The organism is Sphingomonas tagetis, assembly GCF_024211275.1.
Lineage (GTDB): Bacteria > Pseudomonadota > Alphaproteobacteria > Sphingomonadales > Sphingomonadaceae > Sphingomonas > Sphingomonas tagetis.
The window spans coordinates 1-56320 of record NZ_JAMLDX010000009.1 but is presented as its reverse complement, the minus strand read 5'-3'; the positions used below and the strand labels follow the sequence as shown (position 1 = coordinate 56320).

55 protein-coding genes and 1 pseudogene (1 of these 56 cut by a window edge) are annotated in these 56320 nt (G+C 66.4%); 31 read left to right on the top strand and 25 right to left on the bottom strand.

Annotation, left to right across the window (positions count from 1 at the left end):
• Positions 1 to 717, top strand: the 3' portion of a protein-coding gene (locus M9978_RS12620) for an acyl-CoA dehydrogenase family protein (RefSeq protein WP_254293714.1). The gene continues 369 nt to the left of window position 1, outside the view; the window shows 717 of its 1086 coding nt (coding positions 370-1086); its start codon lies off the left edge, out of view; its stop codon occupies positions 715 to 717.
• Between the two features lie 18 nt (positions 718 to 735).
• Here M9978_RS12620 and M9978_RS12615 read toward each other — a convergent pair whose 3' ends face one another.
• Positions 736 to 1515, bottom strand: a complete 780-nt coding sequence (locus tag M9978_RS12615) for an SDR family NAD(P)-dependent oxidoreductase (RefSeq protein WP_254293712.1) — start codon at positions 1513 to 1515, stop codon at positions 736 to 738.
• Between the two features lie 11 nt (positions 1516 to 1526).
• The gene (locus M9978_RS12610) at positions 1527 to 2750 is read right to left on the bottom strand and encodes a cytochrome P450 (protein WP_254293710.1); all 1224 of its coding nucleotides are present in this window, start codon (positions 2748 to 2750) and stop codon (positions 1527 to 1529) included.
• 153 nt (positions 2751 to 2903) lie between these two features.
• Here M9978_RS12610 and M9978_RS12605 point away from each other — a divergent pair, with 153 nt between their 5' ends.
• Complete coding sequence (locus M9978_RS12605; protein ID WP_254293708.1) at positions 2904 to 3689, top strand: SDR family NAD(P)-dependent oxidoreductase; 786 nt, start codon at positions 2904 to 2906, stop codon at positions 3687 to 3689.
• Here the strand turns inward: M9978_RS12605 and M9978_RS12600 are convergent.
• From M9978_RS12600 to M9978_RS12580, 5 genes are all read right to left on the bottom strand, one after another.
• Complete coding sequence (locus M9978_RS12600) at positions 3686 to 5242, bottom strand: AMP-binding protein (RefSeq protein ID WP_254293706.1); 1557 nt, start codon at positions 5240 to 5242, stop codon at positions 3686 to 3688. The genes M9978_RS12605 and M9978_RS12600 overlap by 4 nt on opposite strands.
• Positions 5239 to 6432 (bottom strand): CaiB/BaiF CoA transferase family protein, encoded by a 1194-nt coding sequence (locus M9978_RS12595; RefSeq protein WP_254293704.1) that lies wholly within the window; start codon positions 6430 to 6432, stop codon positions 5239 to 5241. Before M9978_RS12595 ends, M9978_RS12600 begins: the two co-directional genes overlap by 4 nt.
• Positions 6433 to 6558: 126 nt before the next feature.
• Positions 6559 to 7737: an acetyl-CoA C-acyltransferase gene (locus M9978_RS12590; RefSeq protein ID WP_254293701.1), complete on the bottom strand. Its 1179-nt coding sequence runs from the start codon at positions 7735 to 7737 to the stop codon at positions 6559 to 6561.
• Between the two features lie 11 nt (positions 7738 to 7748).
• On the bottom strand, positions 7749 to 8720 hold the full coding sequence (locus tag M9978_RS12585) for an acyl-CoA dehydrogenase family protein (RefSeq protein ID WP_254293699.1): 972 nt from the start codon (positions 8718 to 8720) through the stop codon (positions 7749 to 7751).
• A complete protein-coding gene (locus M9978_RS12580) occupies positions 8717 to 9856 on the bottom strand; it encodes an acyl-CoA dehydrogenase family protein (protein WP_254293697.1) in 1140 nt (379 codons plus the stop codon). The genes M9978_RS12585 and M9978_RS12580 overlap by 4 nt, the downstream gene beginning before the upstream one ends.
• Positions 9857 to 10021: 165 nt before the next feature.
• Here M9978_RS12580 and M9978_RS12575 point away from each other — a divergent pair, with 165 nt between their 5' ends.
• Genes M9978_RS12575 through M9978_RS12565 form a run of 3 tightly spaced genes read left to right on the top strand, consistent with a single transcriptional unit; the run spans position 10022 to position 12305 of the window.
• A complete protein-coding gene (locus M9978_RS12575) occupies positions 10022 to 10792 on the top strand; it encodes an enoyl-CoA hydratase/isomerase family protein (RefSeq protein ID WP_254293695.1) in 771 nt (256 codons plus the stop codon).
• Positions 10792 to 11169, top strand: a complete 378-nt coding sequence (locus M9978_RS12570; RefSeq protein WP_254293692.1) for a Zn-ribbon domain-containing OB-fold protein — start codon at positions 10792 to 10794, stop codon at positions 11167 to 11169. The genes M9978_RS12575 and M9978_RS12570 overlap by 1 nt, the downstream gene beginning before the upstream one ends.
• Positions 11166 to 12305 (top strand): thiolase family protein, encoded by a 1140-nt coding sequence (locus M9978_RS12565; protein ID WP_254293690.1) that lies wholly within the window; start codon positions 11166 to 11168, stop codon positions 12303 to 12305. The genes M9978_RS12570 and M9978_RS12565 overlap by 4 nt, the downstream gene beginning before the upstream one ends.
• A 6-nt stretch (positions 12306 to 12311) precedes the next feature.
• Here M9978_RS12565 and M9978_RS12560 read toward each other — a convergent pair whose 3' ends face one another.
• On the bottom strand, positions 12312 to 13211 hold the full coding sequence (locus M9978_RS12560) for an acyl-CoA thioesterase (protein WP_254293687.1): 900 nt from the start codon (positions 13209 to 13211) through the stop codon (positions 12312 to 12314).
• 151 nt (positions 13212 to 13362) lie between these two features.
• Here M9978_RS12560 and M9978_RS12555 point away from each other — a divergent pair, with 151 nt between their 5' ends.
• The 6 genes from M9978_RS12555 (at position 13363) to M9978_RS12530 (ending at position 17641) form a co-directional block, all read left to right on the top strand.
• A complete protein-coding gene (locus tag M9978_RS12555; protein WP_254293685.1) occupies positions 13363 to 14190 on the top strand; it encodes an enoyl-CoA hydratase/isomerase family protein in 828 nt (275 codons plus the stop codon).
• Between the two features lie 110 nt (positions 14191 to 14300).
• The gene (locus M9978_RS12550) at positions 14301 to 14618 is read left to right on the top strand and encodes a 2Fe-2S iron-sulfur cluster-binding protein (RefSeq protein ID WP_254293682.1); all 318 of its coding nucleotides are present in this window, start codon (positions 14301 to 14303) and stop codon (positions 14616 to 14618) included.
• 69 nt (positions 14619 to 14687) lie between these two features.
• Positions 14688 to 15668 (top strand): thiamine pyrophosphate-dependent dehydrogenase E1 component subunit alpha, encoded by a 981-nt coding sequence (locus M9978_RS12545; protein WP_254293680.1) that lies wholly within the window; start codon positions 14688 to 14690, stop codon positions 15666 to 15668.
• Between the two features lie 7 nt (positions 15669 to 15675).
• Positions 15676 to 16674, top strand: coding sequence for an alpha-ketoacid dehydrogenase subunit beta (locus M9978_RS12540; protein ID WP_254293678.1), 999 nt, complete (start codon positions 15676 to 15678; stop codon positions 16672 to 16674).
• Between the two features lie 17 nt (positions 16675 to 16691).
• Positions 16692 to 16922 (top strand): biotin/lipoyl-containing protein, encoded by a 231-nt coding sequence (locus M9978_RS12535; protein WP_254293676.1) that lies wholly within the window; start codon positions 16692 to 16694, stop codon positions 16920 to 16922.
• A complete protein-coding gene (locus M9978_RS12530; protein WP_254293675.1) occupies positions 16919 to 17641 on the top strand; it encodes a 2-oxo acid dehydrogenase subunit E2 in 723 nt (240 codons plus the stop codon). Before M9978_RS12535 ends, M9978_RS12530 begins: the two co-directional genes overlap by 4 nt.
• Before the next feature lie 20 nt (positions 17642 to 17661).
• Here the strand turns inward: M9978_RS12530 and M9978_RS12525 are convergent, their stop codons facing one another.
• Positions 17662 to 18081 carry a carboxymuconolactone decarboxylase family protein gene (locus M9978_RS12525; RefSeq protein ID WP_254293672.1) on the bottom strand — a complete coding sequence of 140 codons (420 nt, stop codon included), beginning with the start codon at positions 18079 to 18081 and terminating at the stop codon, positions 17662 to 17664.
• Between the two features lie 266 nt (positions 18082 to 18347).
• On the opposite strand from M9978_RS12525, the gene M9978_RS12520 reads away from it, so the two are divergent.
• From M9978_RS12520 to M9978_RS12510, 3 genes are read left to right on the top strand one after another with little or no spacing between them, the layout of a single operon-like run.
• Positions 18348 to 19532: an acyl-CoA dehydrogenase family protein gene (locus M9978_RS12520; protein ID WP_254293670.1), complete on the top strand. Its 1185-nt coding sequence runs from the start codon at positions 18348 to 18350 to the stop codon at positions 19530 to 19532.
• A 7-nt stretch (positions 19533 to 19539) separates the two neighbouring features.
• Positions 19540 to 20652, top strand: coding sequence for an acyl-CoA dehydrogenase family protein (locus M9978_RS12515; RefSeq protein ID WP_254293668.1), 1113 nt, complete (start codon positions 19540 to 19542; stop codon positions 20650 to 20652).
• A 37-nt stretch (positions 20653 to 20689) separates the two neighbouring features.
• Positions 20690 to 21607, top strand: a complete 918-nt coding sequence (locus M9978_RS12510; protein ID WP_254293666.1) for a crotonase/enoyl-CoA hydratase family protein — start codon at positions 20690 to 20692, stop codon at positions 21605 to 21607.
• A gap of 47 nt (positions 21608 to 21654) precedes the next feature.
• Here M9978_RS12510 and M9978_RS12505 read toward each other — a convergent pair whose 3' ends face one another.
• The 6 genes from M9978_RS12505 to M9978_RS12480 all read right to left on the bottom strand — a co-directional run bounded on the left by M9978_RS12505 (position 21655) and on the right by M9978_RS12480 (position 28784).
• Positions 21655 to 22698 (bottom strand): NAD(P)H-dependent flavin oxidoreductase, encoded by a 1044-nt coding sequence (locus M9978_RS12505; RefSeq protein ID WP_254293664.1) that lies wholly within the window; start codon positions 22696 to 22698, stop codon positions 21655 to 21657.
• A 42-nt stretch (positions 22699 to 22740) separates the two neighbouring features.
• The gene (locus M9978_RS12500) at positions 22741 to 23643 is read right to left on the bottom strand and encodes a crotonase/enoyl-CoA hydratase family protein (RefSeq protein ID WP_254293662.1); all 903 of its coding nucleotides are present in this window, start codon (positions 23641 to 23643) and stop codon (positions 22741 to 22743) included.
• A gap of 11 nt (positions 23644 to 23654) precedes the next feature.
• Entirely contained in the window at positions 23655 to 24461 is an 807-nt protein-coding gene (locus M9978_RS12495; protein WP_254293660.1) for an enoyl-CoA hydratase-related protein, read from the bottom strand.
• Positions 24462 to 24558: 97 nt separating this feature from the next.
• The gene (locus M9978_RS12490) at positions 24559 to 25638 is read right to left on the bottom strand and encodes a phosphotransferase (RefSeq protein WP_436977190.1); all 1080 of its coding nucleotides are present in this window, start codon (positions 25636 to 25638) and stop codon (positions 24559 to 24561) included.
• Entirely contained in the window at positions 25635 to 26810 is a 1176-nt protein-coding gene (locus M9978_RS12485; protein WP_254293655.1) for an acyl-CoA dehydrogenase family protein, read from the bottom strand. Before M9978_RS12485 ends, M9978_RS12490 begins: the two co-directional genes overlap by 4 nt.
• 129 nt (positions 26811 to 26939) lie before the next feature.
• Complete coding sequence (locus tag M9978_RS12480; protein ID WP_254293653.1) at positions 26940 to 28784, bottom strand: CocE/NonD family hydrolase; 1845 nt, start codon at positions 28782 to 28784, stop codon at positions 26940 to 26942.
• Between the two features lie 255 nt (positions 28785 to 29039).
• Here M9978_RS12480 and M9978_RS12475 point away from each other — a divergent pair, with 255 nt between their 5' ends.
• The 3 genes from M9978_RS12475 to M9978_RS12465 are packed head-to-tail and all read left to right on the top strand — an operon-like array spanning position 29040 to position 32378.
• Positions 29040 to 29984, top strand: coding sequence for an SDR family NAD(P)-dependent oxidoreductase (locus M9978_RS12475; protein ID WP_254293651.1), 945 nt, complete (start codon positions 29040 to 29042; stop codon positions 29982 to 29984).
• 37 nt (positions 29985 to 30021) lie between these two features.
• Positions 30022 to 31695 (top strand): AMP-binding protein, encoded by a 1674-nt coding sequence (locus M9978_RS12470; RefSeq protein WP_254293648.1) that lies wholly within the window; start codon positions 30022 to 30024, stop codon positions 31693 to 31695.
• Positions 31692 to 32378 carry a nitroreductase gene (locus tag M9978_RS12465; protein ID WP_254293647.1) on the top strand — a complete coding sequence of 229 codons (687 nt, stop codon included), beginning with the start codon at positions 31692 to 31694 and terminating at the stop codon, positions 32376 to 32378. The genes M9978_RS12470 and M9978_RS12465 overlap by 4 nt, the downstream gene beginning before the upstream one ends.
• A 30-nt stretch (positions 32379 to 32408) precedes the next feature.
• Here M9978_RS12465 and M9978_RS12460 read toward each other — a convergent pair whose 3' ends face one another.
• The gene (locus M9978_RS12460) at positions 32409 to 33329 is read right to left on the bottom strand and encodes an NmrA family NAD(P)-binding protein (RefSeq protein ID WP_254293645.1); all 921 of its coding nucleotides are present in this window, start codon (positions 33327 to 33329) and stop codon (positions 32409 to 32411) included.
• A gap of 191 nt (positions 33330 to 33520) precedes the next feature.
• Here M9978_RS12460 and M9978_RS12455 point away from each other — a divergent pair, with 191 nt between their 5' ends.
• Genes M9978_RS12455 through M9978_RS12440 form a run of 4 tightly spaced genes read left to right on the top strand, consistent with a single transcriptional unit; the run spans position 33521 to position 37491 of the window.
• A complete protein-coding gene (locus tag M9978_RS12455) occupies positions 33521 to 34306 on the top strand; it encodes an enoyl-CoA hydratase/isomerase family protein (protein WP_254293643.1) in 786 nt (261 codons plus the stop codon).
• Entirely contained in the window at positions 34303 to 35100 is a 798-nt protein-coding gene (locus tag M9978_RS12450; protein WP_254293641.1) for an SDR family NAD(P)-dependent oxidoreductase, read from the top strand. The genes M9978_RS12455 and M9978_RS12450 overlap by 4 nt, the downstream gene beginning before the upstream one ends.
• A gap of 20 nt (positions 35101 to 35120) precedes the next feature.
• On the top strand, positions 35121 to 36356 hold the full coding sequence (locus tag M9978_RS12445; protein WP_254293638.1) for a cytochrome P450: 1236 nt from the start codon (positions 35121 to 35123) through the stop codon (positions 36354 to 36356).
• A 1-nt stretch (position 36357) separates the two neighbouring features.
• Positions 36358 to 37491, top strand: coding sequence for an epoxide hydrolase family protein (locus tag M9978_RS12440; protein ID WP_254293636.1), 1134 nt, complete (start codon positions 36358 to 36360; stop codon positions 37489 to 37491).
• A gap of 15 nt (positions 37492 to 37506) precedes the next feature.
• Here M9978_RS12440 and M9978_RS12435 read toward each other — a convergent pair whose 3' ends face one another.
• Positions 37507 to 38481: an NAD(P)H-dependent flavin oxidoreductase gene (locus tag M9978_RS12435; RefSeq protein WP_254293634.1), complete on the bottom strand. Its 975-nt coding sequence runs from the start codon at positions 38479 to 38481 to the stop codon at positions 37507 to 37509.
• Positions 38478 to 40163 carry an AMP-binding protein gene (locus M9978_RS12430; protein ID WP_254293632.1) on the bottom strand — a complete coding sequence of 562 codons (1686 nt, stop codon included), beginning with the start codon at positions 40161 to 40163 and terminating at the stop codon, positions 38478 to 38480. Before M9978_RS12430 ends, M9978_RS12435 begins: the two co-directional genes overlap by 4 nt.
• 138 nt (positions 40164 to 40301) lie before the next feature.
• On the opposite strand from M9978_RS12430, the gene M9978_RS12425 reads away from it, so the two are divergent.
• Entirely contained in the window at positions 40302 to 40550 is a 249-nt protein-coding gene (locus tag M9978_RS12425) for a hypothetical protein (RefSeq protein WP_254293630.1), read from the top strand.
• 134 nt (positions 40551 to 40684) lie between these two features.
• On the opposite strand, the gene M9978_RS12420 is transcribed toward M9978_RS12425, so the two are convergent.
• Positions 40685 to 41470 carry an enoyl-CoA hydratase-related protein gene (locus M9978_RS12420; protein WP_254293628.1) on the bottom strand — a complete coding sequence of 262 codons (786 nt, stop codon included), beginning with the start codon at positions 41468 to 41470 and terminating at the stop codon, positions 40685 to 40687.
• On the bottom strand, positions 41467 to 41781 hold the full coding sequence (locus tag M9978_RS12415) for a hypothetical protein (protein WP_254293625.1): 315 nt from the start codon (positions 41779 to 41781) through the stop codon (positions 41467 to 41469). The genes M9978_RS12420 and M9978_RS12415 overlap by 4 nt, the downstream gene beginning before the upstream one ends.
• Here M9978_RS12415 and M9978_RS12410 point away from each other — a divergent pair.
• On the top strand, positions 41773 to 42975 hold the full coding sequence (locus M9978_RS12410; protein ID WP_367305082.1) for a class I adenylate-forming enzyme family protein: 1203 nt from the start codon (positions 41773 to 41775) through the stop codon (positions 42973 to 42975). The two genes, M9978_RS12415 and M9978_RS12410, sit on opposite strands and share 9 nt — an antisense overlap.
• The gene (locus M9978_RS12405; RefSeq protein ID WP_367305081.1) at positions 42976 to 43434 is read left to right on the top strand and encodes an AMP-binding enzyme; all 459 of its coding nucleotides are present in this window, start codon (positions 42976 to 42978) and stop codon (positions 43432 to 43434) included.
• Here M9978_RS12405 and M9978_RS12400 read toward each other — a convergent pair.
• From M9978_RS12400 to M9978_RS12390, 3 genes are all read right to left on the bottom strand, one after another.
• Positions 43431 to 44162 carry a fumarylacetoacetate hydrolase family protein gene (locus M9978_RS12400; RefSeq protein ID WP_254293624.1) on the bottom strand — a complete coding sequence of 244 codons (732 nt, stop codon included), beginning with the start codon at positions 44160 to 44162 and terminating at the stop codon, positions 43431 to 43433. The genes M9978_RS12405 and M9978_RS12400 overlap by 4 nt on opposite strands.
• A 99-nt stretch (positions 44163 to 44261) precedes the next feature.
• Positions 44262 to 45332: a LacI family DNA-binding transcriptional regulator gene (locus M9978_RS12395; RefSeq protein ID WP_254293622.1), complete on the bottom strand. Its 1071-nt coding sequence runs from the start codon at positions 45330 to 45332 to the stop codon at positions 44262 to 44264.
• A 77-nt stretch (positions 45333 to 45409) separates the two neighbouring features.
• Positions 45410 to 45973 (bottom strand): fumarylacetoacetate hydrolase family protein, encoded by a 564-nt coding sequence (locus M9978_RS12390; protein ID WP_367305092.1) that lies wholly within the window; start codon positions 45971 to 45973, stop codon positions 45410 to 45412.
• A 56-nt stretch (positions 45974 to 46029) separates the two neighbouring features.
• On the opposite strand from M9978_RS12390, the gene M9978_RS12385 reads away from it, so the two are divergent.
• From M9978_RS12385 to M9978_RS12355, 7 genes are all read left to right on the top strand, one after another.
• Positions 46030 to 46266 (top strand): hypothetical protein, encoded by a 237-nt coding sequence (locus tag M9978_RS12385; RefSeq protein WP_254293618.1) that lies wholly within the window; start codon positions 46030 to 46032, stop codon positions 46264 to 46266.
• Positions 46267 to 46414: 148 nt separating this feature from the next.
• A complete protein-coding gene (locus tag M9978_RS12380) occupies positions 46415 to 47179 on the top strand; it encodes a cupin domain-containing protein (RefSeq protein ID WP_254293616.1) in 765 nt (254 codons plus the stop codon).
• Positions 47180 to 47240: 61 nt separating this feature from the next.
• Positions 47241 to 49541: a TonB-dependent receptor gene (locus M9978_RS23350; protein ID WP_367305091.1), complete on the top strand. Its 2301-nt coding sequence runs from the start codon at positions 47241 to 47243 to the stop codon at positions 49539 to 49541.
• A 74-nt stretch (positions 49542 to 49615) separates the two neighbouring features.
• The gene (locus tag M9978_RS12370; protein WP_254293614.1) at positions 49616 to 51859 is read left to right on the top strand and encodes a hydantoinase/oxoprolinase family protein; all 2244 of its coding nucleotides are present in this window, start codon (positions 49616 to 49618) and stop codon (positions 51857 to 51859) included.
• A complete protein-coding gene (locus M9978_RS12365; protein WP_254293612.1) occupies positions 51778 to 53253 on the top strand; it encodes a hydantoinase B/oxoprolinase family protein in 1476 nt (491 codons plus the stop codon). The genes M9978_RS12370 and M9978_RS12365 overlap by 82 nt, the downstream gene beginning before the upstream one ends.
• 57 nt (positions 53254 to 53310) lie before the next feature.
• Positions 53311 to 54546 carry an MFS transporter gene (locus M9978_RS12360; protein ID WP_254293610.1) on the top strand — a complete coding sequence of 412 codons (1236 nt, stop codon included), beginning with the start codon at positions 53311 to 53313 and terminating at the stop codon, positions 54544 to 54546.
• A gap of 25 nt (positions 54547 to 54571) precedes the next feature.
• Positions 54572 to 55420: a 3-hydroxyacyl-CoA dehydrogenase family protein gene (locus tag M9978_RS12355; protein WP_254293608.1), complete on the top strand. Its 849-nt coding sequence runs from the start codon at positions 54572 to 54574 to the stop codon at positions 55418 to 55420.
• A gap of 534 nt (positions 55421 to 55954) precedes the next feature.
• Here the strand turns inward: M9978_RS12355 and M9978_RS12350 are convergent.
• Positions 55955 to 56143, bottom strand: a complete 189-nt coding sequence (locus M9978_RS12350; protein WP_367305089.1) for a TetR/AcrR family transcriptional regulator — start codon at positions 56141 to 56143, stop codon at positions 55955 to 55957.
• A gap of 89 nt (positions 56144 to 56232) precedes the next feature.
• Positions 56233 to 56320: pseudogene (locus M9978_RS12345) on the bottom strand (integrase catalytic subunit); the annotation flags it as partial.

Genomic DNA, 56320 nt, shown 5'->3' with positions numbered 1-56320 from the left:
ACGGAGGGCGTGACCGCGACCGGCGACCGGCTGAGCGGGGCGGTGCGCAACGTGCGCGGCGGGGACAGCGCGGACACGCTGATCGTGGCGGCCGGAGACGGCATCTTCATCGTGCCCGCCGATGCGGAGGGTCTTCGCCGCGAAGGCTATCCGGTCCATGGCGGCGGCCGCGCGGCCAACTTGCACTTCGACGCAGTCGCAGCGACGCGGATCCTGACCGGCGAAGCCGCGCGCAAGGCGGTTGCCGCTGCCGAGGCAAGGCGCATCACTTATCTGGCGGCCATGGCGCTGGGCCTGGCCAGCCATGCCCTCGACACGACAATCGACTATCTCAACACTCGCGTTCAGTTCGGCCAGCCGCTCGGCGCCAATCAATCGCTCCAGCACCGCGCCGCCGAGATGTATGTGGAGCTGGAGCAGCTGCGCTCCGCGACAATCCTGGCAGCCTGCATGCTGGACGAGGCCGATCAGCTGGAACGCGAACGCGTGATGGTCGCGGTGGCGGCGACGGTCGCCAGGACGACGCGCTTCATCGCCCAGCAAGCGGTTCAACTGCATGGCGGCATCGGCGTGACCGACGAGCATGTCATCGGCCATTGCTTCCTGAACCTCACCGCGATCACGATCGCACTCGGCGGGGTAGATGCGAATGTGACGCGGCTGAGCGATCTGGGTGGGTTCGTGTCGCGCGAGCCCTATTGGGAAGCGGCGCGCTGAGCCGCGTTCCGGACGACGTCAGATCGACTGGCCGTCGTCCAGCTCGAAGCCGCCGCCGGTGATCGCGCGACAGGCATCCGACAGAAGATAGAAAGTCACCGCTTCCAGATCCTCCGGCGCCATCACGCGCTTGCGCGGGAAGCTGTCGATCAACCGCTGGCCGGCCGGGCTCTCGAGCCATTCGCTGTTGAGTTCGGTCTTGATCCAGCCCGGCATAACGACATTGACGTTGATGCCGCGATTGGCCCATTCGCGCGCCAGGCTCTTGCCCATCATCAGGACACCGGCCTTCGACGTCGAATAGGCCATCAATCCGGGCAGGACGCGGTGCGATCCGACCGATCCGACCAGCACGATGCGGCCGTCGCCCTTGTCCTTCGATCCGTTGGTGATCATGCGCCGGGCGCCCTCGCGCGCGGTCAGGAACACCCCGCGCAGGTTGACCGACATGATCGAATCATAATCCGCCGCCGTCAGATCGAGCGCGGGTCCCGGGATGTTCAGACCGGCATTGGCGAGCACCGAGGTGATCGGGCCGATCGCCGCCTCGGCCGCATCGAAGCCGGCCGTGATCGAGGCTTCATCGGCGACATCCATCGCGACCGCGACGGCCTTGCCGCCCTGATCCGCGATGGCATCGACCAGGTCGCGCATCCGGTCGGTACGCCGCGCGGCCAGCGCGACGGCAGCGCCGCGTGTTGCCGCCGCGCGCGAGAGATGCGCGCCCAAGCCCGAAGAGGCTCCGGTAATGAGCAGCGCGCGGCCGGCAAGGTCCAGACTGGTCGAGGAAGTGGGCATGGCGGTCGCCGTCACGCCTTCCACACCAGCGGCAGATGCTCGACGCTGCCGTTCACGCCGGTCCGGGTGCGCGGCGCGTCGTCGGGGTCGAGCGAGAAGTCGGGAATTCGCGGCAGCCACTCTTCCAGCAGCACCTTGATCTCGACCCGCGCCAGCATCGAGCCCGGGCAGACATGCGGGCCGGCGCCGAACGTGGTCTTGGTGTTCGACTTGCGCGTGAAATCCACCTTGAGCGGATCGGCATAATCGCGTGGATCAAGCGCGCCAAAGGGTGTCGCGAGCATGACCTTGTCGCCCGCGCGCATCCGAATGCCGTGGAAATCCATATCCGCCACGACAGTGCGGCCAGGATTGGTCAGCGCGAAGCGGCGCAGGAACTCTTCGGTGGCGCCGGGCACGATCCCGGGATCGGCGACGATCGCATGCCGATGATCCGGGTTGGTCGCCAGGAACAGCATGATGTGGCTCATCATCGACGCGACCGTATCGAGACCACCGATCAGCAGCAGCGCGGTGACGCCGACGGCCTCATGCATCTCGATCGGGCGCCCCTCGATCTGGGCGGTCGCGATCTTGCTGATCAGGTCGTCCCCAGGCGCCTTCGCGCGTTCGGCCACGCGTCGCCCGGCATATTCGAACAGCTTGGCCATCGTCTCGTGCTTGGGCGCGTCCACCTGGACCTGTGCGGCGGCGAGCGGCAGCAGGACGAGGCGATCCTCCTCCGGCAGGTCGACCATGTTCATGAAGATGCGGATCGGGAGGTGTTGAGCGAACTCAGTGACGAACTCGCAGCGTCCCTTTGGCTTGAAGCCCTCGACCAAGTCGATCGCAAGCTGGCGCGCCTCGGCCTCGCGTGCCTTGAGCGCGGTCGCCACGAAGGCGGGCGAGAACAGCTTGCGAAACAGCTGTTGGCGCGGCGGGTCGGTCTCGATCGGCGCGAGGCGCGGACGATCGGGCGGCTCGATCGGGTCGACCGCAGCGCCCTCGGTCGAGGTGAACCGGCTGGGATCGCCGAATGCTTCCGCAAGATAGTCGCGGCGGGTAATGATCCAATGGCCCCGGTTATAGGGTGACCAGAAGATCGCGGGCACGCTTTCCTCGTACAACCTGGCGTAAGGCTCGTGATAGGTGCCGTTCTCCGGTACGCCGGGACGATAGCCGTCGAAATCCAGCACCAGTGCGGCGGGAACGTGATCGGGTACGGGCGCGCGAACGGCTGCGGTGGCGTCTGCCATGACATTCTCCTCGGGTCGCACATTTGTGTGTTGGTCGGTGAGGGTCAATCGCCGGCCTGCAAGGCATCGTCGTTGCGATAAACCGCGCGACCTGCTTCCGTCGGTGCGGCCGCCGGGCGATGGGCTGGTCTGTCGATTCAGGGAGTGAGCGCAATGGCGAGCATCGAAACGCTGTTCGGGATGCACGGCAAGGTCGCGCTGGTGACTGGCGGCGGTCGCGGCGTGGGCCGGGCAGTGTGCGAGCTGTTCGCGCAAGCGGGTGCGCGCATCGCGGTCTGCGACATCGACGAGACGACCGCGCGGGAAGTCGCCGGGGCGCTGCCGGACGCGGCGGGCTATCGCGTCGATATCTCGAACGAGGACGAGGTCGAGCGCACCTTCGCGCAAGCCGCCGAGCGGTTCGGCCGACTGGATGCGCTGGTGCATGTCGCGGCGATCTTTCCCAAACGCGACTTTCTGACGATGACCGCGGCGCAGTGGGACGAGATTCAGGCGGTCAACACGCGCGGGACCTTCCTCGTGATGCGCGAAGCGATCAAGGCGATGAAGGCGGGCGGGCGCGGGGGCGCGATCGTCAACATCTCCTCGACCAGCGGTGAACGCGCGTCGGTGACCAACAACAGCGGCTATGGCGCATCGAAGGCGGCGACGACCAACCTCACGCGGTCGATGGCGATCGAGACGGCGGAAGTGGGTATCCGCATCAATGCCGTGCTGCCGGGCGCGGTGGCGACCGAGGGCGCCAAGGCGGCGACCGAGCGCATGAAGGACGACGGGCTGCAGATCGGCGGACCGATGACGGGGGCGGGGCGCATGCCGCTTGGGCGCGTGGGACAGCCGCTCGAGATCGCCACGGCCTGCCTGTTCCTTGCGTCGGACGCCTCGTCCTATGTGACGGGCATCAGCCTGCCGGTGGATGGCGGTTTCCTGGTGAGCTAGGTTGCGTTCCGGAGCGCCGGCTTGTCGATCTTGCCGGTCGCGTTTCGGGGTAATGCCTCCAAGATCCGGATGGCGCGCGGCACCTTGTAGTTGGCCAGGCGCTCGCGGCAGATCGCGTGCACGGCTTGTTCGTCGATCGGCGGTTCGCCCGAAGCGACGATATAGGCGCAGCCGACCTCGCCCAATCGGTCGTCCGGCACACCGATGACGGCCACCTCGCGCACGCCGGCGATGCCGCCGATCATCTGTTCGACCTCGGCCGGATACACGTTGAAGCCGCCGACGATGAACATGTCCTTCAGTCGATCGGTGATGGTCAGATTGCCCGCCGCATCGAACCGGCCGACATCGCCGGTGCGGAAATAGCCGTCGGCGGTGAATGCTGCGGCGGTGGCAGCAGGGTCGTCCAGATAGCCGCGCATGACTTGCGGACCCTTGACCGCAATCTCGCCATCGCATCCCTGCGCGACTTCGTTTCCGTCCGCGTCGAGGATACGGACCGACAGGTTCGACAGGACCCGCCCGGTCGAGTTGACGATGATCCGCGCGTCGTCGCCGGGACGCGTGTTGCTCACCGATCCCGCCGCCTCGGTGAGGCCATAACCGGTGTAGACCGTGGCGTGGCGAAAGGCCGCCTGCATCCGCTCGATCAGCTGGATCGGGATCGTCGTCGCGCCGGTGCTGACAATTCGCAGCGAGGAATGATCCGCTGTGGCGAAGGCCGGGTGGTCCATGATCGCCTGGAAGATCGTGGGGACGGCCGGAAGATAGGATACCCGCTCCCGCTCGATCAGGCCGATCAGGTGCAACGCATCGAAATCCCGAGTGACCAGAATCGTGACACCGTGCAGCCAGCCTGCCTGCCAGCCCGCGCGATACCCGGCATTGTGCGCGAAGGGATACATGACGAGGAACACGTCGCCGGGCACGAAATGGCTGATGTCGCGCTGCTGGACTTCGCACGCGATCAGGCTCTGCTCATGTGCCATCGGCACTGCCTTGGGCGCGCCGGTCGTGCCGGACGTGAAGATCAGGTCGCTGAGGTCGCCGGATTGAACCGCAGCGATGGCGGTTTCCAGTTCCGCCTCGGTGACGGTGTCAGCCAGGTCGAGAAACAGCTCGAAGCCCATGACGCTTTCGCCGCGCCGATCGTCGAACACGACCGTCGCCGCCAGATCGGGCAGCGGCTGCTCGCCGATCGCGGCGACGAAATCATAGCTGCCGAAGCCGGGATCAGCGAACAGGAAGCGGGCATTGGCGCGGATGAGATTCCGCGCGACCTCGCCGCCCTTGAGCCGAGTGCCGCACAGGACGATGGCCGCGCCGATCGCCTGAGCGCCGAGCGCCGCGATCGGCCATTCCCAGCGGTTGTTGGCCCAGATCGCCACGCGGTCGCCACGCTTGCAGCCAAGCGCCAGCAGCGCGCGTGCGGTTCGACGTACCAGCGCATCGACCTGCGCGTAGGTGAGCCGAACATCGCCGTCGCGGATCGCGTCGCGTTCCGCGTGGCGTGCCGCCACCTCACGAAAGGAGCCGTAGATGGTTCGGGTCACGCGCCGACTTCCGGGTGAAACGGTGCCGATCCCAGCCAGTCCGCGATGACTTCCCGCGTATGCTCGCCCAATCGGGGCGGCCGGCGATAGCGTTCGACCGGCGTCGCGGAAAGGCGGAGTGGGTTGGCCACCAGGTCCATCGATCCGTCGTCCGCCGCGGTCCTGAGGCCGCGCTCGCGGACCTGAGGATCGGCAAACATCTGCGCGACGTCGTTGACCACGCTGGCCGGTACACCGGCCGCGTCGATCAGCGCGACCCACTCCGCCGCGCTGCGATCCTTGAAGACCGCATCCAGTAACGGAATCAGCAACTTGCGATTCTCGATCCGCCTGGGGCCCGTGCTGAAGCGTGGATCTGATGCCAGCTCGGGATGGCCGATCGCGTCGCACAGCCGCCGGTACTGATCGTTATTGCCGGCGACGATGAAGATCATGCGGTCCGAACAGGCGAATGCCTGGCTGGGAATGCCGCCATAGCCGCCATTGCCGCGCCGTTCGGGTACTTCGCCGGTAATCAGATAGTTTTGCGCGAAATGCGACAGCGAGGCGACGCCGCAGTCGAGCAGCGAGAGATCGATGAACTGACCGCCATGACCGGCATCGCGATGACGCAACGCGGCGAGGATGGCGATGACGCCGTTATAGGCGGTCAGGATATCGACCATCGATACGCCGACCTTCATCGGGCTGCCGCAGGGATGGTCGTCGGGATGGCCCGACACGCTCATCAGGCCCGACATCGCCTGGAACACGCCGTCATAGCCCGGCTTGGCGGCATAGGGGCCGGTCTGGCCGAAGCCGGTGATCGAGCAATAGACGAGGTCCGGATTGTCGGCGGCGAGCGTCGCGTGGTCGAGACCGAACCGCGCCAGCGTGCCGACCTTGAAATTCTCGATCACGACATCAGCCTCACGCGCCAGATCGCGCAGCATCGCCAGATCGGAGGGATTGGACAGATCGGCCGCGAGCGAGCGCTTGTTGCGGTTGCACGACAGGAAGAACCCCGCGACCTTGCTGCCGTCCGTCTCGGTGAAGAAGGGCGGCCCCATCTCGCGCGCATCGTCGCCCACGCCCGGCCGTTCGACCTTGACGACATCGGCGCCGAGGTCGCCGAGTATCTGCCCGACGAGCGGACCCGCGAGGATCCGGCTCAGATCGAGCACTTTCAGCCCATTCAGCGACTGGCTCATTGCCTCTCCTGGCGACGCATGATCGCGTTCCTTCACGCTGGGTAGCATCGGCGTGCCGCGCTTTCAGCCGGCATCGACGATACCGGCCAACTCATCGCCTTCTTGATGCCATGCGCAAAACACTTGTCAGGCGATCTCGAACAGGCCTGCGGCGCCCATGCCGCCGGCCGCGCACATCGTGACCACGGCATAGCGTTCGCCGCGCCGCTTCGCCTCGATCAGCGCATGGCCGACCATGCGCGATCCCGACATGCCGAATGGATGGCCGATCGCGATCGCGCCGCCATTCACATTCAGCCGGTCGGGATCGATCCCCAGTCTGTCGCGACAATGGATGACCTGGACCGCGAACGCTTCGTTGAGTTCCCACAGACCGATGTCGGACACACGCAACCCCGCGCGATCGAGCAGCTTGGGCACGGCCAGCACCGGGCCGATGCCCATCTCGTCCGGTCCGCAGCCCGCCACCGCGAAGCCGCGGAACATCCCGAGCGGCGCGAGCCCGCGCCGTGCCGCTTCGGTATCGCTCATCACCACGCACACGCTCGCGCCGTCGGAAAGCTGACTGGCATTGCCGGCGGTCACGGTGCCGTCCGGCATCACGGGGTTGAGCGCGGCGAGCGCATCGACCGTGGTGCCGGGGCGGTTGCTTTCGTCGCGCGAGAGCGTCACGGGCTCCTCGCCGATGATCGCGCCCGCCTTGTCCTTCACGAATTTGACGGTGGTGACCGGTACGATCTCCTGATCGAGCCGGCCGGCTTCCTGCGCCTCCGCGATGCGGCGCTGGCTCTCGGCGGCATAGACGTCCGCCGCGTCGCGCCCGATGCCATAGCGGCGCGCGACGGTTTCAGCGGTCTGGATCATGCTGTCGTAGACGCCGGTCACATTCGCCTGAAGCCAGGGATTGACCAGGCCGTCCTGCCGCGTGTTCGGCAGCGCGAGCGAGCAGCTGTCGAGCCCGCCGGCGACATAGATGTCACCGGCACCCCCGCGCACCGCTTGCGCGGCGATGGCGATGGTATTGAGGCCGGACGCGCATTTACGGTCGAGCGAGACACCGGCCACGCCGACCGGAAGGCCGGCGCGAAGGGCGGCCATGCGAGCGACGTTGCCGCCCTGCGGTCCTTCAAGGCGAGCGGCACCAAGCAGCACGTCCTCGACCTCCGCGCCGTCGACGCCCGCGCGGCGCAGCGCCTCGCGGATGACGATCGCGCCGAGCTCGGGCCCGTCGAGCCGGTTGAGCGCGCCGCGGCCGGCGCGGCCGATCGGCGTTCGGGCGGTTGCGACGATGACGGCCTCGGTCACGGATGATCCTTTCAGGTGGAGATCGCGGTCAGGTCGGGCCAGAACCGCGCCGGGCCGGCCGCGGCGATGCGCCCGCCCAGCACCGACGCCCAATGCCCGTCGCCACCGAATTCGGAGCGCCAGCACCACAGCCGTCGAGTCAGCGGATGCAGGCCATATTCCTCGGTGAAGCCGATCGCGCCATGCACCTGGTGCGCGATCGCCGTGGCTTCTCCGATCGCTTCCCCGGCGCGGGTCTTCGCCGCCGCCACGGCGTAGGACGCGTCGCGCGCGTCGAGCGCCATCGCGGCGGCGAGCGCGGCGCAATTGACCGCCGCGGCCTCGCACGCCAGCGTGGCGAGCGATTGCTGGACCGCCTGGAACTTGGCGAGCGGGCGGCCGAACTGCTTGCGATCGTTGACATGGGCGACCGCGAGCGCGAGCGCGGCGTCGAGCGCGCCGGCCGACTGGGCGACGCGGACGAAGGCGCCGATCGCCGCGACGTCGATCCCGTCGATCGGCGTGCACGCCGCGCGCTCGACGACCCAGGCATCGCGCGGCTCGCCGGCAATGCTGCGCCCCTCGCGCACGGTTGCATCGCCGCGGCGCAATAGCATCGCGCCGCCATCGGGCGCGGCGGCGATGACGTAATCGGCGTCGCGGCCCCAGGCGATGCCCCCGACCGTGCCCGTAAAGGCGCCATTGTCGATCACGCCTTCGCAACGCATTGCCAGCGATCCGAGCCCGTCGAGAACCCCCGACAGCCGTGCCGCGACCACCGCCTCGACCAGCGGCAGCGCCAGCGCGTGATAGCCGGCGAGGCGGAAAACGAGCAACGCGTCGGCCCAGCTGCCGCCGAAGCCGCCGTTCGCGTCGCTGACCAGCAAGCCGGTCAGGCCGGCCTCCGCGATCCGCCCCCAATGGCCGGCGACGGTCGCCTTGGGACCCAGTTCGGCGAACAGCCCGTCCGCCATGTCGGCCAGCATCTGCTGCTGTTCGTTCATCGAAGCCCGAGCCCCCGTGCGATAATGCCCTTCAGGATTTCGCGCGTGCCGCCGCGCAGCGAGAAGGACGGGGACACCTGCAACAGATAGCCCAGCACCGCCGCCAGCGGCGTATCGTCGGCGGTGTCGATCTCGATGCTGGCCTGCACGAGGTGGGGCAGCGCCTGTTCGAAGCTGTTGCCGAGGTCCTTGACCATCGTCGCCGCGAGCGCGGGATCCTCGCCCGCCGCCAGCCGCGCCGCGACGGTCGCCGACATCAGCCTGAGCGTCGAAACCTGCGCGGCGGCGCGGCCGATGAGCGAGCGGACCGGCTCGGCGGCATCCGGCCCGGCATGGGCGATCAGCTCGATCAGCAGCGCGAGGCTCGAGATATAGCGTTCGGGCCCCGAGCGTTCGAGCGACAGCTCGGCCGTGACCTGCTTCCAGCCATCGCCCTCCACGCCGACCAGCGCGGCGGCGGGCAGGCGGACGTCATCCAGGAACACCTCGTTGAAATCATGCCCGCCGGTCAGGTCGATGATCGGGCGAACAGTCACGCCGGGCGCGTCCATCGGAATCAGGAACTGGCTGAGCCCCGCATTGCGTTCCGACCCCGCCTCCGAGCGGACGAGCGCGATCATCAGCTGCGCATTGTGCGCGTTGGTCGTCCATACCTTTTGTCCGTTGATCACCCAGTCGTCGCCCTCGCGGCGCGCACTGGTGCGGACGGCAGCGAGATCGGAGCCTGCGCCCGGTTCGGACAGGCCGATACAGGCATAGACTTCGCCGCGCGCCATGCCGGGCAGCCAGCGCCGGCGCTGCTCTTCATTGCCATAGCGCAGCAGCAGCGGGCCGGTCTGGCGATCGGCGATCCAGTGCGCGCCGACCGGCGCACCGGCGGCCAGCAGTTCTTCGAGCACGATATAGCGTTCGAGCGCGGAGCGCTCATGCCCGCCATATTCGGCCGGCCAGGTCATGCCGATATAGCCCGCTTCGCCCAGCGCGCGGCTGAACGCCGCGTCCGGCACCGCCCAGCTGCTGGCGCGGCGCACCGGGTCGGGGTGGCGGTGATGTTCGGCGAGGAAGCCGCGCACTTCCGCACGCAACGCGGCCGCGCCATCTGGCCAGACGATCGGTTCGGTGGGGAAGGTCTTCAACGGCGAGGTTTCCGCATGATGCTGCTCGACCTTTCGTTGCGCCGGGCGGCACGAGTGACGCAAACCGGTCGCCAGCTTGATCGCAATCGCGATATGACGGGCGGCGGGGTGCGTGGCCCGCGCGGGATGTTAGTTCGGGACCAGACAGGTAAGGAGCGCGGCGAGATGTCGATCGATGTTACGAGGGATGGCGGGGTCGCCACGGTCACGATCAACCGGCCGGAGCGCAAGAACGCCATCACCATGGGCATGCGCCAGAGCTTTCAGGGCGTGTTCCAGGACCTTGGCGACGACGACGATATCCGCGCGATCGTCCTGCGCGGCGCCAGCAGCGACTTTTCCGCCGGTGCCGATGTCGGGGAGATGGGGCAGGGCGGCGTGCGTGGCAATATGGTCAAGTCGCGGACGCTGGGCCGGATGGTACGCAGCGTCGCGCACACCAACAAGCCGGTGATCGCCGCGGTGCAGGGGGTGTGCATCGGCATGTCGTTCGCGCTGGCGCTGTCGGCCGATTTCATCGTCGCGGCGGAGGATGCGCGGTTCCAGCTCGCCTTTCGCCATATCGGCCTGGCCATGGACGGCGCGGCGGGCTGGCTGCTGGAGCGGCATATCGGGGTGATGCGCGCGAAGGAGATCGCCTATTCCGGCCGCTTCGTCAACGGGCGCGAGGCGGCCGAGCTCGGCTTCGCGCTCGAAGCGCTACCGTCCGATGAGGTGCAGACGCGCGCGGCCGAACTGGCGGCGAGTTTCGCGACCGCGCCGACGCTCGCGCTGTCGCAGATGAAGCGGCAGTTCGACGCCGCCCCTGGCCAGTCGCTGGACGACGCGCTCGAGTTCGAGGCGGCGGTGCAGGCGCTGATGACCTGGACCGAGGATTTCGCCGAGGGCTCGACCGCGTTCAAGGAAAAGCGCAAGCCGGCCTATCGGGGCGCGTGATGCCGATCCAGCCCGACCTCGAATGGCACCAGCATCTCGCCGAAGGGCGCTTCATGCTGTGCGCCGACGCCGCGACCGGCGTCCCGTTTTATCCGCCGCGCGCGATCGTGCCCGGGAAGGGGAGCGAGGATGTCGTGTGGATTCCGGCATCGGGGCGCGGCACCGTCTATTCGTCGACCACGGTCTACAAGCGGTTGCCCGAGACAAATTACAATGTCGCGCTGGTCGATCTGGCGGAGGGACCGCGCATGATGAGCCGAATCGAGGGGATCGACCCGGCCGATGTCGTGATCGGCATGGCGGTGACGGCGCGGATCGAGTGGCCGGAGGGCGGCGACCCTTTCGTCGTGTTCGTACCGGCTGAGGGTGCGGAATGACTGACTTCCCCCGCGGCCGGACCGCGATTGTCGGGGCGGGCACTTTCGGGACCGGGCGCGCGCCAGGCTATTCGGCGTCGGACCTTGCAGGCATCGCCACTGCGCGCGCGCTGGCTGAAGCCGGGCTGACGCTGGCCGATGTCGATGGGTTGTTCTTCTGCCATGGCACCGACACGCTGGGCGGCCTCAGCTTCGCCCAATATCTCGGCATTCAGCCCAAGGTGACCGACAACAACCGCACCGGCGGCTCGGCATTCCAGACGATGGTCGAGAATGCGGCCTACCTGCTCGATGCGGGGGCGATCGACTGCGCGCTGATCGCCTATGGCTCGAATCAGGCGTCGGCGGCGGGCAAGCTGGTCAATACCGTCCAGCCCAATCCCTATGAATCGCCGTACCGGCCGATGACGCCGCTGACCTCCTATGCGCTGGCGGCGCAGCGTTACCTCCATCAATATGGTGCGCGGCGCGAGCAGCTGGGCGAGGTCGCGCTGGCGGCGCGAGCCTGGGCGCAATTGAACCCCGAAGCCTATGCGCGCGACCCGCTGAGCATGGACGACTATCTCGGCGCGCGGCCGATCAACGACCCGTTCGGCAAATATGATTGCTGCCTCGTCACCGATGGCGGCGCGGCGATCGTGATGACGCGGACGGACCGCGCGCGCGATTTGAAGGCGCGGCCGGTGCGGGTACTGGGCGCGGCGGCGGAAACCTCGCACCGCGAGATCATGTGCATGCCCGATCTCACCACCACCGCGGCGCGCGAGAGCGGCCGGCGGGCCTATGCCCGCGCCGGGATCAGCGCGGCGGATGTCGATGTGGTGATGGTCTATGACGCGTTCACGATCAACACGGTCCTGTTCCTGGAGGATCTGGGCTTCTGTCCCAAGGGCGAAGGCGCGCGCTTCGTTGAGGGCGGGGCGATCGCGCCCGGCGGGCGGCTGGCGGTCAACACCAATGGCGGCGGGCTTTCGTGCACGCACCCCGGCATGTACGGGCTGTTCGCGCTGATCGAGGCCGTGCGGCAGCTGCGCGGCGAGTGCGGCGACCGGCAGGTCGCCGATGCGCAGGTCGCGCTGGCGCACGGCAATGGCGGGGTGTTGTCGAGCCAGGCGACGGTGATCCTGGCGCGCTGATCCGCGTCAGCGCCGGCGGATCAGCGCCTCCTGCGCCACGCTGGCGACGAGACGGCCGGACCGGTCGTAGATCGTCCCGCGCGCAAGCCCGGTCGCGTTCGAGGCCGACGGACTATCCGTATCGTACAGCAGCCACTCGTCCACGCGCGCAGGCCGGTGAAACCACATGGCGTGGTCGAGGCTGGTCATGAACAGATCGGAACCGCCGAGGCGGATGGGGTGCGGCACGAGCACCGTCGCCGACAACCAATAGTCCGACAGATAGGCCAGCAGCTGAAGATGTACGGCCGGATCCTCGATGCCCGACGCGCTGGGTACGCGAATCCACAGCTTTCGGGTGGCGGGCGTCTCGGGCGTGAAGAGCGACGTCGGGTCGGCCAGCCGGATTTCGATCAGGTTGAACGCGAGGATCATCTCGATCCGCTCGTCCGCGCTGCGCGCGTAGCGATCAGGGTTCTGGCGGCGATATAGTTCGATGGCTTCCCGGATCGTGGGGAGTTGATCGGGATCGGTCAGACCCGGGGGCATGGTCGACTGATGCTCGAACCCCGCTTCCTCCCCATGGAAAGAGCATTCCATATGGAAGATCGGCTGCGCATCCTGCAGCGCGACCACGCGGCGCGTGGAAAAGCTTCGACCATCGCGAGTACGCTCGACCTGAAAGATCACCGGTCGTCTCGCCGAACCTGCACGCAAGAAATAGCCGTGCAGCGAGTGCGGCGGCGCATCGACGGTGGCGGACGCGGCGGCGAGCGCCTGTGCCAGCACTTGCCCGCCAAACAGATGGTCGTTCCGCGCATATGCGCTGAAGCGGTTGCGATAGAGGTTGGTGTCGAGCCGTTCGAGCTCGACGATCCGCTCCGCCTGTCCTTCAGGACCGCCTTCGACCTTGTCGCTGTCGCGCATATGTTCACCATCGTGATACCGAAAGCGCGACCTAGCTGCGCGGGTGGCGAAATGCCACGCTATCGCGCATCGTGCCTGCGATGCCGCGACTCCGCGCTTGCCGTCGCGGCGGGGGACCCGCATTCGGGCGATCCATGCCAAGAGGTGCCGCGTGACCGTCGATCTCAGCCGTTATTCCAGCTTCCAGCATCTGTTGTTCGATCGGCCGGCAGCGGGCGTGTTGCGAGTGACGATCAACAATGCCGACAAGATGAACGCCATCGGCGGCGACCTCGGCCGGGAGATCATCGCGGTGTGGGACGTGATCGACCGCGACCCCGACACGCGCGCGGCAATCGTCACGGGCGCGGGTCGCGCCTTTTCCGCGGGCGGATCGATCGACGACATGCCGAGCGGCCGGCGCGACGCGCTCGACGTGTTCTGCAAGGGCTTTGACGACGCGCGCGCGCTGATCGCCGCGATCATCGGGATGCGCAAGCCGCTGGTATCGGCAATCAACGGCGCGGCGGTCGGGGCGGGGCTGGCGGTCGCGCTGCTCGCCGACATTCCAATCGCCAGCAAGACCGCCAAGCTGTTCGACGGTCATCTGCGCCTGGGCGTGACGCCCGGCGATCATGCGGCGATGATCTGGCCGCTGCTGTGCGGGCTCGCCAAGGCGAAATATTATCTGCTGACCAACGAGGTGCTGACCGGCGAGGAGGCCGAGCGGATCAACCTCGTCGCGCTGGCGGTCGATCACGACGCGTTGCAGGACAAGGCGGTGGACGTCGCCGCGCGTCTCGCCGCGACCGCGCCCAATGCGATGCGCATGAGCAAATATGTGCTCAACCATTTCCTGCGCGAGAACCAGACCGTGCTCGACCTCTCGCTTGCGTTCGAGATGGTGAATTTCGGCAGTGACGAGAGCAACGAGGCGATCCGCGCGATGCAGGCGCGCGAAACGCCCGATTTCCCGCCACCGCGCGTTGAATTCCGCTGAGCGCAACTTGCCCGCGACGGCATCGGCCACGCGATGGATGTTGGCGGGCGTTGTGGATCGGGTGCGGAGCCGTCAGGGTTCCCGCCAAATCGAACGTCTAGGGTGAAGCAATGCCGGAGTTGATCGTCATCTCGCGGGAAGGGGACGAAAAGACCGTCGAGGGCGCGTCGGGCCTGTCGGTGATGGAGGTCATTCGCGACAGCGGGTTCGACGAGCTGCTGGCGCTGTGCGGCGGCTGCTGCTCGTGCGCGACCTGCCATGTCCATGTCGATGCCGGCTTTCTCGACCGCTTGCCGCCGATGAGCGAGGACGAGAACGACCTGCTCGACAGTTCGAGCAGCCGTGACGACCGCTCGCGCCTGTCGTGCCAGATCACCTTCGACGAAGCGCTGGCCGGAATGCGCGTGACGATCGCCGCCGAGGATTGAGGCGCGCCATGGATGCGTGCCAGCCTATCGGCGCCGGACCGACCAAGAGATTTCTGAAACGAGGAAGCGATGTCCAACTATCCCAAACCGGACCGAGCCGCGCTGGTCGAGATCTATCGCCGGGCCGACCTCATCAAGCAGAATGACGAGAAGGTGATCCGCGAGATAAAGGCGGGGCGGCTGGTCACGCCCTATTACAGTCCGCGCGGGCAGGAGATCATCCCTTCGGCGCTGTCGGCGAGCCTGACCGACGAGGATTATATCTGCACCATCTATCGCGGCACGCACGACATGCTGGCCAAGGGCTTTCCGTTGCCCGAGCTGTGGGGCGAACTGGCGGGACGCGTGACCGGCAGCTGCAAGGGCAAGGGCGGGACGATGCACCTGACCTATCCGGCCAAGGGCATGATGGTGACGACGGGCATCGTCGGCTCGTCGCTGCCGATCGCGACCGGTCTGGCCTGGGCGGCGCAGCTTGAGGGGAAGGGGCGCGTGTCGGTCGCCTATTTCGGCGATGGCGCGGCGAATATCGGCGCGTTCCATGAGTCGCTGAACATGGCGGGCCTGTGGAAGCTGCCGGCGATCTTCGTGTGCCAGAACAACCTTTATTCCGAGCACACGACCTTTGCCGATTCGACCGCGGTCGAGCGGCTGTCGCAGCGCGCGGCGGGCTATGGCATGCCGGGCGTGACGGTCGACGGCAATGATCCCGAGGCGATGTTCGGCGCGGCGAAGATGGCGATCGAGCGCGCACGGGCCGGGGAGGGGCCGACGCTGATCGAGGCGCTGACCTATCGCTTCAACGGTCACGTGATGGGCGATGCCGACCGTTATATGGACAAGGCGGAAAAGGCCGAGGCGATCGCCGCCGATCCCGTGCCGCGCCTGCGCCAGCGCCTGCTCGACGCGGGGGTGGCCGAGGACGAGATCGCGGGGATCGAGCGCGCCAATGCCGAGGCGATCGCCGCTGCGGTCGAGGCGGCCTATGCCGCAGACCTGCCCGATGTCGCAGAACTGAAGCGCGACGTTTTCGCGCACGAAATCGCGTGAGGCCCAGATGAGCGAGACCATCACCGAGACCAAGCCGGTCACCATGATCCAGGCGCTGAACATGGCGCTGGCCGATGCCATGGCGGAGGACGATCGCGTCCTCGTGCTGGGCGAGGATGTCGGCGACAAGCAGGAAGGCGGCATCGTCGGCGTCACCAAGGGCCTGTCGAGCCAGTTCGGCACCGGCCGGGTCAAGGCGACGCCGATCAGCGAGCAAGCGATCCTGGGCGCGGCGATCGGCGCGAGCCTGGCCGGCTACAAGCCCGTCGCCGAGATCATGCTGATGAACTTCACGACGGTGGCGATGGACATGATCGTTAATCATGCCGCCAAGCTGCGCTTCATGTCGGGCGGGCAGACGCATGTGCCGATCGTGATCCGCACGATGACCGGCGCGGGGTTCGGCACCGGCGGGCAGCATGGCGATTATTTCGAGGCGTGGTTCGCGCATGTCGCGGGGATCAAGGTCGTCGCCCCGTCGAATCCCGCCGACGGCTATGGCCTGATGCGCGCCGCGATCGAGGATCCCGATCCGGTCCTCTTCATCGAGAACATGCCGAGCTACTGGACGCCCGGCCCGGCCCCGGAGCGCGGCTCGCGGGTCGAGATCGGCAAGGCGAGGATCGCGCGCGCGGGCAGCGACGTGACGCTGGTGACCTACAGCCGGGCGACCAACGACTGCCTCGCCGCCGCCGAAGCGCTCGCGGCCGACGGCATCCAGGCCGAGGTGATCGACCTGCGCACGATCGCGCCATGGGACCGCGCAGCGGTGTTCGCCTCGGTCGAGAAGACCGGGCGCGCGGTGATCGTTCACGAGGCGGTGCGCGAGCATGGCGTCGGCGCGGAGATCGCGGCGGAACTGTCCGATGCGTTCTTCGGCAAGCTCAAGGCGCCGGTGAAGCGCATCGGCGCGGCCTTCTGCCCCGTACCCTTTTCCAAGCCGCTCGAGACCGCGTTCGTGCCGCAGGCAGCGGGCATCGAGGCGACGGTCCGCGGCATCCTGTAACTCGAAAGGAAATATCCATGGCGACCGAAATCCTGCTGCCCAAGCTCGGCTTCTCGATGAACGAGGGCGAGTTGACCGAATGGATGGCCGAGGACGGCGCGCAGGTGACGGAAGGCGATCCGTTGTTCGCGCTCGAAGCGGACAAGTCGACCAACGAGGTCGAGGCGCCGGCCACCGGAACGCTGCGCATTCTCAAGCCGGCCGGCGAAACCTATGAGGTCGGCACCGTCCTGGGCACGATCGAGTGAGCGAAGCGGACAATCCCTTCGCCGCCTTCGGCCCGGCCGAGGCGGTGAAGGTCGGCAAGATCCAGCGCATCACCGGCACGCTGCTGCACCGCAGCTGGTCGACCATCCCGCACGTCACGCATCACGACGAAGCCGACATCACCGATTTCGAGACGAGGCGGCAAGCGTGGAACGCGGCGCATCCCGACGCGAAGGTCACGCCGCTCGCGGCGCTGGTGAAGGCGAGCGTGTCGGCGCTGAAGGCACTGCCGATCTTCAACAGCTCGCTCTCGGAGGACGGCGCGACGCTGTATCGGAAAGCCTATCACCATATCGGTATCGCGGTCGACACGCCGAACGGCTTGCTGGTGCCGGTGATCCGCGACTGCGACGTCAAGGACCAGGCGACGATCGCGGCGGAGATCGCCGCCGTCGCCGGCAAGGCGCGCGAGCGTGGGCTGGGCATGGCGGAGATGTCGGGCGGCTGCTTCTCGATCACCTCGCTCGGCCATATCGGCGGCACGGGGTTCACGCCGATCATCAACGCGCCGGAAGTCGCCATCCTTGGAGTCACCAAACTGGTCGAGCGTCCAGTTCGCGGGCCGGACGGCGCGGTCGTGTGGCGCAAGATGCTGCCGCTATCGCTGAGCTACGATCACCGCGTCGTCAACGGCGCCGATGCCGCGCGCTTCACCCGGCATATCGCCGAGTTCATGGCGGGGGCTGCCGCGGGGGGCTGACCCACCGTGACACCATCCGGTCACAACAGGCCGCGCTCTTCCGACGTCGGCGTGTCGCGATCGATGCCCAGCTCGCGCAGCACCTCGACCACCGAGGTCAGCGCGCTCGAGACGGCGGGGAATCCGGCATAGGGCAGTGTCTGGATCAGCGCTTCCTCGATCTCCTTCGGCGTCAGCCCGTTCTTCAGCCCGATGCGGATGTGATTCTTGAGCTCGTGCGGCTGACCCTGCGCGATGAGCACGCCGATCACCACCAGGCTGCGCTCCTTGCGGCCGAGCCCTTCGCGCGTCCAGACCGAGCCGAACGCGTAATCGGCGGCCAGCCTGGCGAGGGGGGCGCCGAAGCCCGAACTGTCCATCGCGTCGCGCATCGCCTGCGCCGGCCCGTCGCCCATCACCTGGCCGAAAAAGGCCAATCCGCGTTTCGTGACTTCATCCATCGCCATGCTCCTGCCTGTCAGCTATGGGTCAGGGCGTAGCGGGCGATCCGCAGGATGCAAAAAATCGTCGTCGCCTGAGGCCAAGCAATCATAAGGGCGATGTCATTTCGCGGCCCCTTCTGCCCGCCCGCCCGGTCTGCCATGCCGCACGATGCGGAGGGCGGCCTTGTGGGCCGCGCGCTTCGTGACGGAGTTGCGGCGACACGCCGACAAGGTCGAGCGATCCGGCGACGATGGCCCGGTTCGCGGTTGAGCGAGGGTGCGAGATGGATTTGCGGCCGGATGAGAGCCTGGTGGCGTTCAGGGAAGAGGTGCGGCGCGCGATCGCCGAGGACCTGCCCGCCGACATGGAGGCGCGGCAACGCGCCTTCGGCGGCATCCAGAGCGAGATCGGGGACACGCTGGCCTGGACCCGGATCATGGCCAGGCGCGGCTGGACCGTGCCGCAATGGCCGGTGGAACATGGCGGCCTGGGATGGTCGCCGATGCAGCTTTTCGTGTTCCAGGAGGAGCAGGACGCCGCCTATGCGCCGACCATGTCCTGGGCTGGATCGCACATGGTCGGGCCGGTCATCTACACCTTTGGATCGGATGAGCAGAAGGCGCGCTTCCTCCCCGCGATCCGCAACGGCGAATATATCTGGGCGCAGGGCTTTTCGGAGCCGGGCAACGGATCGGATCTCGCCAATCTGCGCACCCAGGCGGTGCTCGATGGCGACAAATATATCGTGAACGGCCAGAAGATCTGGACCAGTACCGCTTATGCCAGCGAATGGGGTTTCTTCCTGGTCCGCACTGATCCGACGGTGAAGCCGCAGCGCGGCATTTCGTTCCTGCTGATCGACATGAAGTCGCCGGGCATCACCGTCCGCCAGATCCCGATGATCAACGATGACTGCGAACTGTGCGAGGTGTTCCTCGACAATGTCGAGGTGCCCGCCGAAAATCTGGTGGGGGAGCCCGGCGCCGGCTGGACCTATGCCAAGTTCCTGCTCGACCATGAGCGTACGACCAGTTCGTTCATCTTCTTCAACAAACGTGAGGTGCAGCGCGCCAAGGATATCGCGGTGGCCGAGGGGCTGGCCCGCGATCCGGTGATCCAGGCGCGCATCGCGCGGCTGGAGGCCGAGGTGACCGCGCTCGAATGGTCGGTGCTGCGCACGCTGGCGGGTGAGGACTATCGCTATGACGACACGGCGGTGGCGTCGGTGCTGAAGGTCACAGGGTCGCGTCTGCAGCACGCGATCACCGAACTGCAGACCGACCTGCTGGGCGCCAAGGCGACGCGCCTGTTCGCGGTGGAGGCGGATCGTCGCGATCCCGCGCCGCTGTGGCCGGAGCATGTTCCTGGCCGCGTCGGCGCCGCGCTCGGCCAGCGCGCCGCAACCATCTTCGGCGGCACGCTGCAGGTGCAGAAGAATATTATCGCCAAGCTCGCTTTCGGGCTCTGAGGACGCCATGGATTTCAACTATTCCGATATGCAGCGCATGCTGCTCGACAGCGCCGAACGTTACCTGGGCGATCGCTTCACGCTGGAGCATCGCCGCGCCGCGCGCAGCGAAGCCAGCGGCGTGGATGCCGAGGCGTGGGCCGCATTCGCCGAACTCGGCTGGCTGGCGCTGACGATTCCCGAGGCGCAGGGCGGGCTGGGCGGCTCGGTCGAGGATATGGCGGTGCTGTCGACCGCGCTGGGCGCGCGGCTGGTGGTGGAGCCGTTCGCGAGCACCGCCGTGCTCGGTGCGCACATCTATGCACGGAGCGAGGGCGACCGCAGCGCCGAACTTGCCGCGATCGCGGGCGGCGAAGCGCGTGTCGCGCTCGCGCATGACGAACCGGGCGAACGCTATGCCTATGCCGCCCCGCGCCGCACCCGCGTGACGCGGGAGGGCAACCGGCTGGTGCTGAACGGGCAGAAGATGCTCGCGGCCGACGCGCCGGGCGCCGGAACCTTCCTGGTCACCGCAACGATCGAGGGCGAGGCCGGCACCGCGATCGTCGCGGTCGACGCGCAGGCCGCGGGCGTGACCGCGTCGCCCTATCCGCTGCTTGACGGCTCGCGCGCCGCCGACATCGCCTTCGACCAGGTCGCGCTGGACGTCGAAGCGGTGATCATCGCGCCGGCGCGGGGTCAGGCGGTGCTGGCCGAAGCGCTCGACCGCGCGACCATCTCGCTGCTCGCCCAGGCGGTCGGGTCGATGGAATCCTGCCTCGATGTCTGCTCCGCCTATGTCAAGGAACGCCAGCAGTTCGGCCAGCCGATCGGCAAGTTCCAGTCGCTCCAGCACATCATGGCCGACATGTTCGTCGCGACCCACCAGGCGCGCTCGGGGCTGTACATGGCGCTGGCCGCGAGCGAAGCCGAACCGGCCGCGCGCCAGCGGGCGGTGTCGCTCGCCAGCATCACCGTCAAGGAAGCGTCGCAGCTCGTTTCAAGGCAGGGACTTCAGCTGCACGGCGGCTATGGGATGACCGACGAATATGAGATCAGCCATCATTTCCGCCGCCTGATGGTGATCGAGAAATTGTTCGGCGACATCGACTTCCACATCCGCCGCGTCGCCGCCAGCTGACGCCGCTTCCCCGACCAGGCTTTCCCGGAGAGACAGAATGCAGACATATAAAGGCAGGTTCCTGAATGAGCCCAAGGCGGTGTTGTTCGAGGTGGTCGGCGCGGTCGCGGTGGTGACGTTCAACCGTCCGGAAAAGCGCAACTCGCTGTCGAACGAGCTGGTCTCCGAGATGCGCGACGCCTTGCTCGAGGCCGACGCGCGCGACGATATCCACGCGGTCGTGCTGCAAGGCGCGGGCAAGGATTTCTGCGCGGGATATGATCTGATCACCGCCTATGAGCGCTATGACGACGATGGCGCCGGCCCCGATCCCTCGATCCCGTACCGCGCCTCGGCCGGCAGCTTCGACAATGACTGCTGGAACATGGAACGGTTCCAGACGCTGCCCGACGTGATCTATGACATGCACAAGCCGGTGATCGCCAAGGTGCACGGCAATTGCCTGGCGGGCGGCACCGACATCGCGCTGCGCTGCGACATGATCGTCGCGGCCGAGGACGCCAAGATCGGATTCCCTGCGACGCGCGCCAACGGTTCGCCGCCAGCGCATATGTGGACCTACCATGTCGGGCCGCAATGGGCGAAGCGGCTGCTGCTGACCGGCGACACGCTGCGCGGCATCGACGCGGCGCGGATCGGGCTGGTGATGGAGGCGGTGCCGGCCGACGAGCTGGACGATTACGTCATGAACCTGGCGGCGCGCGTCGCGCTGACAGATCCCGAGCTGAACGCCGCGCACAAGCGCATCGTCAACATCGCAATGGAGCAGATGGGCGTGCGCACCGTGCAGCGCCTGGCGATCGAGATGGACGCGCGCGCGCATCTCAGCACCGGACCGCGCCGCAGCGGCTTCAAGGCGGACATGAAGGAACACGGCATGAAGCAGGCGCTGAAGAACCGCGACGAGCCGTTCGGGGACAGCGTCATCAAGCTGCGCGCGCTGGGCCGGGACTGATCGAGGGGCGGGGCAGGCGGCACGTCCGCCTGCCCAGGCCCGGCCGATCAGCCGAGCACGTTGCGGGCGAGCTGCGTCTGCGCTTCGTGCGCCTCGGCGATGATCCGGTCCATCAACTCGGCGATCGTCGGCACGTCATGCACCATGCCGACCGACATGCCGACCGCGGTGAACCCCTGATTGGTGTCGCCGCTGGTCATGGTGTGGGTATGCGCCTTCAGCATCTGCGACATGCGCATCATGTTCTGGATCTCCCTCGGCCCACGTTTGGCGGTGTCGAGCACCAGCCTGGGCCAGGGGATCTGCAACTCGCGCGCGATCTGGAACGAGTGGCGAAACACGTCGAAGACGTTGAAGGTCCGCGCCTCCATCATCCGCCGCGCGCCGGGCACGTCCATCTGGCGGCACGGAATGCCGTCGAACTTGGTCGAATAGAGCGTGTCGCTGACGTCCAGCTCGACCGCCTTCTCCTTCCACGCCGGGTGCATCGGCCCCTCTTGCGTAGTCCAGAAGCGCGTGCCCATCGACACGCCGCCGGCGCCCAGTGCAAGCGCGGCGATGACCTGCGCCCCCGTCGCGATCCCGCCCGCGCCGATGACCGGAATCTCCAGCACCTCGGCCAGTCGCGGGATCAGCGTGAAGGTGGTGACCGAACCCGAATGGCCCGCCGCCTCATAGCCGGCGGCGATGACCGCGTCACAGCCCTGTTCCTGCGCCTTGAGCGCGAACTTCTGGTCGGTGACCGAGGCCATGACCTTGCCGCCATAGGCGTGTGCGGCCTTGCAGATCCAGTCGCCCTTGCCCATCGAATAGTTGATGACCGGGACTTGCTCCTCCAGGCAGACCTTGGCGTTTTCCAGGCCGTTGGGCAGTGCCAGCGGCGCATTGGCGCCGAACGGCTTGTTGGTCAGCGCACGGACCTCGCGGATCATCTGCCGCGTCACTTCGGGCGGGCTCGATCCCGCGCCCAGCACGCCCAGCCCGCCGGCGTTCGACACCGCCGCCACCATCTCGGGCAGGGCGACCCGGCCCATACCGGCGTTGAGGATGGGATAGTCGATCCCGAACAGGTCGGTGACGCTGGTTCTCATGGCGCGTTCCTCGAATGATCTCGTGGCGGACGGGCGGAGCCTTCAGGAATAGCTGGGCTCGTCCCACCACGGGAAATAATCCGGCATGTCGGCCGACACCGTGCAGGCGAAGTCCGGCAGCCGTTTCTCGACGAACGAGGCGACGCCTTCCCTGGCGTCCGGCGACGAGCCGCGCGTAGTGATGCCGCGGCTTTCGATGCGGTGCGCCTCCATCGGATGGCTCATGCCGAGGCTCTGCCATGCCATCTGGCGCATCAGCGCGATCGAGACCGGTGCGGTCTGGTCCGCGATCTCGCGCGCGATGGCATAGGCGGTCGGCATGAGGGCATCGGGCGCGACGACCTGACTGACCAACCCTGCGTCGAGCAATTCCTGCGCCGACAGAACGCGCCCGCTGAAGCTCCATTCCAGCGTCTTGGCGATGCCGACGATGCGCGGCAGGAACCAGGACGAGCAGCATTCGAACACGATGCCGCGCCGCGCATAGACAAAGCCCAGCCGGCCTTTCTCGCTGGCGATGCGGATGTCCATCGGCAGCAGCATCGACGCGCCGATGCCGACGCCCGCGCCGTTGATCGCGCCGATCACCGGCTTCAGCATCGCATAGATGCGCAGCGCCAGCTTGCCGCCGCCGTCGCGTGCCGATTCGTCCGAATAGTCGAAGCTGCCATCGTCGCGTCGAGGACCGCGCGCTTCGCGTCCCTCGATCTTCTTGTCCTTGTCGAACACGTCGGCGCCCTTGGACAGGTCCGCCCCGCCGCAAAAGCCCTTGCCCGCGCCGGTCACCACGACCGCCCGCACCGCGTCGTCGCGATCCGCCTCGTCCAGCGCGGCGATGATCTCGTTCATCATCACCGGCCCCATCGCGTTGAAGATGTCGGGGCGGTTGAGCGTGATCGTCGCGATCCGGTCTTCGACGGCGTAGAGGATGTTCTCGTAGGACATGGCGGCGGCTCTCACTTGAAGCTGAAGACGGGCGGGCGCTTTTCGAAGAAGGACTTCTGCTTCTCGGTCTTGTCCTCCATCGACTGGGCGATGAAGACGCCGCGGCTTTCGAACTCGATCGCCTGCTCCAGGCTGCCGGCGTTCTGGTTCGCCCATAGCGACTGCTTGGTCACCCAGATGCCCATCGGCACATTGACGACGATGTTCCTGGCGATGGCGAGGCAGGCGTCCTGCAGTTCCTCGTCGGGCACGGTCTTGAGCACCAGGCCGATTCGCTCGGCCTCATCCGCCAGCACGGGGCGGGCGGTCAGCAGCATCTCGGCGGCGCGCTGCACGCCGACCGCGCGCGGCAGCATGTAGCTGACGCCGAGTTCGGCACCCGATCCGGCATTGTGGATCGAATTGACGAACTTGGCCGAGCTGGCCGCGACCGAAATGTCGGCGGCGAGCGTGAAGCCCATCGCCATGCCCGCGACGGTGCCGTTGATGCCGCAGATCACCGGCTGGGGCAGGTTGCGGATCGCGACCGGGATCGATGCGATGACGCTCATCGAATAGCGCGAATTATACGCCTTGCCGAGCCCTTCGGGCACCCAGTCGGGCGCACCGCCGGCCTTGAGGTCGTGCCCGGTGCAGAAGCCGCGGCCGGTGGCGGTCAGGATCACCACGCGCACACGCGGATCGAACTTGATCTCTCCCAGCAAGTCCAGCAGCTCCTGGTACATCGGGAAGGTGAAGGCGTTCATCGCCTCGGGCCGGTTGAACGTGATCCGCCGCACGCCCTCGACGGGTTCGTCGATCAGGAAATTGTCGGACATGCTTGGCTCCTCTGGTTCGTCGATCCGCTATTTCGCACTGCGGACACGCTTGGCAATCGGGGCGGGCCATCGCATCGCATGCTTGATGGCCGGCGCATCAGGACGCGCCGGCGCGGACCGCCTGTTCCCAGGCCAGTCGCGCGAGCTCGGGCAGCATCTCGACCCGGCTTCGCGCCTGCGCCGACGCCGCCGTGCCGCGCGCCACACGCCCGCGAATACCGTGGAAGATGGCGGCGAGGCGAAAGAAGTTGAACGCGACATAGAAGTCGTAGCCGGGCAGGCCGTCGATCCCGCGCCGCGCGCAATAGCTCGCGACATAGGCCGCTTCGTCGGGCACGCCGAGAGTCGCCGGATCGGTCCCGCCAAGGCCCGCGACGATGTGCGGGGGCATGCGGTACATCATCGCATGATAGGCGAAGTCCGCACCGGGATGGCCCAGCGTCGAGAGTTCCCAGTCGAGCACCGCGATCACCTTTGGCTCGTCGGCGGCGAAGATCATGTTGTCGATGCGGAAATCGCCATGGACGATCGCGCTCTCGTCGCCGGGCGGGATATGGTCCGGCAACCAGGCGATCAGCTTGTCGAGATGCGGGTCGCGGCCGGCGTCCGTATCTTCCAGATATTGCTGCGACCAGCGCCCGATCTGCCGCGCGAAATAATTGCCGGGCCGGCCGTAATCGCCCAACCCGACCGCCGCCGGATCGATCGAATGCAGTTGCGCGATCGTCGCGTTCATCGCGTCGAACAGCGCGCCGCGCTCGCTGTCGGAGACCTCCGGAATCGCCGCATCCCAGAAGATGCGGCCTTCGACCATGTCCATCACGTAGAAGATCGTGCCGATCACGTTCGGGTCGATGCACAGGCCGTGGACGCGCGCGACCGGGAAGTCGGCGCGCGCCAGCCCGGTCAGCACCCGCGCTTCGCGATCGACCGCGTGCGCGCCCTTCAGCAGGACCCCGGGCGGCTGCTTGCGCAGCACATAGCTGCGTCCCGGCGTGACCAGCTTGTAAGTCGGATTGGACTGGCCGCCGCGAAACTGTTCGATGGCGAGCGGGCCGGCATAGCCCGCGACGTGCTCGCGCATCCAGCCGTCGAGCGCGGCGGAATCGATCGCATAGCCGTCCCGCACCGCCGTCGTGCCGGAATTGGCGGCGGCGGCGCTCGCTTCTCCGGTCACGCTTGGGCCGCCTTCCAATCGCGTTTGATCTTCTTGGCCAGGCTCCATTTATGCACCTCGGTCGGGCCGTCATAAATGCGGAAGGCGCGAATTTCGCGGAACGCCTGCTCGACGATCGTATCGCGCGACACGCCGTTGGCGCCCATCACCTGAACACAGCGGTCGGCGACGCGGAACAGCGCGTCGGACACCGCCACCTTGGCCATCGAGCTTTCGGCCGTGCCGAGTGACCCCGAATCGAGCACGTCCGCCGCCCAGTCGGTCATCAATTCAGCTTGCTTGAGGTCGATGACGTTCTCGGCCAGCATGAAGCCGACGCCCTCATGCTCGATCAGCGCTTTGCCGAACGCGTGGCGGCGGTTGGCGTAATCGACCGCGATCTCGTGCGCGCGCTGCACGACGCCGGTCCAGCGCATGCAGTGCGAGAGCCGGGCGGGGCTCAGGCGAATCTGCGCGTAGGTGAAGCCCTCGCCGCTCTGCCCCAGCATCTGATCGGCGGGGACGCGCAGATCGACGATGTCGATCTGCGCATGGCCGCCGGGCATCGAATTGTCGATCGTGTCGAGCACGCGGGTCACGCGAATCGCCGGATCGGGCAGATCGACCAGGAACATGCAGGCGCCGTCGTCGGACTTGGCCATGATGATCCCGACCTGCGCCCCCACCGCGCCGGTGATGAACTTCTTGCGGCCGTTGATGACCCAGTGGTTGCCGTCGAGCCGGCCTGTCGTCTGCATCATCGACGGGTCCGATCCCGCACCGCCTTCTTCGGCGGGTTCGGTCATGAAGAAGGCGGAGCGCGCGCGGCCCGAGACCAGCGGCTCGAGGAAGCGCGCCTTCTGCTGCGGCGTGCCGACCTTGCCGAGCAGGAATATGTTACCCTCGTCAGGCGCCATGGTGTTGCACGCCAGCGGGCCGAGCGGCGACAGGCCGCTCGCCCGCAGCACGGTGGCGGTCTCGCGCTGAGTCAGGTGCGAGCCGTCTTCCAGGATATGCGGCGTCAGCACGCCCGCCTCGCGCGCCTTGACGCGCATCTCGGCGACCAGATCGTCGCTCGGACCATGCGCGCCGCAGCGCTCGTCCCGCTCATAGGGGACGACGACGTCGCGAACGAAGCGCTCGACGCGCTCCGCCAGCGCTGTGGCCCGGGGTGAATATTGCGGTGCGGTCATCGAAGACTCCTGTTTGATCCGAACGGGCGCGACGATGGCGCCTTGACCCGTTTCGACCCCTCACGACAAGTCGCTGCACCGCATTGATCGACTGTGCGATACCCGCCCCGGAAAACCGCAGTCTGTAGGCTACCCGGCCAGCGCCCCAAGCTCGATTTGGCGGAGCGGGCGGTTGCCGATCTCGCTGTGATATTTGGAATAGGCCTGATCGCCCGGTCCCGGCGGGAACGGGGTGTCGATCCAGTGGCGCTCGGCCGCAGCCGGGATGATCGGCAACTCGACGAACGAGGGCCGGGCCGCGTCGTGGAAGATCGCCTGCTCGGCCACGACATAGTCGTTGGGCGTGGCCTCCGACAGATCGATGAACGCGTTGGGGTTGAGGTCCGCGTTCGGAAAGTCGCTGCTGGAGATTTCGAGCCGGATGCGATGGCCTTTTTTGAAGACGTTGCTCGTCGCATGGAGGTCGATATCGTAAGCGACGACGTCACCCGGCGTCAGCGCGACGGGTTCGGTCCGAGACACGCGATAGCGTGCGCGCGCGCCGCCGTTGACGATATTGTACGCCTCGCCGTCGGGAAACACGTCGATCAGTTTCACGAACCAGTCGGTGTCGGTCGCTGAAGACGCGGCATGGATCGTCGCTCGGATATTGCCCGTTACCTCGACATCCTCGCCCAGCGGTGCGGTCGTGTAGACCAGAATATCCCGCCGCGCGGCATTGGGCTGCTGATCGACCGGGCCGCCACTGACGCCATGCCCGCCCAGCGAGATGACCGGATCGGCGGGATCGGCGCGATATCGGTCGGCCGGTCGGTCCGCGCCCGTCGCGTCGGTCGACAAGACGCCATCGCCGTCGACGCCGTTCGCGTTGCCGTGACTATCCAGATAGAAACGGGTGGGCACGGCGTCGCGCCGCGGCCAATCCGGCTCCGCGCGCCAGCGATTTTCACCCATTACATAGAGAGTGACGCGATGGTCGAACGCGGGGTTGGCCTCGCCCCGAAAATGAAGGTCCATCCAGGCGGCGCTGGCGGCGGCATCGTTCACGTCCGAATCGGGAAACTGTCGAAATCTTGGATTGGAGACATGGCTCCACGGTCCGACGATCAAGCGCTGCCCCGCGCGCGCTTCGGGCGTGGCGCCGTGCGCAGTGATCCCGGCATAGCTGTTGAGCGCATTGCGCAGGAACAGATCGTACCATCCAGCGAAGTGCATCAGCGGGCGGGTCGCGGCCGAGAGACGCGAGTTGGTTTCCGCCGGATCGAAGAAGGACGGGTTCTCGCGATTGTCGAGCCAGTCGTGCCAGAAGGGCACATGCCGCGCGACCGGGAGCGTACGTGGGCTATGCCCGCGCAGGAACGCGACCAGCGCATCGCCCTCGAGCAATGCCATGGACGGGACTTCCAGGCTCGTCATGTCGGCGCGAATCCGCGCGATGACGTCCGGTGGGAAGCGGTCCATCGTGGTGGCGGCCATCATCAGCGCCCAGGGTGCCGCCGTCTCCAGCGCCAGCACGTCGCCGTCATGGACCATGCCGATGCTGAACATATTGGCGGCTGGCACCTGAATGAAGGCGGTCTCATGCCCCGGTACTGGCCGGACGGCGAGCTGCAACTGCACCCCGCCCATATAGGATGGCCCGGTCGTGCCGACCTGCCCATTGCACCAGGACTGTGCGACGAGCCACGCGATGGTGTCGGCGCCGTCGTCCGCCTCGTTCATCAGCGGGGTGAGGACCCCTTGGGACTGGCCGGTGCCGCGCACATCCTGAAACATCACCGCATAGCCGCGGTCCACGAACGGGCGGAGATCGAAGCGGGGGGCAAGCATCGCGCGGTTATATGGCGTTCGGACCAGGACGACCGGGCGCGGTTCCGTTGCGTCGTCGCCGACATAGAGATCGGACGAGAGCACGATGCCGTCGCGCATCGGGATATCGATGTTCCTGCATACCAGCGTTTCGCTCTCGGCCACCAATCCACCTCCTGGTTCGTTTCGTTCGCAAGCACGCCGCGCGCCGCTCAGAAGGCACCGAGCTGGCGATGCGAATAAAGCTGCACGGATCTCATGCTGAAGGCTTGGCGCAAGGGCTAGGCAGGCCCGCACGGCGCGGATGATTCATCGCGGATGCGGTGTTGTCGAGACCGCGCGTTCGGGATCGTTTCCAAGCCAAATGCAAGATGCGATGAATGCGGCGATAGGGCCATGCGCCGCGTCAGGAGAATGAGTGTGAAACAATTCGACGGGCAGGTCGTCGTCATCAGCGGGGCGGGGCGGGGGATCGGCCGTCAGCATGCATTGTACTTCGCCGAGCAGGGTGCGAGCGTCGTCGTGAATGACTATGGCGGGAATCTGCGCGGTGAGAACGCCAACAATCCGACCCCGGCGAACGAGGTCGTGGAGCAGATCAGGGCCACCGGCGGGACCGCGCTCGCATCGGTCTGCGACATCGCCGATCCCGTTGCAGTGCGGCAAATGATCGACGAAGCCGTCGGCCAGTTCGGCCGCATCGACGTGATGGTTCACAACGCCAGCAGCTTCGCGCCGCTCGGGGCGTTCGAGGAGGCGACGCAGCCCGATCTCGCCCGACTGATGGGCGTCAATTTGAATGGTGGCTGGAATTTGGCGCAGGCCTGCTGGCCATATATGCGCGCGCAGCAATATGGTCGCGTGGTGATGACGGGATCCGCCGCCGGGTATTTCGGCCGCGCCAGCGACCAGGCCTATTCGGTGGCGAAGGGCGCGCTGATGCCGCTGGTCAAGATTCTGGCCGATGAAGGCGCGGCGCACGGCATCAAGGCGAACATGATGGCGCCGGTGGCCGCGACCGAAAACGCGATCGCGCAGAAATTCCCGCTGTCGCTCGCCGATTATGCGCCGCCGATCCAGATCACCACCGTGGTTGCGGCGTTGTGCCATCGCGACTGCCCGGTCAGCGGCCGGATGTTCCATACCGGCGGCGGCTATGTCGGCGAGGTGTTCGTCGCGGAAACCGAAGGCCGGATGTTCCGGCGTGACGAGATGACGGTCGATGCTGTGCTGTCGGGCATGCCGGCAATTTGCGACCGCTCGTCGTTCATCGTGCCGGAGAAGACCGACGATTCGGCGCGAAAATTGTTAGGCTCGCTGATGACGGCCTATCCCGAGCTTGCCAAGTCGGTCACGAATGGGTGAGCCGACACGCGGCGCAATCGGTGAAGTGGAGTGCGGGATGGCCGGATCGAGTGCGGGGAACGATGCGCTGATTGCTCGCGTACAGGAACTGCTGACGTTAACGGGAGCCGGTGACGCGTCGGCCGCGAATTTGCTGTGCGATCGGCACGATCCCGGGGCGCTCGCCTATCGGATGATCGCGGACGACTTGTCCATACTCGACCTCTCTTATGGCGAGTTGCGCGCCCGCTCGGAGCAGTTCGCGCGTGGCCTGCGGGCGCAGGGGATCGAGCCGGGCGATCGTGTCGCCGCGTTGATGGGCAAGAGCTGGCAGTATCTCGTCGCGCTGCTCGGTATCTGGCGGCTGGGCGCGGTCTATGTGCCGCTGTTCACCGCATTCGCGCCGGCGGCCATCGCGTTTCGGCTTAGGGAGAGCGGCACCAGGCTGGTGATCTGCGACGCGGCGCAGCAGCCTAAGCTCGCGCCCGGCGAGGACATGCCCGCCGATGCGCCGTGGCGCGTCGTCACCACCGGGCCGGACCTCGCTTCGGCGATCGCCTATGATGCGCTGATGTCCGGCGATGCGACGCCGATGCCGGCGGCCGTGACCGGCGGGGATGCCCCGATCATCCACATCTTCACCTCGGGCACGACGGGCAAGCCCAAGGGCGTGGTCGTTCCGCTTCGTGCGCTCGCTTCATTTCAAGCCTATGGCGAGTTCGGCCTCGGGCTTGAACCCGGCGACCTCTATTGGTGCGGCGCCGACCCCGGCTGGGCCTATGGCCTCTACTTCGGCATCCTCGCCTCGCTCAGCACCGGGACGCCCAGCCTGTTGCTGCACGGCGGCTTCACGCCAGAAACGACATTGGCCGTGCTTGCCGGACAGGGCGTCACCAATTTCGCGGCCGCGCCGACGGTGTATCGCGCGTTGCGCACTTCGGGCGTGGCGGTGCCGCCCGGTCTTGAGCTGCGCAAGGCGTCGAGCGCGGGCGAACCGCTGACGCCGGAGGTCAACGAGTGGGCAACGACTGCGCTCGGAATCCCGATCCTCGACCATTATGGACAGACCGAAGCCGGCATGCTGATCAACAATCATCACCACCCGCTGCTGCGGCAACCGATCAAGCCCGGATCGATGGGTCATGTCATGCCCGGCTGGAGCGCTGCGGTACTCGACGAACACCAAGACGAACCGGTCGGCCCGGGCGTTGTCGGCCGGGTCGCGATGGACCTGCATCACAGCCCGCTTGCCTGGTTCGAACGCTATGAAGGCGATCCGGCGAAGAGCGCCGAGAAATTCGCGGGTGCGGGGCGCTGGTACATCACCGGCGACACGGGCTGGATCGACGAGGAAGGCTATTTCCATTTCTCGGCGCGTGACGACGATGTCATCATCATGGCCGGCTATCGCATCGGACCATTCGACGTCGAGTCGGTCATCGCGGCCCACCCGGCCGTCGCCGAATGCGCCGTCATCGCGACGCCGGACGAGGTGCGCGGCGAAGTGATCGAGGCGTTCGTCGTGCTCCGCGACGGCGCGGCCGGGTCCGATGCGCTCGGCGAGGAAGTCAAGGTCTGGGTCAAGACCCGCTACGCTGCCCATGCCTATCCGAGGCGAGTTCATTTCGTCGATGAACTGCCCAAGACGCCGAGCGGCAAGATCCAGCGAGTCGAGCTTCGCGAGCGGCGAAGGCGCGAGATCGCCGCGACGCCAGCGCGCGGCGGCCGATGACGGACAAGCCCGCCCGCTCCATCAGCGCGCTCGACGCGGTCACCTCACGCCGCTCCGTGCGGCGTTTCCTTCCAGACACGGTGTCCGACCGGACGGTGTACGACCTGCTTGACGCGGCGGCACGCGCGCCTTCGGGGCAGAACATGCAGCCCTGGCTGGTCCATGTCGTCACCGGCGAGACGCGGGCCACGCTCTGCCGCGAGGTTTCCGCCGCCGTCGAGCGCGGGGAGCGCACCGACGAATACCCATATTTCCCCCAGCAGATCCGGGAGCCTTACCTCTCTCGCCGACGCAAGATCGGCTTCGATCTCTTTGAAATTTATGGCATCGGCCGCGAAGATATGGCGGGACGGCGACAGGCATTGCTGCGCAACTTCGAATTCTTTGGCGCGCCGGTCGGGTTGTTCTTCACGATGGAGCGCGACTGGGGCATGGGTGCGTGGATCGATTGCGCGATGCTGATGACCAACGTCATGACGCTGGCGCCCGCTTTTGGGCTACGCACCTGCCCCCAACAGGCATGGTGCGAATATGGCCCGGTGGTTCACCGCGTGCTCGACATTCCGGACAGCCATGTAATCATTTCGGGTATGGCGCTGGGCTATGCCGATGCGCAAGCACGCGAAAATCGCCTGACGACGGATCGCGTGCCGGCCGCGCAATTCGTGACCCGGCATATATGACGTGGCGTGGGCCGGACCTTGCGCTCCTGGTCAGCCGGTGCCGAACGAAAATCGATCCCGATGCCTTCCTGCCCAATCGCTGAAGGACTCGAGCGGTACGCCCCAGCTCCTCGCCGTGGCCAGATCGACCTGGTAACCCTCGACATTGGCCCATTGCTGGCTCTCGACCAGCCCCGGATTGCTGCCCGCCGCCCGCGCGCCCGCGCCGTTCAGCGCGCGCGATTCGATCGCACGCCCGGACACCCGCGACAGCGTGGCGGCAACTTCGCCCATCGTCAGCGAATCAGCAGCTAGGTCGATATCCTGGCGATCGAAACGCGCCGGGGCAGCGAACGCTTCAGCGGCGAACCGGCCGACATCCGCCGCGGCGATCAGATCGAGCCGCGTGTCGGCGCGCAACGCCGAATTGATCACACCATCCTGCAGACCAGGGAACATCCAGGCCGATTTCGGCGGGATGAAATTATCCATCATGAAGGCGGGCTTCAGGACGACCCAATGTGGAAAGCCCGCTGCCTTGACCACATCGTTGACGCCGGACTTGCCATTCCAATAATCCGGCCACCAGCGGCCACTGTCCCAGTCGACGAACTGCGTCTGATCGCCGGCCCGCGCGACCGATGTGTGGACGAAGATCTCTACCCCCGCGGCTCGCGCCGCATCGACGAGCAGGCGTCCGGTGCGCAATTCGCTATCGGTATCCTCCCGGCCGGGCGGCAACTGGACCGAGAACACGCCCTTGACGCCGCGCATCGCCGTTGCGAGGCTGGCGGCATCGTCGAAGTCGCCCTGAACCAGCTCGACTCCCCGGTCGGCGAGCTGCCGTGCTGCGGGGGAAGCGGGATCGCGCACCAGCGCCCTGACCTTCATGCCCTTGTCGAGCAGCGCGTCCACCGCCGCGCCGCCCTGCGCACCCGTCGCGCCCGTGATGAGGAAGACGTGGTTGTCCAAGGTAAGTCCTTCCAAATAGTTTGCCGCGAGTCCGCTTAGGCCGCCAGCGGACAGGCGTCGATGCCGGCGCGCGACCGTTCGGAAGGTATCGGCCTTGCGATGCTCGATCCGGGGCGTGGAGCCTGCCGCATCGTCATGGTAGCGCGGCCCTGCGGCATGTGCCGCGCATGGATCATGGAGCCGGGCAAGTAGTGTACGACGTTCCCGATGAGCTGGTGGTCGAAGCAGACGGCGCGATCCGCATCGTCACCTTCAACCGTCCCGAGGATCGCAATCCCGCCTCGACCGCGATGCTGTTCGGCCTGACGCGGCTGGCGCGGTCGCTGGCAGAGGATCAGGCGGTTCGCGCCGTGATCCTGACCGGCGCGGGCAAGGCGTTCAGCGCGGGCGGCGATTTCCAGCATCTCGTGCGCACGTCACAGGATCCCGATGTCGCCCGCGAGACGCTGGACAATGGCCGCGCGTTCATCAAGTCGATGCTCGACCTGCCGGTTCCGGTGATCGCGGCGGTGAACGGCGCCGCCGTCGGGTTCGGCGCGACGATCGCCGCGCTGTCGGACATCGTGCTGATGGCGGGCAGCGCCTTTTTTGCCGAGCCGCACGTCAATGTCGGACTGGTGCTGGGCGACGGCATCTCGATCACCTGGCCGTTCCTGATGGCGATGAACAAGGCCAAGGAGCTGATCTTCACCGGCGACCGCATTCACGCGGCGGACGCGGTGGCCTGCGGCCTCGCCAATCGCGCTGTCCCCCTCGACCAGCTCATGCCCGAAGCGCTCGATCTGGCGCGGCGGATCGCGCAGCAGCCGCGCAGCGCGCTGGAGGGGTCGAAAGCGATCCTGAACATGTATCCCAAAGCGATGATGGACAGTATCCTGGAAGCGACGATCGCGCGCCAGTTCGCGCAGACGCAGGGCCCCGATCACGGACGCATCGTCCAGGATCTGATCGACCGACAGAAGCGGAGCCAGCAATGACCGTCGCGATCAACGAGACGCTGTTCGACCTGTCCGGCCGGTCTGCGATCGTCACAGGATCGAGCCGCGGCATCGGCCGCGCCATTGCCGAACGGCTGGCGCAGCATGGCGCCAATGTGGTCGTGTCGGGCCGCAAGATCGAGCCGGCTCAGGCGGTGGCGGACGCGATCAACGCGCGCAGCGCGGAAGGCTGGGGACGTGCGGTGGCGGTCCCGGCCAACATCACGCGCGAGGACGAACTCGCCGCGCTGGCCGATGCAGCCGAGGCAGCGTTCGGTGCGATCGACATCCTCGTCTGTAATGCAGGCCTGCACATCCATGTCGGGCCGAGCGCGGAAATGAGCGGGGCGGTGCTCGACAAGACGGTCGCCGGCAATTTCGGCCAGCTGCATTTCCTGGCGCAACGGCTGTTGCCCGGCATGGCGCAGCGGGGATGGGGGCGGATCGTCAACATCGGCACCATCGCCGCGCATTTCGGTAGCGGCATCTATCACAGCTATACGCTGAGCAAGACGCTGGCGATGCAATATGTCCGCAACATCGCAGTCGAGCATGGCGCGGCGGGCGTGCGCGCCAACACGGTGTCGCCGGGCCTGACGCGCACCGACATGGCGAGCGGCCTGATCGAGGACCCCGAGAAGCTGGCGCGCGAGCTGAGCCGTTCGACCGTCGACCGAGTCGGTGAGCCCGACGAGATCGCCGGCGTCGTGATCATGTTGGCGAGCGCCGCTGGCGGCTATGTCAATGGCCAGACGATCGCCGCCGACGGCGGCATGACCATCCGTTACGAGTAAGCATCAGCAGGACCGCCGCGATGACCGATCTTCCCGACCTGCCGCCCTATGACCCCACTTCGGCCGAATCACTTGCCGATCCGTTCCCGGAATATGCCCGCAGGCGAGCAGGGGGCTGCCCGATCGCGCCGGTCGAAAGCCTCGAGGTGCCGTTCTGGACGCTGTTCGGCTATGACGACATCCGGTCGGCGCTGCTCGCCCCCAAGACCTTCTCCAACCGCTATGGCAACACGCCCGTCTTCCAGAAGTCGATCGGCTTCTTCGCCGATGCGCCGACGCACACGCATTTCCGCGCGATCTTCCGCAAGCGGCTGAGCCCCGAATCACTGGCAGCGCTCAAGCCGCAGGTACAGGCGCTCGCGGAACGCCTGCTCGCCGACATGCTGGCTAAGGGGCCGCTGGTCGAGTTGCACGACGATTTCGCGCTGCCGCTGCCGGTTAAGGTCGTGTCGATCCTGCTCGGCATTCCCGGTGAGGATTACCCGCGCCTGAAGCACTGGTCGGACGCGCTGATGGACAATGCGTTCGGCAAGGATAACCAGGCGTTTCTCGAAGTGTATCAGGGCGTCTGCGCCTTTTTCGACGCGTTCCTCGATGAGCGATATGCGACGCTCGCGGCGGCCGGGATCGAAACACCCGCGCTCGAACATATCGGCACGGTGCTGCCCGACGACTGGATTTCCGACGCGATCTGCGCCGATTATATGGGACGCAAGCTGACGCGCGACGAACAGCGGATCGCGCTGATGGGCCTGCTGGTCGGCGGCAACGAGACGACGACCTCGCTCATCACCAACGTGATGTGGCGGCTGCTCGAACGGCCCGAGCTGTGGGAGCAAACCAAGGCCGATCCCGACCGGCTGATCCCGGTCGCGATCGAGGAGAGCCTGCGCTTCGACGCGCCGACGCTCGGCACCTTCCGCACGACGCTGTGCCCGGTCGAAGTCGCGGGCGTCGAGATCGACGCCAAGCAGAAGCTGATGATGGCCTATGGCGCGGCCAATCGCGACCCCAAGATGTTCGAGGATCCCGAGACCTTCCGCCTCGACCGCGACCTCAAGACGGTGTCGCGGCACTTGGCCTTCGGCGCCGGATCGCACAGCTGCCCCGGCGCGCCGCTGTCGCGGATGGAGGTGGGAATCGTGCTGCGCCTGTTCGTGCAGCATATGCCGCAAGTCGCCCTCGCCGGTCCGGCCGAGCGCAGTGTCGGCTACAACTTCTGGGGCCGCCGTAGCTTGCCGCTCTGCATCGGCTGAGATGGGCGGACCCAGGCCCTTCGAGATCGCGGTTGCCGACGACGTCCTCGACCGCATCGCGAGCCGCGTGGCGCAGTCGCGGATCGGCTATGCGCCGGAGGGCGGGGAGGGCTGGGCGATGGGAACCAGCGCCGCCTATCTCGCCGAATTCATTGCCTATTGGCGCGATCGCTATGACTGGCGCGCCGCCGAGGTCGAGCTCAACCGCTGGCCACAATTCACGGTCGAAATCGACGGCATCGACATCCATTTCCAGCATGTGCGGGGATCGGGGGCAGGGCGCATCCCCGTCATCCTGACGCATGGCTGGCCCGGCTCGTTCGTCGAGTTTCAGGGCGTCATCGAACGCCTCGCCTTTCCGGAGCATTTCGGCGGCAGGGCCGAGGACGGCCTGGACCTCGTCATCCCATCGCTCCCCGGATTCGCCTTTTCGGGCCGGCCGCGATCCCCGCTCGGCGCGCGCCGCGTCGCGGCGATGTGGCGCACGCTGATGACGGAGATACTCGGTTACTCGCGTTTCGGCGCGCAGGGCGGCGATTGGGGTTCTTCCGTGACGGTGCGGCTTGGCGCCGAGCATGGCGACGTGGTCGACGGCATCCATCTCAACTTCATCATGGGCCCGCCGCCCGGGCCGGCGGATGGGGAGGACACGGCCGACTATCGCCGAAAGCTCAAGCGCGTGCTCGCCGAAGAAGGTGCGTACATGTACGAGCACCGCACCAAGCCGCAGACCGTGGGCCTTGCGCTGCATGACCATCCGGTGGGAATCGCGGCGTGGATGCTCGAGAAGTTCTGCGGCTGGGGCGATACCGGCGGCGATATCGAGCGCCGCTTTTCCGAGGATCATCTGATCACCAACCTGATGACCTACCTGGTCAACGACGCCTTCATCTCGTCGATCTGGGCCTATCCGGGGATCGCCGCCGACGGGCCGTTCACCGGCCGGGTGGACGTGCCGGTCGGAGTCGCGCATTTCCCGGCCGAATTCTATCCCTGGCCGTCACGTCGCGATGCCGAGCGCAGCTATGCCGTGCATCGCTGGAGCGAAATGCCCTCCGGCGGGCATTTCGCGGCGATGGAAGAGCCACAGCTCTTCGCCGACGACGTCCTGGCCTTCTTTTCCAGCCTGAAGTGACGCCGTGCGCTAGGCTCAAGCGCGCACGCCGGACAGCCGGCGAGCGATGATCGCATCGGCCTGGCCCATGATCCGCTCGATCAGCTCGGCCACGGTGGGAATATCGTGGATCAGTCCCTGGACTTGTCCCGCCCAGAACAGCCCCGCTTCCATGTCGCCGGTTTCGAGCAGGACTCGGCCCTTGGCGCCGCGAACCAGTTCGGCGACGTCCGCGAACGTCGCACCCGGCCGAGTGAGAATATCGACCACCCGATCGGACACCGCGCTCTTGCCGACGCGCGCCGTGTTGTGGAGCGAACGGAAGATCAGGTTCGTCCCCCGCTCGTCATTGGCGACGATTGCCTGTTTGACGTTGTCGTGGATCGGCGCCTCGCGCGTCGCGCAGAACCGGGTGCCCATGTTGATCCCATCGGCACCCAAAGCGAGCGCCGCGACGAGCCCGCGCCCATCGCCGAAGCCCCCACTCGCGATCATCGGGATGCGGACCTTGTCAGCGGCTGCCGGGACAAGGATCAATCCCGGGATATCGTCCTCGCCCGGATGCCCGGCACATTCGAACCCGTCGATCGAAATCGCGTCGACGCCCATCCGCTCGGCCGACAGCGCGTGCCGCACGGACGTGCATTTGTGGATCACGCGGACGCCGCTGGCCTTGAACAACTCGATGAACTCGCGCGCCTTGCCCGAGCCGGCGGTCTCGACGATCGTCACGCCGCTATCGATGATCGCGCGGGCATATTCGGCGTAAGGCGGTGGCGAGACGCTCGGCAGCACGGTCAGGTTCACACCGAATGGCTTGTCCGTCATCCCCCGACAGCGTGCGATTTCCTCCGCCAGCGCTACGGGTGTGGGCTGAGTCAACGCGGTGAGGAAACCGAGCGCGCCGGCGTTCGCGACGGCAGATACCAGTTCGGCCCGCCCGACCCACATCATGCCGCCTTGCGCGATCGGATGCTCGACATCGAACAATTCGGTAAAGCGGGTCTTCATTCCGCGCGCTCCGTGCCTGCTGCTGGCGGCGATCCATGGATCGCCTCGACGAGTTTGAACTTTTGAACCTTGCTCAACGGCGTGCGCGGGAATGCCTCCATCAGATGCAGCGCACGGGGTACCTTGTAATTCGCCATCCGCTCGCGCGACCATGCCGTCAGTGCCTCGAGCGTCAGCGTCTCGCCCGGTTTCAGGATCACGCAGGCCGCGCAAACCTCACCGAGCCTGTCGTCTGCGACGCCGATCACGGCGACCTCGGCGATCGCCGGATGCGTCGCCAGCATCAGTTCAATCTCGACAGGGTAGGCGTTGAAGCCGCCGACGATCACCACATCCTTCATCCGGTCGAGGATGCGCAGCCGTCCGTCCGCCTGCTGTACCGCCACGTCGCCGGTGTGAAGCCAGCCATCGCTGTCGATTGCCGCAGCCGTCGCCGTGGGGTTCTCGAAATAGCCTTGCATCACCAGCGGCCCGCGGACGAGCAACTCTCCGCTCTCGTCCGGCTGCACGGGTTGGCCTGCCGCATCGACGATGCGGACCTCGACGCCGGGGAGCGGACGACCGACGGTGGTCTGGATCGTTTCCAGCGGATCGCCGGGCAGGTTCGTGCTGATCAGCGCGGTTGCTTCGGTCTGGCCATAGCTGGTCAGGAAGATGTCGAAGCCCAATGTCTCATAGCCGGCGCGGATGATGTCGGGCGGCGTCTTCGCCCCGCCGGTATGGCCGCTGCGCAGCGAGCCGATGGCATATCTGCCAAGGTCGGGGTGATTGATCAGCGAATGGAAGATCGCAGGCGCGCCAGCCAGAACCGAGATGCGCTCGCGGTCGATCAGCGCCAGCACCTGGCCCGGATCGAACATGGCGATGGGATAGACGGTCATGCCGGCGACCAGCGCCGACATCCAGCCGGAGCGATAGCCGAAGCTGTGGAAGAAGGGATTGATGACGACCGCGCGGTCGTCGGCGCGCAGGTCGTTGGTCGTGTTGTAGAGCATCACCATCAGCACGGCCTGACCGTGGTTGTGCATGGCGCCCTTGGGATAGCCTGTCGTGCCGCTGGTGTAGAGGATGTCGATGATCGTCGCCGGCGTGACCTGCGCCGCCGCCTCGGCATAGGGCTGCCTCGCCGCTGCTATAACCTCCGCCGGCGCAAAATCCGGTTCGTCCATGCGGATGACGTGGGCGAGATGCGGAAGGTCGGCGAATGGGCGGCCGGCCGTGGCGCCGCCGGTCACGCTGCCCAGCATCTCGACGAAGTCGATGCCGAGGAACCCGCCCGTCGTGAACAGCGCGGTGGCTCGAGCGGTTTCCAGCACGTAACGCGCTTCCAGCCCTTTGAACCGGGTGTTCACCGGGACCATGATTGCGCCGATGCACTCGGCCGCGGTGGCGGCGATGATCCATTCGACGCTGTTCGGCGCCCAGATCGCCACGCGGTCGCCGGGCTTCACGCCAAGATCGAGCAGGCGTCTGCCCAGGCCCGCGACCCGCGTCTCGAACGCCGCGAAGCTGGTGACGCGCCCGTCCTCGCCAACCGCGAAGGGCTTGTCGCCATATCGTGTTGCGACGTGCGCCACCACTTGCGGCATGCTGTGGTCCGGCGTGATGGCGAGGCCAGAGGTGTGGATGCCGATCATGTCATGCTCGATCACCATTCCCCCTCCAACTGTGATAGCCAGCATCACCCGACGACTTGGTGAAGCTGTGCTAGGGATCAATCCCCGGCTGCAATCTTGTTGGCAGCCCTATCGTATGCGCGATGTCCAGCGAAGGGCGGCTCGACACGTCATAGCCGCTACGCCTCGCTTCCGATCGAACGCGTGCGCCCTGTCCCCGATTCGATTCTGCCGCTCGGCGGGGCGGCGAGCGAACTCCTAACGGTTCGCCTGCCAGCGGAGCAGCAGGACATCGTTGCCGCTCGTGAATCGTTCGCACGCTACAAATCGCAATTCGCGGCGGCGGAAATGGAAAACATAGACAAGACGATGCGCGATATCTGGAATGGAGTCGCCTATCTGCGGCCCTGGAACGGTCCTGCGAAAGGCGCGGCTGCTTTGTTCCGGCGTTGAAATGATCGGTTAGCGAGCCAGTCCCCCGAGCCGGCGCAATGGCGCAGGCCCAAGGAACCCACTGCACCTGACGATCGGCATTCGCGCGAACATGACGTCGATGCCGTTCAACCCGGTATCGACGACGGGCGCGCTCATCGACCCACCCAAACCGGCGCACGCTTCTCCACGAAAGCCCTGGGCCCTTCCTTGAAGTCCTCCGTCAGCACGATCCGAGCTTGAGCCGCCTCCGAGGCCTGCCGCAACTGTGCCTCCGTCAGGTCGTCCGCAGCCCTGGCCACAGCCACGCTCTCGCGGACAGCCAGGGGCGAGTTCGCGCAAATCTCTTCGGCCAAACCAATCGCCGTCGCCAGCGCACCGCCGGCAGGGGCCAGGCGGCTCAGCAATCCAAGCTCGAATGCGCGCCCGGCGGAAAGCTGACCGCTGGTGGCGACCAACTCGATCGCGACCTTCTTCGGCAACGCGCGCGCTATGCGATAAAGCCCGCCAGCCGATGCAATCAGACCGCGTTTGACCTCGGGTAGGCCGAAGCTCGAAGTCTCGGACGCCACGGCCAGATCGCACGCTAGCACGAGTTCGAATCCACCGGCGAGAGCAAAGCCCTCGATCGCCGCGATCCACACTTTCCGGCGTGGCGCATGCACGAAGCCCGCGAACCCGTAGTCCGGGTCCATCAACGACTGGATCCGTCCCGCACCGACTTCTCTCAGATCGGCGCCGGCGGAGAAGGCCTTGCCGCCGGCACCGGTCAGGACGACCACCCACACCTCGGGATCTCGCTCTATTTCGTCGACGATATCACGAAGCGTTTGGGTGACCGCACCATTGATGGCGTTGCGCGCGTCCGGTCGATCGATGGTGACCACCGCGACATGTTGGGCGACACGGTCGAGCGCGACCGGAGAAGTCACCGGCGTCACGATGCGACCCCAAACAGCACAGCCGCGCCCAAGCCGCCGCCGCCGCACATCGCCGCGCCGCTCATTCCATAAGGACGCGCGGCCAGCGCCTGCGGCTGAATATCGTTGAACGCGCTCCGGTAGGCCCTGCCGATCACCGTCCGCGCGGTCGGGAAAATGGCCGTCTCCCTCATGAATCCTCCATCCATCGTTTGCATATATGATCTAATACGGTTGGAACCCGTCACCTCACGTGTCGCTAAACCCTTGCCATTATCGTTCATCCATGTCAACAAACGTTTGCTGATTTGGAAGGCGAGGTCATGAATCATCCCTATGCTCAACGGCCGTGGCTCGACCGTTATCCTGAGGGATGGCCGCGGGATTTGACGCCACGGTTCGCCGACATGATGTCAGCTTTTTCCGCCGCTGTCTCGCAGGCGCCCGACCGGATCTTCCTTCGCTATTTCGCGTGGAGTGGCACGTTCGCCGACGCAGATGCCGGGAGCGACGCACTTGCTGCGGCATTCTTGGCCGAAGGCGTGGCGGCCGGAGACCGCGTCTCGATAATCGGCCAGAACACGCCGAACTTTGCCGAGGCGATCATAGCGTGCTGGAAAGTCGGGGCAGTCCCGGTGCCCTGCAACCCCATGTATCGCGCCGGGGAGCTGTCGAGAATCCTCGCGGACGCTACACCGACGCTTTGCTACAGCGAGGAACAGGTTCTCGGCACGGTTCGCGAGGCGCTCGCCAAGGCGGACCTTGCCGAGGTGCCGGTGATCGCGTTCTCGGCATGGGACCGGGGGGACGGCGACGAGCGCGCACTGCCTCCGCGTGCCATTGAGGAAGTCCGGTCGAACGCAGGAGGCGGTCCAACCGTATCGACTGTTCCTCGATACAGTCCCCACCCCGAGAATCTGGGACTGCTGCTATACACCTCTGGCACGACCGGCATGCCCAAGGGGGTGATGCTCTCCCACCAAAGTATTGCCTTTAACGCGCAGGCGATGGGCGAGTGGGGTGGGGTGGGACCTGAATCGATCGTCCTGGGGGTGGCGCCCTTGTTCCATATCACCGGGTTCGTGTCGCATCTTTGCCTCGCGATCGTCGCGGCGGCGAAACTCGTTCTGACCTACCGCTTTCAGCCGGACGTGATCCTGGACGCGATCCGCCGCGAACGGCCAACCTACACCGTTGCCGCGATCACCGCCTTCAATGCGTTGATGAATGCGCCAGGCGCGACGCAGCGGGATTTCAGCAGCCTGACCGCCACATTCTCGGGCGGCGCCGCGATCCCGCCATCGATCGTCACGGACCTGCGAGATGTGCTCGGCATTGACCTTCGCCCCTGCTACGGCATGACGGAGACGTGCTCGCCCACTCACGCTGCCGTGCCTGGCGCCAGGATTCCGATAGACCGCGAGACGGGTGCGCTGTCCATCGGCGTCCCCACTTTCTCTACGGAAGCTTTTGTGGCCGATGACAATGGCCACCCCGTGCCGCTTGGTCGGCACGGCGAGTTGTGAATGCGCGGGCCGCAGATCATGCGGGGCTACTGGGGGCAGCGCGAAGAGACCGAGGCGGCGCTCAAAGACGGATGGATGCGGTCCGGCGACATCGGGTTCATGGACGAACGGGGCTGGTTTTACATCGTGGACCGCAAGAAGGACATGATCAACGCGTCCGGGTTCAAGGTGTGGCCTCGCGAGGTCGAGGAATGCCTGTATGAGCACCCCGCCGTTCGGGAAGCTGCCGTCGTCGGCGCGCCGGACCCCTACCGCGGGGAGACGGTCCTTGCCTATGTTTCCTGCAAGCCCGGTGCTCAGGTCGATGAGGCCGCGCTGACGGCGCATTGCCGCGCGGCCCTGGCCGTCTATAAATGCCCCCGGCACATCCACATCGTCGATGAACTGCCGAAGACCGCGACGGGCAAGATCCAGCGGCACGCCCTCCGCAACGCTCTGAGGACGGGACCAAACACCTAAGCCGCCACAATCCGGTTGACGACGCGCCCGAGTCGGTCGATCGAGACCTCGACGGTGTCGCCCGGCTGCAGAAATATCGGCGGGTTTCGGGCGAGCCCGACCCCCGATGGTGTGCCGGTCGGGATGATGTCGCCCGGGTTCAGTCGCATCGCCTTGCTCAGATGTGCGACGATCCTCTCGACCGTGAAGATCATGTCGGATGTAAGCGTCCGCTGCATCACCTCGCCGTTGACACGCGTTGTGAGTTCAAAGCCGTTGGCAGGGTCTCCGGCCTCGTCACGCGTAACGATCTCGCCGACGATACCACTCGCCTCGCCATTCTTGCCCATCGTCCACTGCGGCGTCTCCAGCTGAAAGGTCCGCGCGCTGACATCGTTAAAGGTTGCGAAGCCGAAGATCGCTTTGCGCGCCGCATCCTCGTCCCCGCGGAAAATCGGACTGCCGATCACGATCGCAAGCTCGCCCTCCCAATCGGTCTGCGGATCGATCGCAGGCACGTCGGCGCCGCTGGCGGCGAGCGACTGGGCGTAGCGTCCGAACACGACGGGCTGCGTCGGTATGGGCAGGTTGCCTTCCGCGGCGTGCGCCCGGTAGTTCAGGCCGATGCACGGCACGCGTGCGGTGAGCGGGATGGCAGGGACGAGCCGCAGCGAGTCGAGGTCAAGGCTGGGCGATCCTTCGCGCGCGGTGCGGGTCCAACGCGGAAGGTCGCGGTAGAAGTCATCCACGCCGGTGAGTGGGACAACGCGGCGGTCAATAAGTCGTCCAACGTTTGCAGATCCGTTGTGATCGTAGCCAATGAAGCGCATTGTACGTTCTCGCTTTCTTCAACTGTTGCCGGGTGCCGGTCCGGTGCTGCCGCGCAGCAGGAGGCTCGTGTCGAGCATCATTTCGAAGGGGCGGCGTGCTGCCTCATGCTCGCCGCCCTCGCCGACCTGACGCAGCAGATGCATGGCGCAAGCCTGCGCGAGTTCGGTGATCGGCAGCTGGACGGTGGTCAATCCCGGACCCCACAACCGGAACCATTCGGGGTCGCCATATCCGATCAGCGACATCTCTCCCGGCACCGACAGGCCGGCGCGCTGAACCGCATCGACCACGCCGATGGTGAGGACCGAGTTCGTGCAAAGGACCGCCGTCGGCCTGTGCTCCATTTGAACGACGCGGCTGGTTGCTTCCCTTCCGAACTCGGCCGTCAGGGGGCCTTGTAGCACAAGTCCAGACGGCTGCTCAACGCCGGCCTGCGAAAGCGCGTCAAGCGCGCCTTCCAGACGCTCCTTGTCCGTCATCGTCTGATCGCCGCTGACCAGCGCCACGCGGGAATGGCCAAGCTGAAGGAGATGCCGCATCGCGTTCCGACTGCCCGTGCGGTCGTCGGTCGCTATCGTCGGAATCTTGAGCTCCGCGTTGCGGCGCGCGAGCTGCACTGAGGGCATCGACGCCAGCAGGCGGTGCGTTTCCGGCAGGCTTTGACCGCATGGCGAAATGATCACCCCGGCGACGCGCATCGCGCGCATGGATTCGACCTGCTCCAGCTCGATCTGGGGGTCACGCTGCGACACGCCCAACACAAGTTGATAGCCGGCCTGGTAGCACTGCTCCGCCATCACACTGGCTGTTTCGGCAAAGATGTAGTTCGACAGGTCCGGTAGAACGAGGCCGATGGTCTGACTGTGCGCTCGATGCATCATCCGCGCAGCCGTGTGTGGCACATAGCCAAGCGCCTTGGCGGCGTCCCGGACGCGCGCCTTCATGTCTTCGCTGGTATGATGCCGATCGTTGAGAGCCCGCGACACCGCGGAAAAGCTGACGCCCAGATGCGCGGCAACATCCTTGATCGTGACCGGACGCTTGCGAGGGCGAACCGTCGTAGCCGTGCTCTCGATGCGCCTAGCCATCGCTGCTCTAACCCCCGCTCATGACAGGCTTGCCTTAAGGGAGGCGGGCGACGGCCGCAAGAAATCCGCCTCCCGCATCACCAGCAGAGCCCGACCTCGACCGAGCCCAGAGTCGTAAACTCCGCCCGCACGGTCCTGTGCCCGACCGACACCGGCTGGGGCGGGGGAAGCGATCCGGTGATGACCAGCTGACCCGCGCGCAGCCGCTCGCCAATCGTCGACAGTCTGTCCGCCATCGCGGCGATGACCCTCAACGGGTTGCCCATCGCCTCATAGCCGATCGCCCCCGCCCGGGCGCTGCCATCGACGCTGACAAGACATCCCTCGAGCCTGGCGTCAAATCCCGCCGGACGGGTCAGCCGGCCGCCGGTGACGACATATCCGCCCGCCGCCTTTTGCACCGCGATCATGTGTTGCCAGCTGTACGCTCGCTCGCGCACCCCTGGACGAACAGGCGCCACCTTGATCGCCGGCAGGAACCCCTCGATCGCGGCCAGGATGTCGAGATCCGTCAGACCGGGACCCTCAAGGTCGCGGCGTAGCACCGCGCCGAGCTCGCACTCCATAACGGTCGGATCTGAACCGATCTCGACGCTGTCGCCACTCTGGCGGATGAGCGATGCTGTGAGCGTCCCGACCATCGGCACGGTGCGCCCGGAAAAGCCGACTGGACTGCGCGCGACGTGAAGGAGGCCTGATGCCCGACGATCCTGTCGCCCCGCGCCGCCTGCCGGCGCTTCACCGCCAATTGCACCGCCAAAGCGTCGTCGAGCGTCAGATCCGGCGCGAGGCGGATCACGTCACGCGCCGCGTCGGAATCGATTCCCGGCTGGTCAACGTGTTCCGCGAGTGCGTCGATGTCGGCCATTATGCCCTCCGTGCGCTCCGAAGCCTAATTGTCTTCAAGAATCACGATTCGGCAAACGATTTCTGACATTCTTGATGCCTGTATAGCGCAATATCCGCCGTGAAGCGACACATTGTTCAGTATAAACAGCAGGATGTGGCGAAACACGCGCGCGCTTGCCTTTGCCGGGGGTCTGCCTTATGTAATCAAGCGGCAAACGTTTGATGGAGATGAAATGCGACATCTGATCGCGATCGAGGGTCAGGACCTTCCGGCTGGAGGGTTCATCCAGCTGCTCAATCGTGACAGCGGTCTCGGCGTTAACCTGCGCCGTGGCGGCGGGGCCGAAGCGGCCGCCGCCGTGGATGCCGATCGATACCTGTTCATCCTGGAAGGCGAATTGTCGATCGAAACCGCCGCCGGGTGCGAACCGGCGGCCAGGGAATCGCTTGTCGCCGTGCCGGCGGGCGCAGTCCTCGGCATGTCATCGACCCCCGCCTCGCTCTGGCTGGAGTTCAGCGTCTCGCGAGACGCTCCGGCGACGGAAGCCAGCCTCAGGCACGTGAGCATGACGCGCGCCGACCTCGATCGCTTCGAGGGCGGCGCCTTTGCCCACCAGCAGCTCGTCGGCCGAAGCACGGGATCCGACGCCGTGCGCGTGAACACGCTGCGCGTGGCGCCAGGCGCCGGAAGCCCCGACTTCCACATCCACGACTTCGATCAATTCTACGTGATCCTGGAGGGTGAGATGCAGATCGACATCGGCCACCGGCGGATCAGCGCGGGACCGATGACCCTGGTCCATCTCCCTGCTGGATTGGTCCATCGCAACTTCAACGCCGGCCCGCGGCCCGAGCGTCACATCAGCCTGCTCGTGCCCGAGCCGCTTGAAGAGCAAATCTTCGACTACGCGGTCGAGATTCACAACCGCGAGGCTGAATTCTTCGACGCTGCGGCAGCCATCGACACGGACCGACACCAGGAAAAACTCCGCTCGTGAGGGGCGGCGCGGGCAAGCAACGAAATAAGGAGGGGATGAACATGTCAAAAAGCAGTTTCGCATTCGGCGCCGCGGCGGCCGCCCTGGCGCCAGCCATGGCATTCGCCCAGACGGCATCCGCCGAGACGTCCCTGACCGCGTCGGCCACGACTCAGTCGCAGCAGATCGCCACGCCGCGGGCGGAGCCCGCCGCGCCGCGGGACGACGGTCAGATCGCCGACATCGTCGTTACGGCTCAGAAGCGCTCGGAAAGCCTGCGGACGTTCCCATCTCGATTACTGCGGTCACCGCCGACACCCTTGCCCAGGCCGGCGCGGTCAAAACCAGCGACATCGCGGCGCTGGTGCCGGGTCTCGTCTTCACCAACACGCTTGGCGGCGGCGTGCCCTATATACGCGGTATCGGCCAGACGCTGGGTGTGCCCGGCGCGGAATCGCCGGTCGGGCTGTACATCGACGGCGTCTACCTGCTGACCCCGGCGAGCGGCTTGTTTGAATTCAACAACATCGACCGCGTTGAGGTGCTGCGCGGGCCGCAGGGCACCCTGTTCGGCCGCAACACCACCGGCGGGCTGATCAACATCATCACGCGCGATCCGGGCGACAGCTTCCAGCTCGACGCAGACGTTGGCGTCGGCAATTACAAGTCCTTTTCCGCCCACCTCTTTGCCGCGACGCCCGTCGGCGGCGGTTTGTCCACCAGCGTGTCGGCGTTCGGCTTCCGGCGCAAGGACGGCTTCGGCCGCAACGTGACGCTCAACATCGATCTGTTCAGGGAAACCAGCTGGGGTATCCAGAACAAGTGGCGCTGGCTGTCGGAGGACGGCGCGACCGACGTCGTGCTCAACCTGCTGCACAGCTACAGCAAGAGCCAGGTCGGCATGACCTATGGCGTCCCGCCCGGCTCGATCGGCGGCGACGGCTCCCGCTATCTCGGCCAGTATGTTTTCGCGAGCAGCGTCCATGAGCCCGCAGTCAACCGGCAGAACCTCGCGTCGCTGAAGATCAGCCACGACTTCGGGTCGTTCCAGGTGATGAATATCGCGGCCTACCACACGCTGTACCAGAAGTATCGCTTCGCGCAGCTCGGCTACGACAACAACGCACTGGCGGCCACCAACCCGTTCGCGGCGCAGTATCCCAACCTGATCGCCAAGGATAACACCTTCACCGAGGAGTTCCAGATACAGGCTCCGGCGGGCGCGAAGTTCCAGTGGATCGTCGGCGCCTATTACATGCACGACGACATTCCGATGTTTCATACCGAATCGAAGCCGAACAACGTTCTGCGCATCAACATCGACACCAGGCAAAAGACCGACAGCTATGCCGGTTTCGTCCAGGGCACCTACCCGATCCTGGAGAACACCCGGCTGACCGCCGGCCTGCGCTACACGAGCGAGACCAAACGCATCGCCGGGCAAGCCGCGCTCGCCAACGGCACGATCATAAGCACGCCGGCCAATCCCGGGCCCGGCCAAGCGCCGCTTGCACCCGAGACGACATGGAGCAAGCTCACCTATCGCGCGTCGCTCGATCACGATTTCAGCGATGACGTCATGGGCTACGCATCGTACAACCGCGGCTTCAAGGGCGGCGTGTACAACCTGGCCAACTATGGCAACCCGCCGGCGGAACCGGAAATCGTCGATGCGTATGAGGTCGGTCTCAAGACCTATCTGTTCGACCGCCGTGCGCGCTTCAATATTTCGGCCTTCTATTACGACTATAAGGACATTCAACTACGCACGAGCATCACGACCAACACCGGCACCTTCTTTGCCACCTACAACGCGGCAACGGCGCGGATGAAGGGCATCGACGTCGATTTCGAGGTGCGCCCGCTGGACGGCCTTAACTTGACCGGCGGGTTCGAAATCCTCGACGCCGAATACCGGTCGTTCCCGCGGGGGCTTTATGCCTTCCCCAACCCGCTCACGCCGGCCAGCCTGCCCGCTAACTGCAACCCGCCGGCAGCGTACAACCCGGCGCCGGGCGGCAACACGACGCTGACCTGCAACCTGTCGGGCAACCGCATGATCCGCGCGCCGAAACTGACCTTCAACCTCGGGATGAGCTACAAGGCGAGGCTCGCCGACGGCGGCGCGCTGCTGTTCACCGCCAACGACGCGTATAACAGCGGCTTCTTCTGGGACCCGGAGAACCGCCTGCGCCAGAATTCCTACCACAATATCAGCGCCGCGATCACCTACACCACGCCCGACGGCAAGTGGGATCTCCAGCTATGGGGCCGCAACCTGGCTGACGAGTGGATCTGGTCGACGGCGACGGGCGGCACGTCGGACACCTACTCGCCCGGCCTGCCGCGCACCTTTGGAGTCAGGGTCGGACTGCATCTCTGACCATCGACCCTTGCCCGAGGCCGGCGGGTGGACGAGCGATCGGCATTCCGGCCAGAATGCCCCGGAGGACGAGAATGACACTTCCCACCACCGGCCGCAGGTCGATCGCGATCGATATCGGCGGGACCTTTACCGACGTCGTGCTCAGCACGCCGGAGGCAGTCTACACCGAAAAGACGCTGACCACCCATGATGACCTGCTGCGCGGGTTCTTCACCGGTGTCGAGTCGGTCCTCGTCAAGTCCGGGATCAGCGCCGCCGAACTCGACGGCGCGCTGGTCCACGCGACGACCGTCGTCACCAACGCGCTGATCGAGCGCCAGGGCGCGAAGACCGCGATGATCTTCACCGACGGGTTCCGCGACATCCTCGAAATCCGCGAAGAGAAGCGCTTCGACATCTACGACGTGCAAATCCAGTATCCGCGCACGCTGGTCGGGCCCGAGGCGACTTACACCGTGCGCGAGCGAACGCTGGCCTCGGGAGAGATCGAACTGGCCCCCGATCGCGCCGAGGTGAGCGCGCTGGCCCGGCGGCTGACGGACGAGGGAATCCAGTCGGTCGGGGTGTGCTTCCTGCACAGTTACCGCAACCCCGCCAACGAACAGGCCGTCGCAACGATCATGCGCGAGATCGCGCCGCATATGGACGTGTCGGTTTCGTCCGAGGTCGCGCCCCAGATCCGCGAATATCTCCGCGCCTCAACCACGGCGGTGAACGCCTATGCCATCTCCATCACCAAACCCTATCTCGGCCGGCTCGCGGCGCGGCTAATCGCGGACGGGGTCCCGGCGAAGCCGTCGATCATGCTGAGTTCGGGCGGGGTGGTCAGCCCCGACACCGCCGGGCGGCTGCCCGTCCGGATGCTGGAAAGTGGCCCCGCGGCGGGCGCGCTGGGCGGTGCGTTCGTCGCGCAGCTGCTCAACGAGAAGGAGCTGCTCGCGTTCGACATGGGAGGCACCACCGCCAAGGTGTGCTTGATCCAGGACGGCGAGCCGCTCGTCACCAACATGTTCGAGGTCGATCGCATCTACCGCATGAAGGAGGGCAGCGGCCTGCCCGTCATCGTGCCGTGCGTGGATCTGATCGAGATCGGCGCGGGCGGCGGCAGTATCGCCCATGTCGATCAGTTTGGGCTGCTCAAGGTCGGCCCCCGCAGCGCCGGTTCGATGCCGGGCCCGGCATGCTATGGCGGCGGCGGCATCGACGCGACCGTCACCGACGCCGCGGCCGTGCTCGGCCTGCTCGACCCCGGCAACTTCCTCGGCGGCGAGATGAAGCTCGACGGCGCGGCCGCGCACGCGGCGCTCGCCAGGCTTGGCGAGCGGCTCGACCTTCCGCCCGAAACGGTCGCCAAGGGGGTTTTCGACATCGTCTGCGAATCGATGGCCGGGGCGGTGCGCGCGCATGCGGCGGAACGCGGGGTGGACGTGCGCGGCGTACCGATGCTCGCTTCGGGCGGCAGCGGCCCGGTCCATGCATGCGGCGTCGCCGACCTGCTGAATGCGCGCAAGGTGATCTTCCCGCCGCTCGCCAGCGTGCTCTCCGCTTTTGGATCGATCATCACGCCGGTGCGCTTCGACGTGGTGCGCTCGGGCCTCGCGCGGCTCGACGACATGGATTGGGAAGCGATCGACACGATGGTGCGCGACATGGAGCATGAGGGCCGCGACGCGTTGTCGCACGCCCAGATCGGCGAGGGCGACGTGCGCTATCTCTATTCCGCCGACGTCCGCTATCAGGGGCAGCATCACGAGTTGAAGGTCGATCTGCCCGGACGACCGGGTCTCGACACCGGCGCCGAGATGATCCGCAAGATGTTCGAGGACGAATATCGCCGCCGCCATACATTGATCCAGGGCGACGTTCCGGTCGAGGTCGTATCGTGGCGGTTGGCCGCAACCGGACCGACGCCGTCGGCCGCGGCGTTCGGCAAGGATGTGGGGACCGGCATGAAGCACGGCCGCGAGCGCCCGGTCCATGCCTGGGGCCGGGCCGGACGGCGCCGGTGGTCGCGCGAGCCGACTTTGGACCCGCCGATGCGCTCGCCGGCCCCGCGATCATCGAGGAGCGCGAGACGACCATCGTCATCCCGCCCGGCTGGACCGCGAGGCTGGCGGACCGCGGCTGCATCATCGCCACCCGAGACATTTGAGGACGCGCCATGCTCAACGTTATCGACATCGAGCTGTTGTGGGCGAGCTTACGGAGCGTCGTCAGCGAGGAGGCCAAGGCGATGCAGCGCACCGCCTTCAGCGCGATCGTGCGCGAGGCGGGCGACCTCGCCTATGCCGTGTTCGATTCCAAGGCGCGGATGATTGCGCAGGCCGAAACCGGCACCCCGGGGCACATCAACTGCCTTGCCAGCTGCGGCAAATGGCTCGCCGAAATGTTCGAGGGCGACCTCGAACCGGGCGATGTGCTGATCAGCAACGATCCCTGGAACGGGGCCGGGCACTTCTTCGACATCACGGTGTTTGCGCCGATCTTCCGAGACGGCCGGCTGATCGGCTATATCGGATCAACCAACCACCACACCGACATCGGCGGCGTCGGCACGAGCATCGGGGCCGCCGACGTGCATGAGGAAGGGCTGTGGATCCCGCCGGCCAAGCTCTACAGCGCCGGCAAGCTCAACCAGCTGCTGATGAACGTGATCAAGCGCAACGTCCGCACGCCCGACCTGATCGCGGGCGACCTCGCCGCCCAGACCGCCAGCGCGCGCGCCGGCGAGGCGGCCGTGATCGAGCTGTGCGAGCGTTTCGGCCTCGATGATCTGGACGAGCTGGCGGACGAGATCGTCACTCGATCCGAACGCGCGATGCGCGACGCGATCCGTGCCTGCCCGGCGGGGACTTGGGAAGCCGAGAGCAAGTTTGACATCTCCGGCGGGCGCGTCATCACGCTGCACGTCAGGCTGACGATCGATTCCGAACGAGGCGAGGTCGATATCGACTTCGCGGGCAGTTCGCCCCAGATCGACCGCGGCATCAACGTCGTGCTTAACTATACTCGCGCCTATTCGATGTTCGCGGTGCGCAGCTGCCTGGCGCTTGACCTGCCCAACAATAGCGGTAGCCTGACACCGATCCGGGTGAACGCGCCCGAGGATTCGATCGTCAACTGCACCTATCCCGCGCCAGTGTCCCAGCGCCACGTCGTTGGCATGTATGTGCCGATGCCGATCATGAAGGCGCTCTACAACGCCATTCCCGACAAGGTCGTCGCCTCCAGCCCGGGGTCGCCCTGGGGCTGCCAGCTTTCCGGCACAGGCCGGGGGGAGGGGGCGTTCGTCACGATGTTCCATTTCGCCGGCGGCATGGGCGCGCGGCGCGAACTGCCGGGGCTGAGCGCCACCACCTACCCGGCAGGCGTCAGTGCGATGCCGCTCGAAATGATTGAGATCGAGAGTCCGGTTGTGTTCCACCGCCGCGAGCTACGCCGCGGATCGGGCGGCATGGGTCGCATGACCGGCGGCGACGGACAGGTCGTCGAGTTCTCGGTGCGGTCGGGGCACCGCTGGACGATGGCGGCGGCGCCATCGGGCGCCGCCTATGCCCCGGAAGGACTAGAGGGCGGCGAGCACGGTGTCGGCGGCCGGTTCTCGATCAACGGCCGGGAAACGGTGATCGACGGTCGCGCAGTGATGTCGCCCGACGACGTGGTACGGCTCGAAACGCCGGGCGGCGGCGGGTTCGGACGGCCCGCCTGACCATGTTGCGCGACCGGCGCGATCCCGCGTGATGAGACCTAACGACGGGTGGACCCTATGCTGACCGCACAAGCCGAACCGATCGATGATGCGCCCCGTGGCGCCGCCGACGAATGGTGGCAGAGCTGGCCGCTGCTCGCCGTCGCGACGCTTGCCTGTGCGATGTCGACCGTTGGGTTCATCACGGTCGGCGCGCTGTTGCGGACGATCCAGAACGATACCGGCTGGACGCGGGTCGAGATCACCTCGGCCGGACTGATCATTTGTCTCGCCACCTTCCTGATCGCGCCATGGGCTGGCCGGCTGGTGGATCGGTATGGCGTGCGCAAGGTGGCGATCGGCAGCTGCGCTGCATTCGGCCTGTGCCAGGCCAGCGTCGGCGTCTCAACCAATTCGGTGTGGAGCTGGGTCGCGACCTGGACGCTGGCATCGGTCGCGATGCAGCGCATCACGCCCAACATCTGGGCCGCCGCCGTCGTGCCGCGGTTTCGTGTTTCGCGGGGACTCGCGCTGGGCGTGACCATGGCGGGTGTCGGTGTCGCCAACCTCATCATCCCGTTCGTCTGCGCGATCGTCGCCGAACGCCTCGGCTGGCGCGAAGTCTACCTCCTGATCGGCGGCTTCACGCTCGTGGTCGTCCTCCCGCTGCTCTATCTCGTCCTCCCGCGGAGCGAAGCGGCGGCCGCCGTCCTCAACCCGAAAGGAGTCGAGGAGGCCGGCACCAGCCTTGCGGGCGCCCTGTCGGGCACGATGTTGTGGCGGCTGGCGCTTGCGGTGCTGATCGTGTCGGGATCGGTCGGATTCCTCAACCTCAGCATGCAGGAGATCCTGCGCGATCGCGGGATGACCGTACTGGCCGCCGCGGCGGTCGCCTCGCTCTACGGGCCGGCGCAGATTGTCGGCCGGCTTGGGGCGGGGTTCCTGCTCGACCGAATGCGCGGCAACGTGCTTGCCGCGGCGCTGTTCCTGCTCCCGGCCGGCGGCTGCGCCCTGCTGCTGGGATCGACGTCGCCGGTGCTCATCGTCATCCCGCCGATCCTTGCCGGCCTCGCCGCCGGGGTCGAGATCGACGTAATCGCCTATCTCACCAGCCGCTATTTCGGGTTGCGCCACTATGGTGCGATCTACGGGCTGCTGTTCGGCGTGTTCAGCGTCGCCTTCGGGCTGGCGCCTCTGCTCGGCAGTGCGCTACGCGACGCCTATGGCGACTATGGCTTCGCGCTGGTCGCGCCGCTGGTCGCGTTGCCCGTCGCATCGCTGCTGATGGCGACGCTCGGCCGCTACCGGTATTGAAAATGGATATGCGTGGAGAAGGTCTATGACGATGACGGTCGGCGTGGTCGGCGCCGGGTTGATGGGATCGGAAATCGCGCTGGTCCAGGCGCTGGCGGGACACCGCGTGCTGCTCAACGATCGCGACGGCGCCACAGTCGATGCCGCGCTGGCGCGGATCGCCCAGCTTCTCGACCGCGGCGTGGCGCGGGACATCTACCAGCCGGCCGATCGCGACCGTGCGCTGGCGCTGATCGAACCGGCGCTCGACATGGCGGCGTTCACCGCCGCGCAGGTCGTGACCGAGGCGGTCTTTGAAAACGAGGATGTCAAACGCGAGGTCCTCGCCGCGATCGACGCGGCAGCGCCCGCGGCGTGTATCATCGCCACCATCACCTCGACCATCCCGATCTCGACCCTGGCCAGCTTCGTGTCGCCCGCGCGCCGCGCCCATTTCGTCGGCACCCATTATTTCTCGCCGGTCAGCCGGATGAAGCTGGTCGAGGTGATCCCGGCCTTCGAGACCAGCGAGGAGGTGGTCGGGCGCATCACCGATTTCGTGGCACAGGCGGGCAAGACGCCGATCAGGGTAAAGGACGTCGCCGGCTTCGCGGTCAACCGGATGCTGCACGTGTTCATCATCGAAGCGGTGCGGCTGGTCGAGGAAGGCGTCGCAACGCCGGAGGACATCGATACCGCATGCCGGCTCGGTCTCGGGCACAGCATGGGTCCCTTCGCTCTCATGGACGCCGTCACATCGAGCCTTTGCGTTCAGGCACAGGAGATCATGCAGGAGGCGTACGGCGAGCGCTTTCGCCCCCCGCCGCTGCTGAAGCAGCGGGTGCGGGCAGGCCTGTCGGGTGGACGGAACCAGCGAGGCTGGCTGGCGACCTGACCGCCACGACAGCAGCGCTAAATTCGGGTTCTGCAGCCATCGCATCCCGGCTACAAAGGTCACGAAGCGATCCTGGAGGTCGCTTGCCGCAGATCGTCATAACCTCATCATAGCGTTGGCGGCGCTGGAACTGCCGAAGTACCTTGAGCCGTCGCTGTGCTTTCCTGCGCCGAAAGCGGCTCAAGAAGCTCGCTCGCTCGTATTCACAAGCGATGCCAATATCGCGTGACCGGCTCCGAAAACCGGGCGGAGAGGTGCAGATAATGGCCAGCATGAGCGGGTAGCCAACCGACACACATCGGCCGCCGTGAACCGTTGGCCGCAAAGGAACGGTTGCGCGTTAATGACCGGTGCAATCCCGCGCAGTCTCGCCAAGATCCAGCGTTCGTAATCACTCGCGACCTGAGGTTGTTTTCGTTCCTCGAGCTCGAAGCGGGCGTATCTGAGAACAACGACTTCGCCACTTGGCATCGGTGACGCGTGGCGCCGTGACAAAAATTAAACCAGAGCCGATGTCCTCGGCACGCCGGGCCATCAAGAATCGGCAAGCGACTGGATCGTGGGGGCAACCGCAGCAACAATCTGTTCCACATGGTCGGCCGCGAGCGCTTCACTCTCGATGATGCTGCGCATGACCAACAGGCCGATCAGCTGCGAAGACATAAGCGCCGCTCTCATCTCCGCACTTTTGCCTCCCAGCCAGCCGGCGGCGTCGGGCACGATCGTGTTTGATAACGAGGAGATCGGCTTCGTGCACAGTCATCTGGGGAATCGCATGTGACCAGCCCCCACCGAGTGGTCCGAGCGGATTGTTAGTGCATTGACGCTTCCATCTCCAGTGTTGGCCGTAGGTGGAGCGAAGCGGAACCGGAGGGCGACACTGGAGATGGGACGGCCTCC

Bases quoted from the DNA above. Each gene is read 5' to 3' on its own strand.
- M9978_RS12615 (WP_254293712.1), bottom strand. From the start codon at position 1,515: ATGCCCACTTCCTCGACCAGTCTGGACCTTGCCGGCCGCGCGCTGCTC.
- M9978_RS12610 (WP_254293710.1), bottom strand. From the start codon at position 2,750: ATGGCAGACGCCACCGCAGCCGTTCGCGCGCCCGTACCCGATCACGTT.
- M9978_RS12605 (WP_254293708.1), top strand. From the start codon at position 2,904: ATGGCGAGCATCGAAACGCTGTTCGGGATGCACGGCAAGGTCGCGCTG.
- M9978_RS12595 (WP_254293704.1), bottom strand. From the start codon at position 6,432: ATGAGCCAGTCGCTGAATGGGCTGAAAGTGCTCGATCTGAGCCGGATC.
- M9978_RS12585 (WP_254293699.1), bottom strand. From the start codon at position 8,720: ATGAACGAACAGCAGCAGATGCTGGCCGACATGGCGGACGGGCTGTTC.
- M9978_RS12575 (WP_254293695.1), top strand. From the start codon at position 10,022: ATGTCGATCGATGTTACGAGGGATGGCGGGGTCGCCACGGTCACGATC.
- M9978_RS12570 (WP_254293692.1), top strand. From the start codon at position 10,792: ATGCCGATCCAGCCCGACCTCGAATGGCACCAGCATCTCGCCGAAGGG.
- M9978_RS12565 (WP_254293690.1), top strand. From the start codon at position 11,166: ATGACTGACTTCCCCCGCGGCCGGACCGCGATTGTCGGGGCGGGCACT.
- M9978_RS12560 (WP_254293687.1), bottom strand. From the start codon at position 13,211: ATGCGCGACAGCGACAAGGTCGAAGGCGGTCCTGAAGGACAGGCGGAG.
- M9978_RS12550 (WP_254293682.1), top strand. From the start codon at position 14,301: ATGCCGGAGTTGATCGTCATCTCGCGGGAAGGGGACGAAAAGACCGTC.
- M9978_RS12545 (WP_254293680.1), top strand. From the start codon at position 14,688: ATGTCCAACTATCCCAAACCGGACCGAGCCGCGCTGGTCGAGATCTAT.
- M9978_RS12540 (WP_254293678.1), top strand. From the start codon at position 15,676: ATGAGCGAGACCATCACCGAGACCAAGCCGGTCACCATGATCCAGGCG.
- M9978_RS12535 (WP_254293676.1), top strand. From the start codon at position 16,692: ATGGCGACCGAAATCCTGCTGCCCAAGCTCGGCTTCTCGATGAACGAG.
- M9978_RS12525 (WP_254293672.1), bottom strand. From the start codon at position 18,081: ATGGATGAAGTCACGAAACGCGGATTGGCCTTTTTCGGCCAGGTGATG.
- M9978_RS12520 (WP_254293670.1), top strand. From the start codon at position 18,348: ATGGATTTGCGGCCGGATGAGAGCCTGGTGGCGTTCAGGGAAGAGGTG.
- M9978_RS12515 (WP_254293668.1), top strand. From the start codon at position 19,540: ATGGATTTCAACTATTCCGATATGCAGCGCATGCTGCTCGACAGCGCC.
- M9978_RS12510 (WP_254293666.1), top strand. From the start codon at position 20,690: ATGCAGACATATAAAGGCAGGTTCCTGAATGAGCCCAAGGCGGTGTTG.
- M9978_RS12505 (WP_254293664.1), bottom strand. From the start codon at position 22,698: ATGAGAACCAGCGTCACCGACCTGTTCGGGATCGACTATCCCATCCTC.
- M9978_RS12500 (WP_254293662.1), bottom strand. From the start codon at position 23,643: ATGTCCTACGAGAACATCCTCTACGCCGTCGAAGACCGGATCGCGACG.
- M9978_RS12495 (WP_254293660.1), bottom strand. From the start codon at position 24,461: ATGTCCGACAATTTCCTGATCGACGAACCCGTCGAGGGCGTGCGGCGG.
- M9978_RS12485 (WP_254293655.1), bottom strand. From the start codon at position 26,810: ATGACCGCACCGCAATATTCACCCCGGGCCACAGCGCTGGCGGAGCGC.
- M9978_RS12470 (WP_254293648.1), top strand. From the start codon at position 30,022: ATGGCCGGATCGAGTGCGGGGAACGATGCGCTGATTGCTCGCGTACAG.
- M9978_RS12465 (WP_254293647.1), top strand. From the start codon at position 31,692: ATGACGGACAAGCCCGCCCGCTCCATCAGCGCGCTCGACGCGGTCACC.
- M9978_RS12450 (WP_254293641.1), top strand. From the start codon at position 34,303: ATGACCGTCGCGATCAACGAGACGCTGTTCGACCTGTCCGGCCGGTCT.
- M9978_RS12445 (WP_254293638.1), top strand. From the start codon at position 35,121: ATGACCGATCTTCCCGACCTGCCGCCCTATGACCCCACTTCGGCCGAA.
- M9978_RS12440 (WP_254293636.1), top strand. From the start codon at position 36,358: ATGGGCGGACCCAGGCCCTTCGAGATCGCGGTTGCCGACGACGTCCTC.
- M9978_RS12435 (WP_254293634.1), bottom strand. From the start codon at position 38,481: ATGAAGACCCGCTTTACCGAATTGTTCGATGTCGAGCATCCGATCGCG.
- M9978_RS12430 (WP_254293632.1), bottom strand. From the start codon at position 40,163: ATGCTGGCTATCACAGTTGGAGGGGGAATGGTGATCGAGCATGACATG.
- M9978_RS12410 (WP_367305082.1), top strand. From the start codon at position 41,773: ATGAATCATCCCTATGCTCAACGGCCGTGGCTCGACCGTTATCCTGAG.
- M9978_RS12415 (WP_254293625.1), bottom strand. From the start codon at position 41,781: ATGATTCATGACCTCGCCTTCCAAATCAGCAAACGTTTGTTGACATGG.
- M9978_RS12405 (WP_367305081.1), top strand. From the start codon at position 42,976: ATGCGCGGGCCGCAGATCATGCGGGGCTACTGGGGGCAGCGCGAAGAG.
- M9978_RS12395 (WP_254293622.1), bottom strand. From the start codon at position 45,332: ATGGCTAGGCGCATCGAGAGCACGGCTACGACGGTTCGCCCTCGCAAG.
- M9978_RS12390 (WP_367305092.1), bottom strand. From the start codon at position 45,973: ATGGTCGGGACGCTCACAGCATCGCTCATCCGCCAGAGTGGCGACAGC.
- M9978_RS12385 (WP_254293618.1), top strand. From the start codon at position 46,030: ATGCCCGACGATCCTGTCGCCCCGCGCCGCCTGCCGGCGCTTCACCGC.
- M9978_RS12380 (WP_254293616.1), top strand. From the start codon at position 46,415: ATGCGACATCTGATCGCGATCGAGGGTCAGGACCTTCCGGCTGGAGGG.
- M9978_RS12370 (WP_254293614.1), top strand. From the start codon at position 49,616: ATGACACTTCCCACCACCGGCCGCAGGTCGATCGCGATCGATATCGGC.
- M9978_RS12365 (WP_254293612.1), top strand. From the start codon at position 51,778: ATGCAGCGCACCGCCTTCAGCGCGATCGTGCGCGAGGCGGGCGACCTC.
- M9978_RS12360 (WP_254293610.1), top strand. From the start codon at position 53,311: ATGCTGACCGCACAAGCCGAACCGATCGATGATGCGCCCCGTGGCGCC.
- M9978_RS12355 (WP_254293608.1), top strand. From the start codon at position 54,572: ATGACGATGACGGTCGGCGTGGTCGGCGCCGGGTTGATGGGATCGGAA.